Source organism: Pseudonocardia abyssalis (assembly GCF_019263705.2).
Lineage (GTDB): Bacteria > Actinomycetota > Actinomycetes > Mycobacteriales > Pseudonocardiaceae > Pseudonocardia > Pseudonocardia abyssalis.
This window is the reverse complement of sequence record NZ_JADQDK010000001.1, coordinates 2,325,743-2,383,413: the sequence shown is the minus strand read 5'-3', so window position 1 is coordinate 2,383,413 and position 57,671 is coordinate 2,325,743. Positions and strand designations below refer to the sequence as shown.

The 57,671-nt window shown below is 70.5% G+C and carries 52 protein-coding genes (2 of these 52 running past the window's edge); 43 read left to right on the top strand and 9 right to left on the bottom strand.

Annotated elements, in window-relative coordinates:
- The 8 genes in view from I4I81_RS11380 to I4I81_RS11345 are tightly spaced (at most 43 nt apart) and all read left to right on the top strand, a layout consistent with a single transcriptional unit that may run on beyond the window.
- Nucleotides 1–909 carry the 3' portion of an MFS transporter gene (locus I4I81_RS11380; RefSeq protein ID WP_225924545.1) on the top strand. The gene continues 477 nt to the left of window position 1, outside the view, so only the last 909 of its 1,386 coding nucleotides appear in the window; its start codon lies off the left edge, out of view; the stop codon is at nucleotides 907–909.
- Between the two features lie 15 nt (nucleotides 910–924).
- A complete protein-coding gene (locus tag I4I81_RS11375; protein ID WP_218600768.1) occupies nucleotides 925–1,116 on the top strand; it encodes a tautomerase family protein in 192 nt (63 codons plus the stop codon).
- Nucleotides 1,116–1,883 (top strand): alpha/beta fold hydrolase, encoded by a 768-nt coding sequence (locus I4I81_RS11370; protein ID WP_218600767.1) that lies wholly within the window; start codon nucleotides 1,116–1,118, stop codon nucleotides 1,881–1,883. Before I4I81_RS11375 ends, I4I81_RS11370 begins: the two co-directional genes overlap by 1 nt.
- Nucleotides 1,880–2,569, top strand: a complete 690-nt coding sequence (locus I4I81_RS11365; RefSeq protein ID WP_218600766.1) for an SDR family NAD(P)-dependent oxidoreductase — start codon at nucleotides 1,880–1,882, stop codon at nucleotides 2,567–2,569. Before I4I81_RS11370 ends, I4I81_RS11365 begins: the two co-directional genes overlap by 4 nt.
- A 43-nt stretch (nucleotides 2,570–2,612) precedes the next feature.
- Nucleotides 2,613–3,452: an alpha/beta fold hydrolase gene (locus I4I81_RS11360; RefSeq protein WP_218600765.1), complete on the top strand. Its 840-nt coding sequence runs from the start codon at nucleotides 2,613–2,615 to the stop codon at nucleotides 3,450–3,452.
- The gene (locus I4I81_RS11355; RefSeq protein WP_218616027.1) at nucleotides 3,449–5,437 is read left to right on the top strand and encodes a flavin-containing monooxygenase; all 1,989 of its coding nucleotides are present in this window, start codon (nucleotides 3,449–3,451) and stop codon (nucleotides 5,435–5,437) included. Before I4I81_RS11360 ends, I4I81_RS11355 begins: the two co-directional genes overlap by 4 nt.
- Nucleotides 5,434–6,369 carry a PDR/VanB family oxidoreductase gene (locus I4I81_RS11350; protein WP_218600763.1) on the top strand — a complete coding sequence of 312 codons (936 nt, stop codon included), beginning with the start codon at nucleotides 5,434–5,436 and terminating at the stop codon, nucleotides 6,367–6,369. The genes I4I81_RS11355 and I4I81_RS11350 overlap by 4 nt, the downstream gene beginning before the upstream one ends.
- Before the next feature lie 16 nt (nucleotides 6,370–6,385).
- Nucleotides 6,386–7,594: a cytochrome P450 gene (locus tag I4I81_RS11345; RefSeq protein WP_218600762.1), complete on the top strand. Its 1,209-nt coding sequence runs from the start codon at nucleotides 6,386–6,388 to the stop codon at nucleotides 7,592–7,594.
- Nucleotides 7,595–7,908: 314 nt separating this feature from the next.
- Here I4I81_RS11345 and I4I81_RS11340 read toward each other — a convergent pair whose 3' ends face one another.
- Nucleotides 7,909–9,294: a mycothione reductase gene (locus I4I81_RS11340; RefSeq protein WP_218600761.1), complete on the bottom strand. Its 1,386-nt coding sequence runs from the start codon at nucleotides 9,292–9,294 to the stop codon at nucleotides 7,909–7,911.
- Between the two features lie 179 nt (nucleotides 9,295–9,473).
- On the opposite strand from I4I81_RS11340, the gene styA (I4I81_RS11335) reads away from it, so the two are divergent.
- The 19 genes from styA (I4I81_RS11335) to I4I81_RS11245 all read left to right on the top strand — a co-directional run bounded on the left by styA (I4I81_RS11335) (nucleotide 9,474) and on the right by I4I81_RS11245 (nucleotide 31,408).
- A complete protein-coding gene (styA, locus tag I4I81_RS11335) occupies nucleotides 9,474–10,733 on the top strand; it encodes a styrene monooxygenase subunit StyA (RefSeq protein WP_218600760.1) in 1,260 nt (419 codons plus the stop codon).
- Between the two features lie 81 nt (nucleotides 10,734–10,814).
- A complete protein-coding gene (styA, locus tag I4I81_RS11330; RefSeq protein WP_226363884.1) occupies nucleotides 10,815–12,089 on the top strand; it encodes a styrene monooxygenase subunit StyA in 1,275 nt (424 codons plus the stop codon).
- Nucleotides 12,090–12,129: 40 nt separating this feature from the next.
- The gene (gene styB / locus I4I81_RS11325) at nucleotides 12,130–12,636 is read left to right on the top strand and encodes a styrene monooxygenase NADH-dependent flavin reductase subunit StyB (RefSeq protein ID WP_218600758.1); all 507 of its coding nucleotides are present in this window, start codon (nucleotides 12,130–12,132) and stop codon (nucleotides 12,634–12,636) included.
- A 109-nt stretch (nucleotides 12,637–12,745) separates the two neighbouring features.
- Nucleotides 12,746–14,431 carry a PucR family transcriptional regulator gene (locus I4I81_RS11320; RefSeq protein ID WP_218600757.1) on the top strand — a complete coding sequence of 562 codons (1,686 nt, stop codon included), beginning with the start codon at nucleotides 12,746–12,748 and terminating at the stop codon, nucleotides 14,429–14,431.
- A gap of 652 nt (nucleotides 14,432–15,083) precedes the next feature.
- Entirely contained in the window at nucleotides 15,084–15,503 is a 420-nt protein-coding gene (locus I4I81_RS11315; RefSeq protein WP_218600756.1) for a hypothetical protein, read from the top strand.
- On the top strand, nucleotides 15,500–16,339 hold the full coding sequence (locus tag I4I81_RS11310; RefSeq protein WP_225924544.1) for an MlaE family ABC transporter permease: 840 nt from the start codon (nucleotides 15,500–15,502) through the stop codon (nucleotides 16,337–16,339). Before I4I81_RS11315 ends, I4I81_RS11310 begins: the two co-directional genes overlap by 4 nt.
- Nucleotides 16,336–17,190, top strand: a complete 855-nt coding sequence (locus I4I81_RS11305; protein ID WP_226363883.1) for an ABC transporter permease — start codon at nucleotides 16,336–16,338, stop codon at nucleotides 17,188–17,190. The genes I4I81_RS11310 and I4I81_RS11305 overlap by 4 nt, the downstream gene beginning before the upstream one ends.
- A 138-nt stretch (nucleotides 17,191–17,328) precedes the next feature.
- The gene (locus I4I81_RS11300; RefSeq protein WP_372453508.1) at nucleotides 17,329–18,072 is read left to right on the top strand and encodes an ABC transporter ATP-binding protein; all 744 of its coding nucleotides are present in this window, start codon (nucleotides 17,329–17,331) and stop codon (nucleotides 18,070–18,072) included.
- Between the two features lie 78 nt (nucleotides 18,073–18,150).
- Nucleotides 18,151–19,314, top strand: coding sequence for an MlaD family protein (locus I4I81_RS11295; RefSeq protein ID WP_225924543.1), 1,164 nt, complete (start codon nucleotides 18,151–18,153; stop codon nucleotides 19,312–19,314).
- Complete coding sequence (locus tag I4I81_RS11290) at nucleotides 19,311–20,681, top strand: MlaD family protein (protein WP_218600753.1); 1,371 nt, start codon at nucleotides 19,311–19,313, stop codon at nucleotides 20,679–20,681. Before I4I81_RS11295 ends, I4I81_RS11290 begins: the two co-directional genes overlap by 4 nt.
- On the top strand, nucleotides 20,681–21,976 hold the full coding sequence (locus I4I81_RS11285; RefSeq protein WP_218600752.1) for an MlaD family protein: 1,296 nt from the start codon (nucleotides 20,681–20,683) through the stop codon (nucleotides 21,974–21,976). Before I4I81_RS11290 ends, I4I81_RS11285 begins: the two co-directional genes overlap by 1 nt.
- The gene (locus tag I4I81_RS11280) at nucleotides 21,976–23,328 is read left to right on the top strand and encodes an MlaD family protein (RefSeq protein ID WP_218600751.1); all 1,353 of its coding nucleotides are present in this window, start codon (nucleotides 21,976–21,978) and stop codon (nucleotides 23,326–23,328) included. Before I4I81_RS11285 ends, I4I81_RS11280 begins: the two co-directional genes overlap by 1 nt.
- On the top strand, nucleotides 23,325–24,641 hold the full coding sequence (locus tag I4I81_RS11275; protein ID WP_218600750.1) for an MlaD family protein: 1,317 nt from the start codon (nucleotides 23,325–23,327) through the stop codon (nucleotides 24,639–24,641). Before I4I81_RS11280 ends, I4I81_RS11275 begins: the two co-directional genes overlap by 4 nt.
- 9 nt (nucleotides 24,642–24,650) lie before the next feature.
- Nucleotides 24,651–25,952 carry an MlaD family protein gene (locus I4I81_RS11270; protein ID WP_218600749.1) on the top strand — a complete coding sequence of 434 codons (1,302 nt, stop codon included), beginning with the start codon at nucleotides 24,651–24,653 and terminating at the stop codon, nucleotides 25,950–25,952.
- On the top strand, nucleotides 25,949–28,267 hold the full coding sequence (locus I4I81_RS11265) for an MMPL family transporter (RefSeq protein ID WP_218600748.1): 2,319 nt from the start codon (nucleotides 25,949–25,951) through the stop codon (nucleotides 28,265–28,267). The genes I4I81_RS11270 and I4I81_RS11265 overlap by 4 nt, the downstream gene beginning before the upstream one ends.
- The gene (locus I4I81_RS11260; RefSeq protein WP_218600747.1) at nucleotides 28,267–29,388 is read left to right on the top strand and encodes a peptidylprolyl isomerase; all 1,122 of its coding nucleotides are present in this window, start codon (nucleotides 28,267–28,269) and stop codon (nucleotides 29,386–29,388) included. The genes I4I81_RS11265 and I4I81_RS11260 overlap by 1 nt, the downstream gene beginning before the upstream one ends.
- Nucleotides 29,385–29,600: a hypothetical protein gene (locus tag I4I81_RS11255; RefSeq protein WP_218600746.1), complete on the top strand. Its 216-nt coding sequence runs from the start codon at nucleotides 29,385–29,387 to the stop codon at nucleotides 29,598–29,600. Before I4I81_RS11260 ends, I4I81_RS11255 begins: the two co-directional genes overlap by 4 nt.
- A gap of 89 nt (nucleotides 29,601–29,689) precedes the next feature.
- Nucleotides 29,690–30,274 (top strand): MarR family winged helix-turn-helix transcriptional regulator, encoded by a 585-nt coding sequence (locus I4I81_RS11250; RefSeq protein WP_218616025.1) that lies wholly within the window; start codon nucleotides 29,690–29,692, stop codon nucleotides 30,272–30,274.
- 171 nt (nucleotides 30,275–30,445) lie between these two features.
- Nucleotides 30,446–31,408: an ABC transporter ATP-binding protein gene (locus I4I81_RS11245; RefSeq protein ID WP_218600744.1), complete on the top strand. Its 963-nt coding sequence runs from the start codon at nucleotides 30,446–30,448 to the stop codon at nucleotides 31,406–31,408.
- A 225-nt stretch (nucleotides 31,409–31,633) separates the two neighbouring features.
- On the opposite strand, the gene I4I81_RS11240 is transcribed toward I4I81_RS11245, so the two are convergent.
- The gene (locus tag I4I81_RS11240; protein ID WP_218600743.1) at nucleotides 31,634–32,092 is read right to left on the bottom strand and encodes a hypothetical protein; all 459 of its coding nucleotides are present in this window, start codon (nucleotides 32,090–32,092) and stop codon (nucleotides 31,634–31,636) included.
- 4 nt (nucleotides 32,093–32,096) lie between these two features.
- A complete protein-coding gene (locus I4I81_RS11235; protein ID WP_218600742.1) occupies nucleotides 32,097–33,344 on the bottom strand; it encodes a glutamate-cysteine ligase family protein in 1,248 nt (415 codons plus the stop codon).
- A gap of 127 nt (nucleotides 33,345–33,471) precedes the next feature.
- On the opposite strand from I4I81_RS11235, the gene I4I81_RS11230 reads away from it, so the two are divergent.
- The 5 genes from I4I81_RS11230 to I4I81_RS11210 are packed head-to-tail and all read left to right on the top strand — an operon-like array spanning nucleotide 33,472 to nucleotide 38,403.
- Nucleotides 33,472–34,722, top strand: coding sequence for a CaiB/BaiF CoA transferase family protein (locus I4I81_RS11230; RefSeq protein ID WP_225924542.1), 1,251 nt, complete (start codon nucleotides 33,472–33,474; stop codon nucleotides 34,720–34,722).
- 2 nt (nucleotides 34,723–34,724) lie between these two features.
- On the top strand, nucleotides 34,725–35,423 hold the full coding sequence (gene isoH, locus I4I81_RS11225; protein WP_218600740.1) for a 1-hydroxy-2-glutathionyl-2-methyl-3-butene dehydrogenase: 699 nt from the start codon (nucleotides 34,725–34,727) through the stop codon (nucleotides 35,421–35,423).
- Between the two features lie 40 nt (nucleotides 35,424–35,463).
- Nucleotides 35,464–36,180, top strand: coding sequence for an iIsoprene-epoxide--glutathione S-transferase (isoI, locus tag I4I81_RS11220; protein ID WP_218600739.1), 717 nt, complete (start codon nucleotides 35,464–35,466; stop codon nucleotides 36,178–36,180).
- A gap of 28 nt (nucleotides 36,181–36,208) precedes the next feature.
- Nucleotides 36,209–36,976 (top strand): glutathione S-transferase family protein, encoded by a 768-nt coding sequence (locus I4I81_RS11215; RefSeq protein WP_218600738.1) that lies wholly within the window; start codon nucleotides 36,209–36,211, stop codon nucleotides 36,974–36,976.
- A gap of 2 nt (nucleotides 36,977–36,978) precedes the next feature.
- Nucleotides 36,979–38,403 (top strand): aldehyde dehydrogenase family protein, encoded by a 1,425-nt coding sequence (locus I4I81_RS11210; protein WP_218600737.1) that lies wholly within the window; start codon nucleotides 36,979–36,981, stop codon nucleotides 38,401–38,403.
- A 10-nt stretch (nucleotides 38,404–38,413) separates the two neighbouring features.
- Here the strand turns inward: I4I81_RS11210 and I4I81_RS11205 are convergent, their stop codons facing one another.
- Nucleotides 38,414–39,127, bottom strand: coding sequence for a gamma-glutamyl-gamma-aminobutyrate hydrolase family protein (locus I4I81_RS11205; RefSeq protein ID WP_218600736.1), 714 nt, complete (start codon nucleotides 39,125–39,127; stop codon nucleotides 38,414–38,416).
- 117 nt (nucleotides 39,128–39,244) lie between these two features.
- Here I4I81_RS11205 and gshB point away from each other — a divergent pair, with 117 nt between their 5' ends.
- The 11 genes from gshB (at nucleotide 39,245) to I4I81_RS11150 (ending at nucleotide 54,144) form a co-directional block, all read left to right on the top strand.
- Nucleotides 39,245–40,261, top strand: coding sequence for a glutathione synthase (gshB, locus tag I4I81_RS11200; protein ID WP_218600735.1), 1,017 nt, complete (start codon nucleotides 39,245–39,247; stop codon nucleotides 40,259–40,261).
- Nucleotides 40,262–40,298: 37 nt separating this feature from the next.
- Nucleotides 40,299–40,595, top strand: a complete 297-nt coding sequence (locus tag I4I81_RS11195; protein WP_226363882.1) for a GNAT family N-acetyltransferase — start codon at nucleotides 40,299–40,301, stop codon at nucleotides 40,593–40,595.
- A 1,279-nt stretch (nucleotides 40,596–41,874) separates the two neighbouring features.
- Complete coding sequence (locus I4I81_RS11190; RefSeq protein ID WP_218600734.1) at nucleotides 41,875–42,594, top strand: FadR/GntR family transcriptional regulator; 720 nt, start codon at nucleotides 41,875–41,877, stop codon at nucleotides 42,592–42,594.
- Entirely contained in the window at nucleotides 42,591–43,907 is a 1,317-nt protein-coding gene (locus I4I81_RS11185; RefSeq protein ID WP_218600786.1) for a phenylacetate--CoA ligase family protein, read from the top strand. The genes I4I81_RS11190 and I4I81_RS11185 overlap by 4 nt, the downstream gene beginning before the upstream one ends.
- 111 nt (nucleotides 43,908–44,018) lie before the next feature.
- A complete protein-coding gene (locus I4I81_RS11180) occupies nucleotides 44,019–45,896 on the top strand; it encodes a hydantoinase/oxoprolinase family protein (RefSeq protein ID WP_218600733.1) in 1,878 nt (625 codons plus the stop codon).
- Nucleotides 45,893–46,270, top strand: coding sequence for an acetone carboxylase subunit gamma (locus tag I4I81_RS11175; protein WP_218600732.1), 378 nt, complete (start codon nucleotides 45,893–45,895; stop codon nucleotides 46,268–46,270). Before I4I81_RS11180 ends, I4I81_RS11175 begins: the two co-directional genes overlap by 4 nt.
- Entirely contained in the window at nucleotides 46,267–48,444 is a 2,178-nt protein-coding gene (locus tag I4I81_RS11170) for a hydantoinase/oxoprolinase family protein (protein ID WP_218600731.1), read from the top strand. Before I4I81_RS11175 ends, I4I81_RS11170 begins: the two co-directional genes overlap by 4 nt.
- Nucleotides 48,441–50,495 (top strand): hydantoinase B/oxoprolinase family protein, encoded by a 2,055-nt coding sequence (locus I4I81_RS11165; protein WP_218600730.1) that lies wholly within the window; start codon nucleotides 48,441–48,443, stop codon nucleotides 50,493–50,495. Before I4I81_RS11170 ends, I4I81_RS11165 begins: the two co-directional genes overlap by 4 nt.
- 1 nt (nucleotide 50,496) lies before the next feature.
- The gene (locus tag I4I81_RS11160) at nucleotides 50,497–51,099 is read left to right on the top strand and encodes a hypothetical protein (protein ID WP_218600729.1); all 603 of its coding nucleotides are present in this window, start codon (nucleotides 50,497–50,499) and stop codon (nucleotides 51,097–51,099) included.
- Nucleotides 51,100–51,125: 26 nt separating this feature from the next.
- A complete protein-coding gene (locus I4I81_RS11155; RefSeq protein ID WP_218600728.1) occupies nucleotides 51,126–52,313 on the top strand; it encodes a thiolase family protein in 1,188 nt (395 codons plus the stop codon).
- A gap of 16 nt (nucleotides 52,314–52,329) precedes the next feature.
- Nucleotides 52,330–54,144, top strand: coding sequence for a feruloyl-CoA synthase (locus I4I81_RS11150; RefSeq protein WP_218600727.1), 1,815 nt, complete (start codon nucleotides 52,330–52,332; stop codon nucleotides 54,142–54,144).
- Between the two features lie 186 nt (nucleotides 54,145–54,330).
- Here I4I81_RS11150 and paaE read toward each other — a convergent pair whose 3' ends face one another.
- The 5 genes in view from paaE to paaA are tightly spaced (at most 11 nt apart) and all read right to left on the bottom strand, a layout consistent with a single transcriptional unit that may run on beyond the window.
- A complete protein-coding gene (gene paaE / locus I4I81_RS11145; RefSeq protein ID WP_218600726.1) occupies nucleotides 54,331–55,428 on the bottom strand; it encodes a 1,2-phenylacetyl-CoA epoxidase subunit PaaE in 1,098 nt (365 codons plus the stop codon).
- A complete protein-coding gene (gene paaD / locus I4I81_RS11140) occupies nucleotides 55,428–55,928 on the bottom strand; it encodes a 1,2-phenylacetyl-CoA epoxidase subunit PaaD (RefSeq protein ID WP_218600725.1) in 501 nt (166 codons plus the stop codon). Before paaD ends, paaE begins: the two co-directional genes overlap by 1 nt.
- Entirely contained in the window at nucleotides 55,922–56,827 is a 906-nt protein-coding gene (gene paaC / locus I4I81_RS11135) for a 1,2-phenylacetyl-CoA epoxidase subunit PaaC (protein WP_218600782.1), read from the bottom strand. The genes paaD and paaC overlap by 7 nt, the downstream gene beginning before the upstream one ends.
- Nucleotides 56,828–56,838: 11 nt before the next feature.
- Nucleotides 56,839–57,204 (bottom strand): 1,2-phenylacetyl-CoA epoxidase subunit PaaB, encoded by a 366-nt coding sequence (gene paaB / locus I4I81_RS11130; protein WP_218616024.1) that lies wholly within the window; start codon nucleotides 57,202–57,204, stop codon nucleotides 56,839–56,841.
- Nucleotides 57,201–57,671, bottom strand: the final stretch of a protein-coding gene (paaA, locus tag I4I81_RS11125; RefSeq protein WP_218616023.1) for a 1,2-phenylacetyl-CoA epoxidase subunit PaaA. Its footprint extends 489 nt past the window's final position; the window shows 471 of its 960 coding nt (coding positions 490–960); its start codon lies off the right edge, out of view; it ends in the stop codon at nucleotides 57,201–57,203. The genes paaB and paaA overlap by 4 nt, the downstream gene beginning before the upstream one ends.

Below are 57,671 nucleotides of genomic sequence, written 5' to 3'. Positions count from 1 at the left end.
GGCGGCGGCGCCGGAGCGGGCGCGGTGCTCGCCTCGGCGATGTACTTCGTCGTCGCCTGGCTCGTGCCCGGGCCGGCGTTCGCGGAGTACGGCTGGCGGATCCTGTTCCTCACCGGCCTGCTCACCGCGCTGTTCAGCCTCTACGTCTACCGGCGCACCGACGAGTCACCGCTGTGGACGGGGAAGCAGGCCGCGCGAGCCACGCCGCTGCGCGACCTCCTCAGCGCCCGCTACCGCACCGGCTTCCTGCTCAACGTGGCCGTCGCCGCCGGTGGCGCCACCACCTACTACCTCACGCTGGGTGTCTTCCCGACCTTCCTCGAGGCCAACGTGGGCTTCAGCAGGACCACCGCCGCGGTCGTGCTCGTCGTCGCCAACATCGGGGTGATCGCCGGCGGCGTCCTCGGTGGCCACCTCAGCGACCGCTACGGCCGACGCGCGGTCTTCCTCGGGTTCGGCCTGCCCAACGTCGTGCTCCTGCCCGTGCTCTACCTCTGGCTGGGGTCACTGCAAGGCGGTGACGTGGTCCTGGCCGCGGCGATCGCCGCACTCATGGCGGTCACGATGATGGCCGCCTCGGCACCGATCCTGATCTTCCTCAACGAGCGCTTCCCGACCGAGATCCGGGCCACCGGCACGGGCCTGTCGTGGAACCTCGGGTTCGCCGTCGGCGGCATCACCCCGTCGATCGTGATCGCGCTCAGCCCCCAGGTCGACGACATCCCGGTGCGGCTGGTCATCGGTGTCGCCCTCGCCACGATCGTGCTGATCCTCGGCGTCCTCGCGGTGGGCGAGACCAAGCACCTCGGACTGGGTGAGCACGCAGCCTCCGAACCCGGTGACCGGACGACCCCGGGGCCCTCCGGTACGCCCCTCCCCGTCGTGACCGACGCCGACGCGACCCCCTGAAGGACAGGATCCGACATGCCGATCATCGCCGTCACGCACGCCTCGCCGCTGACCCCCGAGCAGGTGGAGGAGCTGGTCGCGACCCTGACCGACGCCTACGTCTCGGTGGCGCAGGCGAAGGCCGAGACCGTCCACGTCCTGGTCGACCGGGTCGACCCGCAGCACTGGGGCGTCGGCGGACGGACCCTCGCCCGCAGGAACGCCTGATGTCGCAGCCGACCCGCACGACGGACCGCCCCGCGGTCGTCCTGCTGCACAGCCTGGGCACCGACCGCCGCCTCTGGCGCCACCAGGTGCCCGCGCTCGCGGCGGACCACGATGTGCTCACGCCCGAGGCACGGGGCCACGGCGGGCAGCCGTGGACGTCGGGCCCGACCACGACCGACTGGGTCGATGACCTCGCCGCCGCGCTCGAGGGACGGGGCCCGGTGCACCTCGTCGGGCTGTCGATGGGCGGGCTGCAGGCCGTCGCCTTCGCCGCCGCGCACCCGCAGGCCGTCCGCAGCCTCGTGGTCGCGAACTCCTTCGCCCACCTCCCCGACGACGTCGCGCAGGCCCGGGTCGCCGCCGCCACGGCGGGCGTGCGCGACGGGATGGCCGCCTACGCCGACCGGTACCTGGAGCAGACCCTCACGCGCCGGGTCGACGACGCCGACCACGACGCGCTGCGCGGCGCCATCGCCTCGATGCACCCGCAGGCCTACCTGCAGGCGGCCGAGACGACGTTCCGGGCGGACCTGCGGCCGTCGCTGACCGGCATCACCGCACCCTGCCTCGTGGTGGCCGGCGAGCTCGACGAGAAGACACCGCTCGCGCGGTCCGAGGAACTCGTCGCGGGCATCGACGGCGCCACGCTCGCGGTCGTCCCCGCGGCCGGGCACCTCTCGTGCATCGAGAACCCGGGCGCGTTCACCTCGACCGTGCGCGGGTTCCTGCACGCCGTGGACGCCGACCAGGTCCGGGGTGCGGCATGAGGACCACGCTCGTCACCGGAGGGGCCAGCGGCATCGGGCGGGCCGTCGTCGACGCCCTGCGCGCAGACGGCCACGACGTCCTCGTCGCCGACCTCGCGGAACGGCCCGAGCACGAGCGGCCCGAGGCCTACGTCCGCGTCGACCTCGGCACCGCCGACGGCATCGACACCCTCGTCGCCTTCCTCGACGGCCGGGAGGTCCACGACCTCGTGCACTGCGCCGCGGTCGGGCAGTGGTCGTCGTTCCGGGACACCCCGCGACCGGTGTGGGAACGGATCCTGCGCACCAACCTCGACGGCACCATCGGCGTCGCGCAGGCGGTCGTGCCGCTCATGCCCGACGGCGGCCGGATCGTGCTCTTCGCCTCCGGCACCGTCTTCAAGGGACCGAAGAACCTGTTCGCCTACGTCGCCTCCAAGGCCGGCGTCATCGGCTTCGCCCGCTGCCTCGCCGACGAGCTCGGCGACCAGCAGATCACCGTCAACGTCGTCAGCCCCGGCATCACCGCCACGCCCATGATCACCGACATGGCCCACACCGAAGAGGCCAACATCGCCGGCCGGGCGATCAAGCGCCGCGCCCTGCCCGAGGACCTCGTCGGCCCCGTCCGGTTCCTGCTCTCCGCGGGGGCCGCGTTCGTCACCGGCCAGACGCTCTGCGCCGACGGCGGGTCCGTCAAGCACTAGGCCCGTCACGTACTGGCCCCCTCGCCCGATCGGAAGGACGCTCGTGAACACCACCCACCAGACCAGGACGGTCGTCGCCGGCGGGTTCCGCACCGCCTACCTCGAGGCAGGCGACCCCGCGGCGGAGACGGTCGTGCTCATCCACGACGGCGGCTTCGGGACGACCGCCGACCTGTGCTGGGGCGACATGATCGCCCCGCTCACGCAGCGGTTCCACGTGCTCGCGCCCGAGCTGCTCGGCTGGGGCGGCACCGACAAGGTCGTCTTCCTGGACCGCTCACCCTACGAACCCCGGGTCGCCCACATCGCCGCGTTCTGCGCGGAGCTGGGCGTCGAGCGGGCGCACTTCGTCGGCGCCTCGTTCGGCGGCTCCCTCGTCCTGCGGGCGCTGTCCGACCCGGCCCGGCCCTGGCCCGTGGAGCGCGCCGTCAGCATCTCGGGCACCGGCGGGCCCTACCGGCTCCCGCAGGGGGCGGCGGCGCTCGCGGAGTACACCCCGAGCCTGGACGACGCCGCCCGGATGACCGCGCTCGTCGTCCGCAGCCTCGACGGCCTCGACGAGCACGTGCGCACCCGATACGAGAACAGCCTCGTCCCCGGGCACTGGGAGGCGCTCAACGCCCCCCGGCTCAGCAACCCGTCGGTGCGGCGGAACCTGCCGCCCGACCCGTTCCTCGACCGGTGGGCGGCGGTCACCACGCCGGTGCTGCTCGTCGAGGGACGCCACGACGTGCTGCTCGAGCACCACTGGTCGGACAAGCTCGCCGACCTCGCGCCGGGGGCGCGCGCGGTCGAGGTCGATCACGCGCACGAGCCCAACATCGAGGCACCGGCCGAGACCGCGCGCCTCGTCCTCGACTTCCTCACCGGAGTGCCGTCATGACCTCCACCACCCCCGTCCCACCCCTGGCGACCGGCGACGGGCGGCACGACGGCTTCCCCCCGGTCCGGGAGGACGACGCGTTCCTCGAGCAGGCCGTCTCCGAGGCCGAGCTGCCGGCGCTGCTCGCCGCGCTCGCCCTCGTCACCGGCGATACCGCGCTGCTCGAGGACGGGGTCAAGCCGCCGCTACCGCCGATGGACTCGACGATCGCCCCGCAGGGCGGCATGAGCGCCGCCGCTCAGCAACGGGCCCGCGAGCTCGCCGTCGGCGCGCTCAAGGCCTTCCGCGACGGCGGGTCGGTCCCCGCGCCCGACCCCGGCCCCGAGCTGCTGGGCGCCGTCATGCGCTTCGTCACCAAGGACGCCGGCGACGAGTACCTGCCGCTGCTGCGCCACGAGCTCGGCCTGGCCGGCGATCTGGGCGCCCCCACCTGGCACAAGGACGACACCGCCCCCGCGACGCCGTTCTCCGTCGCCGTCATCGGCGCCGGGATCTCGGGCCTGGCCGCCGCGCACCGCCTCCAGCAGGCCGGCGTCGACCACGTGGTGTTCGACAAGAACCCCGAGGTCGGCGGGACCTGGTGGGAGAACGTCTACCCCGGCTGTCGCCTCGACACCCCGAACTTCGCCTACAGCTACTCCTTCGCCCAGAAGCCCGACTGGCCCGACCAGTTCTCGCGCCGGCAGCAGATCGAGGACTACCTGCGCGACGTGGCCACCGACTTCGGCCTGCGCCCGCACATCCGCTTCGACACCGAGGTCCTCGCGGCGAGCTGGGACGAGGCCGAGCACCTGTGGACGCTCACCACCCGCACCGGCGACGAGCCGCCGGCGACCAGCCGGTTCCACGCCGTCGTCTCCGCCGTCGGGCAGCTCAACCTGCCCAACATCCCCGACATCCCGGGCCGCGACACCTTCGCCGGGCGCTGGTTCCACTCCTCCCGCTGGGACCCCGCCGTCGACGTCACCGGCCTGCGGGTCGCCGTCGTCGGCACCGGCGCGAGCGCGTACCAGATCGTGCCGTCGGTGGTCGGCGCCGTCGCCGGGCTGACGGTGTTCCAGCGCAACGCCCCGTGGATGCTGCCGACGCCCGGGTACCACCGGGAGACCCCGCCCGGCATGCACTGGCTGCTGCGCCACGTGCCGCACTACGGGCGGTGCTACCGCTTCTGGCAGTTCTGGCTCGCGTCCGAGGGGCGGCTGCCGTTCGTGGAGGCCGACCCGGAGTGGACGGAGGAGGGCAGCACCTCGGCCCGCAACGCCGAGCTCCGCCGTCAGCTCCTGGGCCACCTCCGCGCGCAGGTCGCCGACCGCCCGGACCTGCTGGCGAAGATGACGCCGACCTACCCGCCCGGGGCCAAGCGGATGACCCGGGACAACGGCGTGTGGGCGGCGGCGCTCAAGCAGCCGCACGTCGACCTCGTCACCGAGGCGGTCACCTCGATCGTCCCGGAGGGGATCGTCACCGCCGACGGCGTGCTGCACGAGGTGGACCTCGTCGTCTACGCCACCGGGTTCCGGGCCTCGGACTACCTGGAACCGATGACGGTCACCGGCCGCGACGGCGTCGACCTGCACGAGTCGTGGGACGGCGACGCCCGGGCGCACATGGGCGTCACGGTGCCGGGGTTCCCGAACCTGTTCCTGCTGATGGGGCCCAACACCGGTGTCGTCGTCAACGGCAGCTCGCTGTTCATGGCCGAGTGCGCGACCGAGTACGTCCTGGAGTGCCTCGGGGAGCTGCTGCGCCGCCGCGCGCAGTCCCTGGAGCCCACGCGGGAGGCGACCGACGCGTTCTGCGCCTGGGTCGACGAGGGCAACCTGCGCCGGGCGTGGGGGGTCGCGGACGTGCACACCTGGTACCGCAACCGCCACGGCCGGGCGTCGCAGGTGTGGCCGTACTCGCTCGTGGAGTTCCACCGGCGCACCCGCCGGCCCGACCTCTCCGCCTTCACGGTGCGGGGCGGCGGGGAGGAGACGTCGTGACCGGCGCTCTGCGCGTGGTGGCGCGCTGTCAGGTGGCCGACGACGTCCTCGCGGTCACCCTCGCCGACCCGCACGGCGACCGGCTCCCGCCCTGGACGCCGGGCGCGCACCTCGACCTCCTGCTGCCCACCGGGCTCGTCCGCCAGTACTCGCTGTGCGGCGACCGGTGGGACGGCCACCACTACCGGATCGCGGTCCTGCGGGTGATCGACGGTCGCGGCGGCTCCGCGTGGATCCACGACCACCTGCGGGAGGGCGACGTCCTGCCGTTCGGCGGGCCGCGCAACCACTTCCCGATGGCGCCGTCCACGAGGTACCTCTTCGTCGCCGGCGGCATCGGGATCACCCCGTTGCTGCCCATGATCGACCAGGCGGTGCGGTCGGAGCGGCCCTGGCGGCTGCTCTACGGCGGTCGCAGGCGCACCTCGATGGCCTTCCTCGACCGCCTCGAGGCGCTCGGCGGGCAGGTCGAGGTCGCCGCACAGGACGAGGTCGGCGTGCCGGACGTCGCCGCGTGGCTGGGCGCGCCCGACCCGGGAGCCACGGTGTACGGGTGCGGCCCCGCGGGGCTGCTCGACGCCACCGCGGCCGCCTGCGCGCAGTGGCGACCGCAGGCGCTGCGGACCGAGCGGTTCGTCGCCGAGGTGCAGGACCGGGCGGAGGACCACCCGTTCACCGTCGTCCTGCGGCGCTCCGGCACCCGCCTGCGGATCGACCCCGGCACGAGCGTGCTCGACGGGCTGCGCGACGCGGGCGTCGCGGTGCTCACGTCGTGCCGGCAGGGCACCTGCGGCACCTGCGAAGTGGCGGTGCTCGACGGGCTTCCCGACCATCGCGACAGCGTGCTCGACGCCGTCGACCGCGAGGCCGGCGACAGCATGATGGTCTGCGTATCCCGCGCCCGCACGGACTCCCTCACCCTCGACCTGTGACGCGAACGGACCTCCGATGACCACCCTGCGCAGCGACGCGGCCGCCGTGCCGTCGATCGACCTCGACCCGTACGCACCGGAGCACCTCGTCGACCGCACGGCGTTCCTGACCGCGGTGCGTGAGACCGCCCCGCTCGTGCACCTCGGCGCGCACGACGTGTTCGCCACCGGGCGCTTCGACGTGGTCCGCGAGGTGCTCGCCAACTGGCAGCAGTTCCAGGTCGGGGCAGGCGTCGGGCTGGCGAACTTCCACACCGAGGTGCCGTGGAGGCCACCGGCGACCCCCACCGAGGCCGACCCGCCCGCGCACGACGCGCCCCGGCGCGTCCTCACCGACGTCCTGGGCGCCCGCACGCTGCGCCGGTTGCGCGAGACCTGGCAGGCCGAGGCCGACGAGCTCGTTGACCGGGTGCTGGCCGGGGGAGGCGAGGTGGACGCCATGGCCGACCTCGCCTCGGCCTTCCCGCTGAAGGTCTTCCCCGACGCGGTCGGGCTCCCCCCGGACCGGCGCGACGACCTGCTCGCCTACGGCGACCTCGTCTTCAACGCCTTCGGCCCCCGCAACGCGCTCTTCGAGCGAAGCGCCGCGCGGCTCGGCGAGCTGTCCGGGTGGATCACCTCGCTGTGCGCGCGCGAGAACCTCGACCCGGCCGGGTTCGGGGCGCAGATCTGGGCGGCGTCGGACCGCGAGGACATCACCGCCGAGCAGGCTCCGCTGGTCGTCCGCTCCCTGCTCTCGGCCGGGATCGACACCACCGTGCACGGCATCGCCTGGATCCTGCACGCCTTCGCCACCCACCCCGAGGAGTGGGACCGCCTGCGCGCGGCACCCGAGCTCGCCCGCCGCGCGTTCGACGAGGCGGTGCGGTGGGCGTCGCCGCTGCAGGTCGTCTTCCACACGACCGCAGAGCCCGTCGAACTCGCCGGGGTACGACTCGGGAAGCACCGCAAGATCATGCTGCTGCTCGGCGCGGCCAACCACGACCCGCGGCGCTGGGAGGACCCCGGCCGATTCACCCTCGACCGCGACCCGTCGGGCCACCTCGGCTTCGGCATGGGCCTGCACCAATGCGTGGGCCAGCACGTCGCACGGATGGAGGCCGAGGTCCTGCTCACCGCACTGGCCCGCCGGGTGCGGCGCCTCGAACCCGCCGCACCACCACGGCGGGGTGTGAACAACACACTCCAGGTGTGGGAGACCCTGCCGCTGCGGCTGACGAAGTAGGGGGTGAGACACGGAGTCGAGTGACTGACGCAGCCACGACGACCAGGCAGGCGTAACCGCCGGGTCGCAGGCCGGACAGGACCGGCCCGGACCAGGACCAGAGCGGCCTCGTGGTCCTCGACGGCCCCGGCATGACCTGCGCCGCGACCGGGTCTGGCCGCGCTTGCGCAATCGCCGGACCGGATCCCGGTCGAGCAGGTGCCCGCGCAGCCGGTCGGTGTGGTCGGTCTGCGGGTCGCTCACGAACGCTGCCGCCGGGTCGTCACCCCGGCTGGATGCGGGCTGCCGCCGGCGCGGCCGCCCTCTGATCCGCGCTACGGGAACCGGAGGTCGAGCAGTGCGTTCTCGATGACCTCGGGTAGCGCGGGGTGGATCCAGTACTGACCCGTCGCCACCGTCCGGGCATCCTGCCCGAACGACATGGCCTGGATGAGGGGCTGGATGATCGACGGGGCTTCCGGGCCCATCACGTGCGCACCCAGCAGCCGACCCGTCGACCGGTCCGCGATGATCTTGCAGAAGCCGGTCGTGTCCTCCATGGCCCATCCGTAGGCGACGTCGCCGAACATCTGCACGCCGACGGTCACGTCGAGGCCCTGTTCGCGGCACTGCTGCTCGGTCAACCCCACAGCGGCGATCGGTGGCTCGGTGAACACCGCCGACGGCACGAACCGGTGATCGACCGCCCGCGGATCGTCCGGGTGCAGCAGGTTGTGCGCGACCACGCGCTTCTCGTGGTTGGCGACGTGCTTGAGCTGATAGGGCGAGCTGACGTCCCCGAGGGCGTAGACGCCGTCGACGGATGTGCGCTGCTGGGCGTCGACGGCGATCCGGCCGTCGGCGTGTACGTGGATGCCCGCTCGGTCCAGGTCCATCTCGTCGCTGTTGGGCCGCCGGCCGGTCGCGATCAGGAGTGCGTCGCCCGAGACGGTCGTGCCGTCCGTCAGGTCCAGATGGACCTCGGACTCGTCGCCACGCACGGCCAGCACCTCGTGGCCGAGGTGGACGTCCCAGCTCCGCTGCGCGAGGGCGGTGAAGGCCGTGGCGACGGACTCGTCCTGCTGCCGCAGGAGCAGGGGACCGCGCGTCACGACCGAGACCGCGCTGCCCAGTGCGGAGAACACGTGCGCGAACTCGGCACCGATGTAGCCGCCGCCGAGGATGACGAGCCGTTCCGGGAGCGCCGAGAGGCGCATGATCGATTCTGCGGTGTGGTGGGGCACCCCGGACTCCGCGACGACCGTAGGGATCTCCGGGCGCGCGCCCGCGGCGATCACGATCCGGTCGGCGGTGAAGTCGTCGCGCCCCGAGCCGTCCGAGCGTTCGACCTGCATCGCCTTCGGACCGGTGAACCGGGCGTGGCCGAGGTAGGCGGTCACGTTGGGCGTCCGCACCGGATCCATCCGGTACTCGCGCACGCTCTCCGAGATCGGGTCGATGCGGTTGAACACCCGTTCGCGGATGTCGTTCCAGCGGACCTTGTCCACCGTGGCGTCGATGCCCAGGCGGTGAGCCCGTCGCACCATGTCGGCGACGTGGGCGGCGTAGACGTACATCTTCGTGGGGATGCAGCCGGCGTTGAGGCAGGTGCCGCCGAACCGGGCCCGCTCGACGACGGCCACATCGAGACCGTCGAAGCGGCTGTCGATCATCGAGCTTCCGGAGCCGGCGCCGATGACGGCGAGGTCGTGGTGACGCATGGGAGCACGGTACACACGATCCCTCACCGGGCAGCAATTGACTTCTAAATAGCTTAGCGCTACGTTACCGACGGAGTTGCCGTGTGAGTTCTCACACAAGGCGTGGCGGTCGACCCGCCCGTGACGGCAGTCCTCTCGCAGAGCGCGACGGCAACGTCGCCGAGCCCAGGGAGAAGTGAGTGACCAAGCGAATCGGCATCATCGGAGCGGGGACAGCGGGCCTGCAGCTGGGGCTGTACCTGCGCCAGCACGACATCGAGGCGACGATCTTCACCGATCGCACGCCCGAGGAGTACGCGTCCTCGAGGCTGCCCAACACGGTCGCGCACCACGCGGTGACGGTGAAGCGCGAGAAGGCACTCGGTCTCGATCACTGGTCAACCGACGACTACGGCTACTTCGGTCACCACTACTACCTCGGTGGGCCGGAGCCGCTCACCTTCTACGGCGACTACGAGGCGCCGAGCCGCGGGCTCGACTACCGCATCTACCACCCGCGCCTCATGGAGGACTTCGTCAACCAGGGTGGCAAGATCGAGTACCGCACGCTCGACGACGACGACGTGCCGAAGCTGTCGGCGCAGTTCGATCTCCTCGTCGTCTGCACGGGCAAGGGCACGTTCGGCCGGATGTTCGCCCGCGACGTCGCGCACTCCCCGCACGACAAGCCCCAGCGCGCGCTGTGCGTGGGTGTCTTCAAGGGCATCAGCCAGCTCCCGACCCGCGCGGTCGTCTGGTCGGCCTCCCCGGGTGCCGGCGAGATGATCGAGATCCCGTTCCTGACCTTCGGCGGCATGGCCAGCGCGCTGGTGTTCGAGAACCACATCGGCAGCGACCTCGAGGTCCTGCGGCACACCCGCTACGACGAGGACCCGAAGGCGTTCATCAAGCTGACGCTGGACAAGCTGCGCACGCACTACCCGATGACCGCGGAGCGGGTCGACGAGAGCGAGTTCGACCTGGCCAACGGCCCGCTCGACATCCTGCAGGGCGGCGTGGTCCCGATCGTCCGCGAGACCCACGTGACGCTCGACGACGGCACCATCGCCCTCGCACTGGGTGACGTGCACGCCACCGTCGACCCGGTACTGGGTCAGGGCGGCAACATGGCCTCCCACGCCGCCTGGATCCTCGGCGAGGAGATCGCGGCCCAGGACGTCTTCGACGGCCGGTTCGTCGAGGTCGTCGACGCCCGGCGCCGTGACCGCGTGCTCGCGGCGACCCGGTGGACGAACTTCATGCTGCAGATGCTCGACACGCTCCCGCCGGAGTTCCAGGCGTTCATCGGTGCGCTGAGCCAGAACCGGACGCTCGCCGACGAGTTCACCGACAACTTCAACTTCCCCGAGCGGCAGTGGGACGTCTTCGCCCACCCCGAGCGCATCGGGGCGTGGCTGAGCAAGGACCGCACCGCCCGCGAGCTCGTCGCGGCCGGCTGACCGAGACCGACACACAACACCAGTGGGAGCGACCCCCTCCGGCGTGTCCCCGCGCGCCGGAGGAGGTGAAGGGAGATGCACGTGACCAAGCGAATCGGGATCATCGGTGCGGGTACCGCGGGCCTACAGCTCGGCCTCCACCTGCGCCGGCACGGAGTCGACGTCACCATCGTCACCGACCTGGCGCCGGACGACTACGCCGGGTCGCGTCTCCCCAACACCGTCGCTCACCACGCGGTGACCGTCGAGCGTGAGCGGGCCCTCGGTGTCGACTTCTGGCCGACCGAGGACCACGGCTACTTCGGCCACCACTACTACGTGGGCGGCCCGGAGCCGCTGCGGTTCTACGGCGACTACAAGTCGCCGAGCCGGGCCGTCGACTACCGGATCTACCACCCCCGGCTCATGGAGGAGTTCCTGGACCGGGGCGGGAAGATCGAGATCCGGCAGATCGTGCACGACGACGTCGCGCCCCTGGCCGCCCGGTTCGACCTGCTCGTCGTCTGCACGGGCAAGGGGCCGTTCGGGCAGATGTTCGGCCGGGTCCCCGAGCACTCGCCGTTCGACCGGCCCCAGCGCCAGCTCTGCGTCGGGGTGTTCCGCGGCATCAGCCAGCTGCCGACCCGCGCGGTCGTCTGGTCCGCCTCACCCGGGGCGGGCGAGATGATCGAGATCCCGTTCCTGACCTTCGGCGGCATGGCCAGCGCCCTGGTCTTCGAGAACCACCCCGGCGGTGACCTCGAGGTGCTCGCCCAGACCCGGTACGACGACGACCCCAAGGCCTTCAGGGCGCTGGCCCTCGGCAAGCTCCGGGCGCACTACCCGATGACGGCCGAGCGGATCGAGGACGAGCGCGATTTCGACCTCGCCAACGGCCCGCTCGACATCCTGCAGGGCGGCGTCACGCCCGCCGTGCGTCGCTCGCACATCGTCCTCGACAACGGCGTCCTGGCCGTCGCGCTCGGCGACGTGCAGGCCACGGTCGATCCGGTGCTCGGCCAGGGCGGGAACATGGCGTCCTACGCCGCGTGGATCCTCGGTGAGGAGATCGTCGCGCAGGACGTGCTCGACCACCGGTTCGTCGAGCACGTCGAGCACCGCCGCGGGGACCGTGTCCTCTCGGCGACCCGCTGGACCAACTTCATGCTGGACACGCTGCGGACGCTGCCGCCCGAGTTCCTGGGTTTCGTGCAGGCCATGAGCCGCAGCCGCCCGCTCGCCGACGAGTTCACCGACGGCTTCAACTACCCCGAGCGACAGTGGGACCGTTTCGCCTCGCCGGGCCGCACCGCCGCCTGGGTCGCTGAGACGGCCTCCGCAACGGACGACGCCGCCGTACCGGCTCTCGTCGGCTGAACAACTCGAAAACGAACACGTCGAGGACGGTGTAGTCGCGATGTTGACATTGGATTCCCAGCAGTTCCGCCAGCAGGTCGGGCAGTTCGCCACCGGCGTCGCGGTGATCAGCTGCACCGACCCCGAGATGAGCTGCACCGAGTTCGACTACGCGGTGCACGGGGCCACGGTCAACAGCTTCACGTCGGTCAGCGTGAAGCCACCGACGGTCATGGTGTCCCTCATGGCCGGCCGAGCCCACCAGTTCATCACCGGCAACGGTCACTTCGGGGCGAGCGTCCTGACCGAGGAACAGCAGCACTGCTCGGACTACTTCGCGGGCAAGCGCTACGCCGACACCCCGGAGTTCACCATCCGTGACCGGGTCCCGACGCTGGTGGACTGCCTCGCGTGGTTCGAGTGCGAGGTGATCCAGAGGTTCGAGGTGCACGACCACACGGTCTTCGTCGCACGCGTCCTGGCCTGCGGCAGCAACGGCGGATCTCCGCTGCTGTTCTTCGGCAGTCAGTACCACAGGCCCGCGTTGGGCCGGTCCAGGACGTCCTGAGCGGACCCGCACCTCGCGAACCCCGACACCCCCTGGCGACGCCGCCGGAACCGATTCGCTCTCACACGGTCGCCGCGCGCCCATGAACGTGTAAGGAGAACCGGTCAGCATGGCGCTCCCCGCCACGATCGTCCCGCATATCGTCATCGTCGAGGAGCCGGCAACGGACCTGTGGGGTCTATACGAGGCGAGATGGCTGCGTGCGGTGCTCCAGACAGTTCACGACGCGGTACACGACCTCGTGCTCGACGTGGTCGCCTGCTCCTACGTGCCGGTCGGCGGTCGCCCCGAGTCACTGTGCGGACGCCCGGACTGGACCACCGCGCTGTTGTTCGAGCGGCTGGCGGGGAACGTTCTCGGCTCGAACATCGCGGTCGAGGCGCAGCGTGGCGGCGGCCACGAGACCCTCCAGTTCTCCGCGATGCTGCCCCTCGCGAGGCGCGGGCGCGTGGTCGGCCGGATCCAACTCCTGACCGACACCGCCCCGGACATGGACGTCCTCTGCGAGATCAGCCAGTTGGCCGAGGGCCAGGCCGACGCGTGTGCGCCACGAGCAGCGGATGCTGTTCCGGCCGAGGCCGTCGGACTCGGTTCGGAGGAGCAGGAGGACCTGCTGCACGCCTTCGCCGCCGACGGCGACGAGCGACCGACCGTCCGGTGCCTCCTGGAGCGGGTCGCGGAGCTGCTCGGCGGATCGGTGGTGATGCAGACCGCGCGGCTCATCGTGGTCGACTCGATCGGAGCCTCCGACCGTGTCGCCCTCGACGCCACGAGCCGGCGCGAGCGCGAGGTCCTCCTGCCCACCGCGTCGCCCGGCATCGTCACCGTTCTGCCGGCACGAGACGGTCGTGGTCTGCGGGGCGTGATATCCGTGCAGACCACCGTCGGGCAGGCCGACTACCTCGTCGCCGAGATCCTGTCCGACACCCCGCGGGCGCGGGCGGTGCTACGGCAGGCCGCGACGATCCTGTCCTGGCTGTTGAAGATGCGTGTGAACTCCCACGAGGAGCCGGCACGTCGACGTGCCGCCATCGTGGCCGATCTGCTGCGGGCCAGCGAGCTCTCCGGGGTCGCGGTACGGGCGGCGGCCCTGGGTCACGACCTCAATGCGCGGGTGCGCTGCATCGTGTTCGCTCTCGCGGAATCGTCCGACGAGGCGGACCCGGTTCGGCTCGAGAAGGTGGTGCAGGAGGAGTTCCGCAGCGGCACGAGCACCGGACCGACTGCCATGGTGGCACTCTCGGACGGGCACGTCGTCGTACTCGATCCGGACGACGGCCCCGCCCGTCCCGGGTCCCCGGTCAAGCGCGCGATCGCAGCAGCCGGACGCGCCGGGTTGATCGTGACCTGCGGAATCAGCCCCGCGTGCCAGGGCCCGGCCGCGGTCGCGCCGGCCATCCTGGAGGCCAGGCGAGCAGCCGACGTGCTCCGTCGCACCGGACGAACGATGCGAGCGATCTCGAGCGACGATCTCGGCGTCTTCGGACTGCTGTTCTCCGAGTCCGACGGTCTGCGGTTGGACCGGTTCGTGAGTCACTGGCTCGGGCCGCTGACCGAGTACGACGCCGCCGCCGGAGCACAACTCACCCAGACGCTGGGACAGCTGCTCGATCGGGCGACGATGGTCGACGCAGCGAGCTCGCTGTTCATCCACATCTCCACCCTCAAGTACCGCGCGAAGAGGATCGAGGAGATCCTCGGGGTCGACATGCGCGATCCCGATGTGGCCTTCAACCTGCGCCTCGCACTGAAGCTCCTCAACATCAGGACGACGCTGAACGACTGCCAGGACTGATCGGGACCGGGGGCGTCGCCTCTGCTGCTCGATCCGCCTCACGCGGATGTGCGTCCCCCTGAACGGTCGGGGCCCCTGAGTCGCCACCGGTTCCACCCGGGTCGGGGTGCGGTGTCGTCCGGACGAGTACGGGACTGGCCCACGCCACGACTGCGGTGGTGTGCTGCCCGGTGCCCGGCAGGTCGAGACTGCTCGGTCGGGTCAGTGCGTGCGGCGTTGGCAGTCCGGCCCGACGTGCCGCATCCGCACGTCAGCGGCCTGTGCATCCGATCCAGCACAGGGGATGTCGTCACAGTCGGACGAACGTTGGTTCTCCGTTTGGTCTAGCGGTGTCGATGACCGAGGTTCCCGTGGATGACAACCTTCAAGTGTTGATGCAACCGACCGAACATTCGGATGCATCGGGAGTTGCGCCCGTCCCCAACCCGACGCGGCTGCTCCGGTAGCCCTGAGCCCGTCCCCGGCCCCGGTCGGTGTCTACCTCTCACGGTGCTGCATCCGGTGACGCTCACGCCCACCGTTGATCGATCCGCACGGTCGAGATCCAGTCTGCGGCCGCCGCGTGCCCGACGAAGGAGAGCCGATAGTCATGACCCGTCACCGACCATCCAACGCTGTACGCGGGCCGGGTGTGCGCGACGCACGACGAGCGGTGGCGCCGTCCACCGTCGGTGCGATCGACTCGAACGGCATGGTGCGCGGCGCGTCGCTCGGTTTCACCGTGCTCATTCTCGGTGTCCTCGTCACCCCGGCGGTCGCCATGGTGTCGGGCCCCGTGGCCGGCGGCTGGCCCTACCTCGCCACCGTGGTCGCGGTCGCGGTCGCGGGCATGCGGATCGACCCGGCATCACGGCCCCTGCTGAACGGCGCGCTCGTCGGGCTCCTCACCTACTCACTCGCCGCCCCGTTCCTGATGTTCGGGCCGATCGTGCTCTCGTCGGCCCGCCTGTGGGCACTCTGTCTGCTCGCTCCCGTCGCCGGCGCGGCGACCGTCCTGGCCCGCAAGCGCCTCTCGGGCCCGCGACCGGCGTCGGCGACGTGGCCGTGCGGTCGGAACCGGGCTGCGGCATGACCGCGACGACGGCGGACAGGGCGGTACCCGCAACGCGGATCAAGGTCCGCAGAACGCTCCCCGATCTGGGAATGCCGGTTCGGATGGCCGGCGAGATGACCTTGTTCCTCGGTGCCGTGCTCTACAGCGCGATCCGCCATCCGATCGGGTACTGGACCGATGTCCGCGATCAGATGTTCGACACCCTCCGGCTGTGCTGGATCCCGGTCATCGTCTCGACCACAGCGTTCGGATTCGGCGCACCGGGTCTGCAAGGCGGCAACATCTATCTGCTCTTCGGTATCCCTGACCGGCTGGGCTCGTTCTTCCTGATGGCCAGCGTTCGCGAGTTCGCGCCGTGGATCAACGCGATGATCGTGGCCGGCGTGATGGGAACCGCGATGACGGCGGACCTCGGTGCGCGTCGTATCCGCGAGGAGATCGACGCGATGGAGGTGCTCGGGGTCGATCCCATTCGGACGCTGATCCTGCCACGCGTCATCGCGGTCACCGTCATGACTGCGTTGCTCGACATCATCGCACTGCTCTTCGGGGTCATCGGCGGCTTCATCGCATCGGTGTACCTCGGTGCCAACCCTGCTGCCTACGTCAGTAACTTCTTCGCGAACGCCACGACACCGGACATCTGGGGGAGCGTCGTCAAGTCGCTGTTCTTCGGGTTGCTGATCGCCGTGGTCTGCGCCTTCTTCGGAATGCGGGCGAAGGGTGGTCCGATCGGTGTCGGTCGCGCAGTGAATGTCGCGGTCGTCACCGCGTTCGCCGCGATCTGGGTCTTCAACTACGTCTACACCGCCTTGTTGCTCGGCCTCAATCCGGAGATGCAGGTGTTCAAGTGACCATCCAGCTGCCTCGGCCCGAGAAGTCGCCGCTCGGTGCGGCCGAAACCCCGTCGCGTCGCACACCGCCGGCTGACCGGATGAAGCAGCCGATCGCCACCTTCGGCGAGATCGCGAAGTTCTCGGTCGGAACGATCCGGCACATGCCCGAGCTGCGTCATCATGTCGGCGAGATCTTCCACCAGGCCGGGATCCTGATCCTGTCGAGTGGCCTCATCGTCTGGTTCATGCAGTTCATGGTCGGCACCATGTGCGCCACCGAGGCGAGCTACACCCTGAAGCAGGTCGGGGCGCCGCTCTATTCCGGGATCTTCACCGACTACTGCGGACTTCGGGAGATGTCGCCCTACATGTGGGCATACATCTTCGCCGCGAAGGTCGGATGCGGTCTCGTCGCCGAGATCGGGTCCATGCGCATCTCCGACGAGATCGATGCCATGGAGGTCATGGGGGTCAACTCCCGCAGCTACCTGGTGGGGACCCGGATCGTCGCGGCCTGGCTCGCGATGCCGTTCCTGTTCATCGTCGGCCTCGGCATGTCGTACATCGCCATGTACCTCGTCGTCGTGGTGCAGCTCGGGGAGGTGTCCTCCGGAGGTTACCTCTACATCTTCTGGCTCTACCAGAATCCGCTGGACATCATCTACGCGACGCTGAAGGTCATGGCGATGGGCACCTGCGTGATCTTTGTCGCGTGCTTCTACGGGTACAACGCCTCGGGTGGTCCCGTCGGCGTCGGCAACGCCACCGCGAAATCGATGATGGTGAACATGGTGCTCGTTCACATCATCAGCACGTTGGGCACCCAATTGTTCTGGGGCCTGGCTCCCAACGCCCCCATCGCCAACTAGCCGGTACGACAGATTGAGGAGGTCGGCGCTGTCATGTACGACGTAGAACAGACAAATCCGGTCGGGATCACGCGGACAGTGGTCAGGTCACGCCCCGATCATTTCGTGCCGGCCACCGCAGACGGCGAAGTGCACTCCATGCGGGTGCGCGACGTTCACAAGTCGTTCGGTTCCACCCACATCCTGCGCGGGATGAACCTGGATTTCGCGGACAACGCCATCACCACCATCCTGGGCCCGTCGGGTACCGGCAAGAGTGTGCTCATCAAGCACCTCGTCGGTCTGCTCGCTCCCGATCGTGGCGACATCCTGATCTTCGGACAGGACATCTGGAAGATCAGTGAAGCAGAGCGCCGCGAGCTGCGGAAGAAGTTCGGAGTCCTGTTCCAGGACGGCGCGCTGTTCGGATCCATGAACGTCTACGACAACACTGCCTTCCCCCTGCGCAAGCACACCGGCATGCGAGAGCCCGAGATCCGGGAGCTCGTGATGGAGCGGCTCTCCGAGGTCGGTCTCGAAGCGGCGGTGAAGAAGTTCCCGAGTGAGGTCTCCGGCGGTATGCGGAAGCGGGCCGGGTTCGCCCGGGCGCTGGTCATGAACCCGGACATCGTGCTCTTCGACGAGCCGGACTCCGGCCTCGACCCGGTGCGGACGAGCCTGCTCAACGATCTGATCCTGCAGATGCACCAGGAGCACAAGGGCACCTACATGGTCGTCACGCACGACATCCGAACGGCTCGAAAGGTCAGCGACTACGTCGGTCTGATCTGGAAGGGCCAGGTCGTCCACTACGGCGAGGCCGAAGCGGCATTCGCCTCGGACGACCCCTTCGTGCGTCAGTTCCTCTCCGGTGAGTCCGCCGGCCCACTGGGAATGGACTGACCAGTGCAGCGAATTCTGAGTGTCTGGCTCATCCCGGTGCTCCTGGTAGGGGCTCTGACCGCCGGCGCGTGGTCCTTCATGGACGCAGGTCCCTACCGCGTCAGCGTTGCGCTGCCCACCGCGCCCAACCTGATCGAGGGTGGCGTCGTCCTCGTCAAGGGGTTCGAGGCCGGGTCCGTCGACCGCATCCGCGCAGAGGACGGCAGGGCGATCCTCGATCTCGTGCTGAACCCGGAGTTCGCGCCGCTCCACGAGGGAGCTGCGGTGACCGTCGAATGGCGGGCGGTGCTGGGCGAGCGCTACCTCGCAGTCGAGGACGGGCCGGCAGACGCTCCCGCCATCGCCGACGGCGGGACGGTCGAGGGTGCGATGGACGAGCCGATCGAGGTCGACCGCGTCCTGTCGACGCTCGACCCCGACACCCGGGCCGACTTCGCATCGCTGGTCCGCGAGCTGGAGACGACCGTCGCCGGGAACGAGGAGGCCGTCAACTCCACGATCGGGACCGCCGGCCCGGCTCTCGAGGAACTCGGCGAGGTACTACGCGCCCTGGGGACGGACGGCGAGGCGATCACGCAGCTGGTGGGTCACACCGGCAACGTCCTCGACATCCTGATCGAGCGCGATGCAGACGTCCGGACGATCGTCACCGAGTTGTCGACGGCGGCGAACGCCACCGCGCGACAGCGACAGCAGCTGGACTCCGCGCTGCAGCAGCTGCCCGGCACGCTCGGCACCGCTGAGCGAACCCTCGCGACGGTCCCGGAGACCGTGGAGCTGACCAACCCGCTGCTGGAGGACCTGCGGCCGGTCACGTCGCAGCTACCGCAGTTCGCCCGCAACCTCACTCCGGTGCTCCAGGAGCTCCGGCCCGCGGTCGCCGAGCTGCGCCCGACCATGGACTCGCTGTCGACGCTGCTGCAGCGCACCCCGGCACTCCTCGACAGTGCCGACGCTGTACTCCCCGGTCTGGACTCGGCCCTCACCGATCTGACGCCGGCGCTCACCTTCCTACGTCCCTACACCCCCGAGGCGCTCGGCTGGATGTCGAACTGGGCGTCGGCGACGGCCAACTACGACACGAACGGGCACTACATGCGCTCCCTGATCATGGCGGGGCCCACCTCACTCAACGCCAACCCGGGCGTGGCTCCTCCAGGGGTGGTCAAGGACCCCTACTCGCCGCCCGGTGCCCTCGAGGGCCAGCCGTGGACCGACGCGTACGGAAGTGGCGCACGATGATCACCTCCGCAACCCGGACCTGGCTCATGGTGCGGCTCCGCGTCGTGGTCCTCACCCTCGCCGCCGCCGCGGCCGCGACGGCCGCGACCGTCCCTGTGCAGTACGCCGCCGCCGACAACCAGCTCGTCGCGATGTTCGCCGACGCCAGCCCTCTGCTGGAGGGCAACGACGTGCAGGTCGGTGGCGTGCCCGTCGGAAGGATCGACACGATGGAGGTCGTCGGCACCGAGTCCCGGGTGACGATGACCATCGAGCCCTCCGCCCTTCCGGTGCATCGGGACGCGCGGCTGACGATCCGCCCGGTCAGCCTCCTCGGTGAGCGCTACCTCGACCTGGACCGCGGGTCTCCGGACACGCCCGTCCTGGCCCCGGGGGAGGCGCTCCCGTCATCGCAGACCGAGCAGCCCCCGGATCTCGACCAGATCCTCAACGCCCTCGACGACCCCACGGCGGGCGCACTCGGCGCCACGGTGTCGACCCTGGGCGAGGGGATGCAGGGCAACGGCGCGAACGCCGACGCGGCGATCGTCGCGCTGGCCCCGGCCCTGGGCGACACCGAGGAGCTGGTGTCCGTCCTCGAAGGCCAGACCGAGTTGTTGACCCGGCTCATCGAGAACGCCGAGCCGGTGGCGGGGGCGCTCGCCACCGAGGACGGCCAGCGCCTGGACCAGCTGGTCACCTCCGCCGACATGCTGCTGGCCACGACGGCCGACCGGCAGGAGGCACTCGAGGCGACGCTCATCGAGATGCCGTCGACCCTCGCCGCGGCCCGCGCGGCCCTCGAGGACCTCGCCGGCGTCACGCGATCCACGACCCCGTCGCTCAGGGCGATGCGACCGGTGACCGACGACCTCAGCGAGATCTCGGCGGAACTGCAGAGGTTCGCCGATTCCGCCGACCCGGCGCTGGCGAGCGCCGATCCGGTGCTGGAGCGGGCGGCGGAGCTGCTCGCCGCGGCCCGACCGGTGACGGCCGCCCTTCGGCCGGCCGGTCCCGATCTGCGCGGTACGGCCGGCGCTCTGGCACCGGTCGTCAACGAGTTCGCCGATGCGCTACCCAGCTTCTGGAGCTTCATCGAGGGGTGGGCCCTGACGACGAACGGCCATGACGGTCTGTCGCACTACTTCCGCGCGCTCGTCACGGTCAACACCGACCAGATCACGCGTGCGCTGCCGCCTGCGGCGCCATTGATCGACGGCAACCCGGACGAGGACGGCGCCGCCGGCCTGCCGTTGCCCGGCATCACCCCGGAGGGCGCGCCGATGGGCGGCATCCTCCAGCCCGGCAGCGGCGCCGACGGTGGTGTCACGGGGCTCGACCCCGAGCAGGAGGGCGACGCCCTCTCCTACCTCTTGGGAGACAACTGATGGCCGGACCGAGAAGTGGGGACACCCGCGCGCTGCTCGTCGGAGTCGTCGTCCTCGCGTTCTTCGCCGTATCCCTCTACAGCGGCATCAACGCGCACAAGGGGCTTCCCGGAGCGGACCGCACCCTCGTGACCGCGATGTTCGAGGACACCGGGGGCCTTCGGCCCGGCGACGACGTGCGAATCGCGCGTGCCCGCGCCGGGCGGGTCGACGATGTGCAGCTCGTCGACGGGCGCTCCGCGGTCACCCTCGGTTTCGACGGTGACCGGGACATCTACCGCAACGCCACGGCGTCGGTGGACAGTCGCTCCGCCCTCGGCCAGCGCATCGTGAACGTCGACCCCGGCACCCCGGACGCGGGCGAGCTCGGGTCCGACGCGATCCCGGTGTCGCAGACCGTGTCGTCGGAGAACCTCGACTCGCTCTTCTCCCTGTTCGACGAGCCGACGCGAGCGGCCATGGCGTCCACGCTGCGCGAGACCGGCGGCGGCCTGGCCGGGCACGGTGGCGACCTGCAGGACATCCTCACCACCGCACCGGACCTGCTCCCGGATCTCGGCACGGTGTCACGCGCACTGGCCGAGGACGAGGGTCGTGACCTCACCGCGATGTTGGCGGCCGCCGACCGGCTGTCCGCCCGTTTCGAGGGCCGCCAGGACCAGCTCGCGTCCCTCACCGGTCAGCTGGCGACCACCCTGTCCGCGATCGACGCGGACGGCGGCGAGCCGTTGGCCCAGGCGCTCGACCGCGCGCCGGCGACACTGCGCGAGGCCCGCGAGGCGATGGTGGCACTCCAGCCTCCGCTGTCCGATCTGGATGTGGCGATGGCCGATCTGCGTCCGGGTGCCGAAGGTCTCGGGGCGAGCACGCCGGATCTGCGCGGGGTGCTGGTGGAGAGCGTTCCGCCGCTCGACCGGCTGCCCGACGTGGCCGAGCAGGCCGTGCCGGCTGTCGAGGCGCTGACCACGACGATGGTCGACGCGCGCCCCTTCGCGCCCCGAGCGGCCGAGGCCCTCGCCAGTGCGAACCCCTTCCTGACCACGCTCGCTCCCTACGCGCCGGACATCGGCCTCTTCTTCACCAACTGGGCGGACGCGCTGAGCCGGGGCGACGACGGCCCGGGCGACCCCGACAGCCGCCACCTGCGGGTGACCCTGATCCCGCACACGGAGTCGGTGACGGGACAGGCGGGAATCGAGGACCCGTTCGTGGCCCGCAACCCCTACCCGGCTCCAGGCGAGGCCGGCGAGGACAGCACCGGTTCGTTGCCCGTGCCGTCGAACGGAGACAACTGATGACTCCCACACTGCGCCCCGGCGCTGAAGGCCGAAGCCCGGCGCGTCGTTGGGCGTCCTCGACCTTCGGCATCGGCGTACTGGCCCTCGTGCTGACGTTGGGTGTCGGCTACGTGATGTTCCAGAAGGACATGCTGACCGTCGAGCTCACGCCCGGCGACACGATGACCATCCACTTCGCCCAGGACTACCGGCTCCGGACGTACGTCACGCCCGTGAAGGTCGGCGGGGTGAAGGTGGGTCGGGTCTCCGACATCGAACGCCTGCCGGACGGCTCGGCCCTCGTCGAGGTGAAGCTCGAGCCGGGGATGGCGGACAAGGTCGGCTCCGCTCCGAGCGCCGCCATCCGACCGACGATCATCCTGGGCGGCAACTACTACCTGGAGGTCGTCCCGGGCGGGCTGCACGGTGACCCGTTCACCGGGGAGATCCCGGTCGAACGCACCTCTGTCCCGGTCGAGCTCGACCGGATCTCCGCCACGCTGCAGCCCGACGCCCGGGCCGGGGTGCGGTCGTCGACCGACCGTCTGGACCAGGCGCTGCGTGATGGTGGGCGCGAGGCCCTGGAGGGTCTCGTCCAGAACGCACCCGGCGCGCTCGGACCGGGCGCGGACGTGCTGCGGGCCGCCCAGGGTTCGAACACGGGCGACCTGACCCGGGTGGTGAGCGGGATCGAGTCCGCCGCCGTCACCTTGAGCCGCAACGAAGGGCAGCTCGACGCCATCGTCGGTGACCTGGCGACGACCAGTCGGGTGCTCGGGACCCGCAGCCAGGACGTGTCGGAGCTGTTGGCCGATCTCCCCGCGACGCTGCAGACGACCGACGCCGGTCTGCGCCGGCTGGACACGACCCTCGCGAAGCTGCGGGAGACCGCCGACCCCGCCCGCGGCGTGGTGGGCGAGCTCGGCACGCTGATCGAGCACGCGGATCCGGTTCTGGTCGCGGCGCTCCCGGTCGTGCGTGACCTGCGTGAGGTCCTCGCCGACACGCGCCCCCTCGTGGAGGACCTGGTCCCCGCCAGCGAGCGCGGCACGGACGTGCTCGACGACGTCCGCGGCCCGGTCCTGGAGCGGGTCAACGGTCCGATCGTCGACACCGTGCTCTCGCCCTACGAGGGCACCGGCCCCTACGAGGGGTCGGGTGGTGACGGCAAACCGCTCTACGAGGAGCTCGGTTTCATGGTCTCCAGCATCGATCGGGCCTCCAAGGCGACCGACGCCAACGGCGCAACGGTCGGTTTCCAGCCCGGGTTCGGCGCGGCGACCGTCTCCGGCACACCGGTCAGCCTGGAGCAGCTCTTCGCCAACCTGGCCGGCTTCCAGAACCCGGACGCGGAAGGGGCAGGTCGATGAAGACGAAGGCGAACATGTTCACCAGGGCCCTGGACCACGCGCGCAACGAGCCCGGCCTGCTGCGCAACGTCGTGGTCGTGGCCGGCCTGCTCCTGCTCTCGGCCGTCGTCGGCGGCTACATCTTCAGCCAGGCCCGGGCCAGCTGGCCGTGGGAGCAGCATTTCGAGTTCACCGCCACCTTCGACCAGGCTCCCGCGATCAGCCCGGGCAACGGGCAGGAGGTGCGCATCGCCGGCGTGAAGGTAGGGGAGATCCGCAGCGCATCGGTCACCGACAACGGTGACGCGGCCCTGAACCTCACGCTGGACCCGGAGTACCGCGTGTACGAGAACGCGCGCCTCGTCCTCCGGCCGAAGAGCCCGTTGAACGAGATGTACATCGAGCTGTCGCCGGGCGGGCCGCCGGCCCGCGAACTGGCCGAGGGCGATGTGCTACCGGCCAGTGCCAGCGTCCGTCCGGTGCAGGTGGACGAGGTGTTCGGACACCTGGACGCCAACGTGCAGTCTGCGCTGACGACACTGTTGGCCGAGTCCGACGCCGCGCTGGCGAACGCGCCGCAGGCGCTGCCCGCCGGTCTCCAGGCGGCCGACGGCCTGGTCCAGCGCATGGAGCCGGTGAACGTGGCGCTGCAGACCCGCCGCGACGCGCTCGAACGCCTCATGACGGCGCTGGCCCAGATCGCCGAGGCGGCCGGCGAGAACGACGAGCGGCTGGCGCGTCTCGCCGCGTCGATGCAGGCGACGCTGCGCGTGACAGGGGAACGCAGCGGCGACATCGACGCGGTCCTGACCGAGCTCCCCGGACTCTCCGACCAGCTGCGCGCGGCGACGGGCGGCGTCCTGGAGCTCAGCGAACAGCTCGACCCCACCCTCGACAACCTTCGGGAGGCCAGCGACTCCCTGCCGGACTCGCTCTCGCGGGTCACCGGCGTCGTCGACCGCGCCGGTGAGATCGTGGACACGGCGCGTCCCGTCCTCGAGAACGCCCGACCGGTCGTCGACGACCTGCGACCGATCGTGGGCGACCTGAACGCCGCACTGCCCGACCTGAAGGCGAGCACCGAACGGCTCGAGTACCTCACCGCGTACTCGCTGCCGTACCTCGTCGACCTGCAGGCCTTCGTGTTCAACACCACGTCGGCCTACAGCCTCCGGGACAGCAACGGCGGCATCCTCCGCGGCATGCAGCAGTACAGCCCCGAATCGCTGACCGGGCTGACCGGTCTGCTGGAGAACCGGCCGGAGCTCTTCGAGCCGCCGGGTGGCGCCGGTGCGCCACCGCTCACGCTTCCCAACCCGCTGCCGGACAACTAGGTGACCCCGATGCGCACAATGCTGCCTACTCTCCTGCATCCACGGCTGATGGTCCTCGTGGCGTTCACCGCGGTGTGCACCGCCCTGTTCGGCTACCTCTGGGTCAACTCCGGGGGTCGGATCCCGTTGATCACCGCGACCGGTTACCGGGTCAGCGTGGACTTCCCCGAGGTGTCCAACCTCGTCTACGACTCCGAGGTGCGGCTGGCCGGCGTCCCGGTCGGACAGATCGCCGGTCTGGAGGCGGTGGACGGGGTGGCCCGGGTCGAGCTCGAGCTCCGCTCGAACTTCCCGCTGCACGAGGGTCTCCGGATCGAGGCCCGCAACAAGACCCTCATCCAGGAGACCTACCTGGACATCGTCGACGGTTCCGGACCCGAGATCCCCGACGGTGCCCGACTCCCGGCCGACGTCGCGGTGCCGGCGGTCGAACTCGACGACGTGCTGCGCAGCCTGGATGCGCCCACCCGGGACTCTCTCGGCGGGCTGCTGCGCTCGGCGGACGAGGCCACTTCCGGGAGCTCGCGAGACATCTCCGCCGCGGTGCGGGGACTGGGCGACGTGGGCCGCGAGGGCGGTGTCGCGCTGAACGCACTGGCCGACCAGTCCGAGGACCTCGAGCAGCTGTCACGCCAGACCGCGACGGTGCTCGCGGCACTCGATGCCAGGGAGGGGCAGATCGCCCAACTCGTGACCGACTCGGAGCTGCTGTTCTCGGCGACCGCGGAGAACGGCGAGCACATCGCGACGACGATGCGCACGCTGCCCGGGCTGCTGGACGTCACCCACGACGCCTCGGACGACCTCACGTCGTTGTCGACGAACCTCGGACCGGTTGCGGCCGACCTCCGGGAGGCCGCTCCGGACCTGTCCGATGCCCTCCGGCAGCTCCCGGAGACCTCTGCCGATCTCCGCGGGATGCTTCCGTCGCTGCAGCAGGTGCTGGACGAGGCCCCGGCGACGCTCGATCGGACCCCGCAGTTCGCGGAGGGGACGAGCGGGTTCATCGGTGCGACCGATGTCGCGCTGTCCGACGTCAACCCGATGTTGTCCTACATGGAGCCCTACGGGCGAGACGTCTCCGCGTTCTTCTCGAACTTCGCGCAGGCGCTGAACCGGGGTGACGCGAACGGGAAGACGCTGCGCATCTTCATGGTGTTCAACGAGGCGTCCTACCGCGGGCAGCCGGTGAGCACGAACCAGATCCCCCTCCTGGACAGGTCCAACGCCTACCCCGCGCCCGGCAGCGCGGACAGGCCCGGTCCGTTCGACGGTCAGTACACGCGCGTCCAGCAGGACCCGCCACGATGACAGCGGCGAGCGGATGGCGCTCCGTACGGCCGGGCCGTCGACGTCTGGTCGGCGCGGCCGCGGTCCTCGTGGCCGTGGCCTTCCTGGCCGGCGGCCTGGTCCGCCTCGAGGTCGCGACCGGCGTCGACTCGTTCGTCCCCTCCTCGGATCCGGCGATCGACCAGTTCGACGGGTTCGCGAGGTCCTTCGGGGCCGACCCGGTCGTCGTGCTGCTGGAGTCGGCCGAGCCGCGCCGGCTGCTGGAGGGGGAACGGCTCCTCGGGCTCCTGAAGCTCGAGGGTCAGCTGGCCGGACTCCCCGACGTCGCCGCCGTCTACGGGCCCGCCACCATCCTGAACCAGGTGGCGGGCCGGTCGCAGGACCTGTTGGCGGAGTTGGCGGGGCGGCGTCAGGGCATCCGGCAGACGGCTGAGGCCACGGCTCGCCGTGGCGGGGTCTCCGAGTCCGAGGCACTCGCGGCCGCGGATCGGGCGAGCGCCGAGTTCGACACACGTTACGGATCACTGCTCGCCCAGGGCCTGCCTGCCGGTCTGCCCACGATCCGCAACGACTCCTTCGTGGCCGCTGCCACCTATGACCCGACCGGGCAGCCGCGGCCGCAGTGGCGGTTCGTCGTGCCGTCGGACCGGTCGGCCGCCGTGCTCGTACGTCCTCGCCAGGGCCTCGGGCAGGCGGAGACCGAGCGGCTCGTCGAGCGGGTGCGGACCGTCGTCGCGAGTGCTGGGCTCGAGGCCGACGAGGTGACCGTGTCCGGCGTCCCGTCGGTGGTCGCGGCGCTGGGGGAGCAGGTCCGCAAGGAGGTGCCTCTCGTCGGTGGTCTCGCGATCGCCGCGGTCGCACTGTGCTTCTTCCTCACCCCGTGGACCAGTCGTCGACGTCGGCTGCTGCCGGTGGTGACCACCCTGCTGGCGACGGCCGCGGTTCTCGCCACGCTCGGATGGATCGGTCGTCCCACCTCGCTCGGCGTGGTCGCCTTCCTGCCGGTGCTGCTGGGGATCGGGAGCTACTACCCGACCTACTTCGCGCAGCACGCCGGACGGCGCGTGGTGGTCGTCGTCGCCTTCGCGACGGCCTGCAGCTTCTGGTCCCTGTTGCTCTCCCCGCTGCCGTTCGTGCGCGACCTCGGCCTGGTGTTGGGGCTGGGCGTACTGGCGGCGTGCGGCGTGGGCGCGCTGCTGATCCGCACCGCGGCCGTCACCGCGCCGCAGCCCGCTCCGGCGCCATCGCCCGACCTCGGGCCGCAGCGGGCGACCTCCTCACGCCGCACCCGGAGCGCGGTCCTCGTGGCGGCCGGGCTCGTCGCGCTCTGTGGATGGGTGGCGTTGCCGACGCTGCCCCTGCAGGCCGACTTCGACTCCTTCATCGACGGTCTGCCCGCCGGTGCGCAGGTCGACGAGCTCCAGCAGGCGCTGGGCAGTACCGGCGAGGTGGACATCGTGCTGCGCGGCCCCGACGTCACGTCACCGGAGGCGTTGGCCTGGATGCAGACGGCGCAGGAAACGGTGATCACCGGACACGGGGACCGTCTGCGTCCCGCCATCTCGGCGCCGACGCTGCTCGGCTTCCTCGGGGTGCAACCGTCGACCGAACAGATCACGTCCGGTCTCCGGCTGCTGCCCCCCTACCTCGTGGGATCGGTGATCGGGGCGGACCACACGGTCGCGGCCCTGGTCTTCGGCAGCACGGTCGAGGACGCGGTCGAACTGCAGGTCCTCCGGGACGAGGTGCTCGGCTCGTTGCCGCCGCCACCTGCCTCCTTCGAGGTGGAGATCACCGGCCTGCCGATGCTCGCCGCCCGGGCGCACGAGCTGGTCTCGGGCGATCGCTACCTGGCGAACCTCGCCGGCGTGGCTGCGGCCGGGCTGGTCCTCGCGGTGGGGCTGGGGCGCCGCCGCCCGGACGCGGCGCGCGCAGTGGCGGCCGCAGTGATCGCGACCGGGGTCGGACTGCTCCTCATCCGGCTGGTCGGCCTGCCGCTCAACCCCGTGACGGTGGCGCTCGGCTCGTTGACCGCCGCGGTGGGGTGCGAGTTCACCGTGATGCTGACCGAGGCACGCAGGCGCGCCCATCGCGGGTTGCGTCGATCGGTCCTCCTGGCCGCTGCGACGTCCGCGGTGGGCTACCTCGTCCTCGCCGTCTCGGGCCTGGGCGCGATCCGCGAGTTCGGGCTGCTCCTGGCGGGTTCGGTGCTGTTGGCGCTGGCCGCCGCCCAGCTCGTCATCTGGGCCTGGCCGGTCCCCGTCGCGGCCGTTCCCGAGCCGGTTCCGGCCGACGAACCGGCCGCAACCGTGAACGCAGTGATTGGAGTTGGGTGATGACGCGCTCCGCGTTGATCGAACGAACCGCCGACCTGGCGCGCCGGACCGTCGTGCCGGCCGGCAGGCGCGGTCGAGCGCTGTTGGCCGCGGTGCTGGCGCTGGCGTTGACCGCCGTGGTCGGGGGTCACCTGATCTCGCGGGCGGGTCAGCTCCCCGAGGACGCGGCGTTCCGGATCGGCGACCGGGTGGTGTCCGTCGAGGAGCTCGACGACGAGGTGGACACCTTGAAGGCGCTCTACGGTGTGCAGCCCCCGACGGAACCCGCGGCGCTGGACGCCTTCCGGCGCGACGCGGCGAAGGCGTACGCGGTGGCGCTGATCCTCGAGCGGGCGGCCCAGGACGGCGGCATCGTCATCGCGGACAAGTCCGCCCAGGACGTCTTCGACCGGTATGTGAGCGACCAACTCGGGGAGGGCGCCGACGCGCGTCGACAGCTCGTCGAGGCGCTCGGTAACGCGGGAACGTCGGAACGGGCCGTCCTCGTCGAGGTCAAGCGGCAGCTCGCTGTGGGGCAGCTCCTGGAACAGGTCACGCGAGACGTCTCCGTCTCCGACGACGACGTCGCGAGCGCGTTCGACGAGCGGCGAGCAGAGATCGACACCCCGGAGCTCCGTCATCTGGCGAACATGGTGCTGCCCGACGAACGGGCCGCTGATGATGCCGCCGCCCGGGTTCGTGCCGGCGAGCCATTTGCCGAGGTGGCGCGTCAGGTGAGCAACGACGCCGCGACGCGCGACCAGGGCGGCGATCTCGGCACGGTGCCGGCCGCCCCGCTCGAGGACGCCTATGCGGCCGCGGCCTTCGCCGCAACCCCGAACGACGTGTTCGGTCCGGTGCAGGGACTGCACGGCTGGAACGTGGGCACCGTGCTCGAGGTGACCCCTCCGGCTCCGGCGGTGTACGAACAGGTCCTGGAGCCACTCCGTGCCCAGCTGGAGTTGGAGCGCAGCACCCAGGCGTGGCGCGAGTGGCTGGCGGCCCGCATCTCCGACGCCGCCGTCCAGTACGCGGACGCGTATCGCCCGGCTGATCCGGATGCCCCTCCGGCGACCGGGCCCGCAGCGCAGGACCCGGCACCCGCGGCGCCGGTGCCGCCGGGGACGAGCCCGCCGCGATGAACGCGCTGTTCACGATGGTCGGACTCGTGGCCATGGCGGTCCCTCTCCTCGTACTGGGCCACTGGGGCCGCAGCAACGCCGAGGCACTCGTGCCGGCGCACTTCGTGGGACTCGAACGCGAGCGCCGGGCCCGGATGCTGCGCCGAGGCGGGACGACGTGCGCGGTCGTCGCTGCGGCGTTCCTGGCGGGGGCGGTGGTTGCACTATTCTGAGCGCGTAGATACGTGTTGCTAAGTTGTTTAGTGCTACGCTCAACTACGCTTGCAGCCGTGTGAACGCCGATCCGAGGGGGACTCGTAGAGTGACCATCACCATGAACGAAGTCGGTGGAGTGCCTGTACAGCGTGGTGAGGCCGAGCTGTCCGGCGAGGATGAGGCGAGCGTCGAGGACGCCGTCGACCGAGTCGAACGCGACTGGCAGCGCGAGCGTCCGGACACCGATGTGACGTCGATGGGTGTCGTCAGCCGGATATGGCGCATCGGGCGACACCTCGAGCAGCAGCGCAAGGCCCAGCTCGCCGCGTTCGGCAGCGACCGGGGCACGGTCGACGTCCTCGGGATGCTCCGCCGGTCCGGTCCGCCCTTCCGTCGCTCCGCCGGCGAACTCACCCGGTCGGCCCTCATCACCTCGGGTGGGGTGTCGCAGCGTCTGGACAAGCTGGAGCGGGCCGGCCTGGTGACCCGCCACGTCGACCTCGTCGACCGCCGGCGCGTCGACGTCGAGCTGACGCCCGCCGGTATCGAGCTGGTCGACTCGTTGCTGGACGATCTGATGGTTCACGACGCCAAGGTGCTCTCCGATGCGCTCACGGCGCCGGAACAAGAACGGCTCGCTCAACTGCTTCGCAAGTTCCTCCTCGCTCTGGAGCCCCTGGACGACGACTGACCGCCGGCCGGGGACCGGGACGTTCGTGGCATCGCCCAGCGGTACGCCCGCAGTTCGAAAGGCCGATATGCACCTCGGATCGCAGGCGGTGGGCGGATCGTCTGCGCCGGCCCGAACGATCGACGGAGGTCGCGGCCCGGTCGGGCCCCGGTGTCCGGGCCCAGGCCGGCCATGACCGGGTCGAACCCGGCCGCAGGCAGCGAACCGGGGGAAGCGCGGGCAGGCGCTCGGGGTGCCCCGCCCGCGATCCGGATCGACGGTGTCACCACCGTCCGCGGTGACACCGTCGTACTGCACCGGCTGGGTCTCGAGGTGCCGGCCGGTCGGGTGACCGTCCTGATGGGCCCCTCGGGCGCAGGCAAGACCACGCTGATCCGCCATCTCGTCGGTCTGATCCCGCCCGACGCCGGCAGCATCGAGATCGGCGGCCATCAGGTCGTGGGGTGCGCCGCGGCGGACCTGCGGGACCTACGACGAGGGATCGGGGCACTGCTCGGAGGCAGCACGGTCTACGAAGGCTCGACGTTCGGCTCGCTGACCGTGTACGACAACGTCGCGTTCCCGTTGCGTCAGATACCCGGCGCGGACGAGGAACTCGTACGGCCGCGGGTGACCTGGTGGCTGCGCACTCTCGGCCTGCAGGACGTCGCCGACAGGCTTCCATCGGAGTTGGCCGCGCACATGCGACGCCGCGTCGGGCTTGCGGCGGCGCTCGTCACCGACCCGCCACTGGTACTGCTCGACGACCTCGAGCCGGCCTTCGACTCGCTCCACGAAGAACAGATCATCGCGACGATCCGCGCCACCCAGCGCCGCACCGGCGCGACGATGCTGATCACGACCCACGACCTCCGTGTGGCACGGGAACTCGGCGATGGGCTGGCCGTCCTGTGCAACGCCCGCATCGTCGCGACAGGTGATCCGGCCGTTCTGCTGGACGGTGTCCACGACGGCGCCGAGTTCGACCGGAGATTCCGCATCCTGGATCAGCTCGGGCCGCCCGATCTCGATGCCGCGTTGCGGGCGGCACGCGAGCGCCGAATGCGCACAGTGGATGTCGATCCGGCGTTCGTCATCTGTTTCCTGCTGCTCATCGCGGTTGTCTACCTGGCGATGATGCAACGCGGGCTCTGACGCCCCGAGGTGGCGATACCACGAAGAAGCCACCTCACGCGGGGCATGCGTGAGGTGGCTTCTCTGTTGTCAGGATGGGGTCAGGTTCTCGGCGCTCCTTCGGTGGACCGGTGGGGATCGGTGTCGTGACAAGGGTTCGGACCGGACCACTCGCGGGGCAGCGAGGCGGCCGGTCCGATGTTCATCCTGGTGCACTGCAACGCCGAGGTATACGTCGATTCCGGCTCACATCGAGGGGCTCGGATCGTCATGACCAGTGGAATGATCGGTGGTCGCCGGTGACGTCGCCAGGAATCGTCGTGCACTGCGCGGCATGAGGGCCACGGAGCCGACGAACACCGCCAGCATGCCGATCATCAGGAGGGACCATCGGCCGGAGGAGGCGATGGCGATGATTCCGATGAATCCGGCTGGCAACAGCACCCACTGTGTCCAGCCGTGCCGAAGCAGCAGCCCGGCTGTGAGGAGCACGATGATCGCTCCGAGTAACAGCGGCAGTGCGGATCCGGAAGCGGACCCGGACGTGCCCGCGACCGCGTCATCGCCGAGCGCGTCGGTGATCGTGCCGACGGAGGGTTCACCGTCGGTCTGCAGCTGACCGAACCACGAGGCGATCAGCAGCCCGCCGACCAGCAGCCAGGCCAAGGCGGCGAGCCCGATCGAGCCGGGCAGACGTACGCGCATGAGGTCAGCCGGCCAGGGCGTGCTGGGTGGCCCTGTCGAAGCTGAGGGACGGGGCGAACGCCGAGCCGAGCTCCCTGCTCCCGACCCGCTGGGCAGGCGACATCGCGCGGGCGATGTACTCCTGGGCGAAGGCGCCGACGTCGTCACGCCGCCCAGCGCTGGTCGTCACCGCCTCCACTGCCGGAAGGACCGTGTCGAACAGTGTTCGCGCGGCGTTCGCGAGCGCCGGGTGGCCCATCGCGTACCGGGCCGAGGCGCACCACAGTCCCTCGGTCGAGGGCAGGCGCTCCTCGAGTTCGTCCGCGGCCGGGGTCGTCAACGCCGCGAGCACGACGACGGTGGCCACATCGCGGAGGCGCGTCGGAAGGAGGTCGAGCATTCTCAGTTCCAGCCATCCACGCGGGCGGATCGGCGGGAACAGGGTCGTGAGGTGGTAGCGGAGATCCTCGACCGTGGGCCACGTACCTTCGTGACCTTCCGCGAGCCAGCGCCCGAACGGGAGGCCGGGCGCGATCGGGACGGCCGTGCTCGCGTCGGCCGAGCGCATGAGCATGACATCTGCGCACATCGCGTAGTGCAACCAGGCGTCCGGGCCTGCCGTGCGCAGACACGGCGGACGGGTACGGCCGGGATCGATCGACCACCAGATCGCCTGGCGCATCGACTCCCACCGCCGTCCCGCGGCGTCGAGGCCGGGGGAGTGGGCGAACGCCGCGATCAGGATCGGGCCGAGCTGGTGGGCCAGCTTCCATCGTCGCTGCGGGTCCACTGCAAGGTGGCTCAGGTTGACCTGCAGCGACGCCGTGTTGCACATCATCCAGGACCCGGCGTCGCCGGTGCTGGAGAAGAACTCCTCCATGCAGGCGTAGCGAGCCGCGGTGAGGATGCGGTGTGGGCTACGGCGGGTGTCGACGGCCAGCTCGGCGGTGACCAGTCCGGCGCGGCGCAGGCGTTCGTGCAACGTCGTCGAATCCATCGTCGCGGCGTCGAGGGTGGCGTCCGCCGTGGCCGCGGGGAGCGTGGAGAGCTCGATCTGGCCACCCGGCTCGATGGTGACCCGCCCGCCGTGGGGGAGGGGACCTTGGGCTGCGGCGAGCAGCTCGGGGTGGGTCGGCCGAGTGCCGACGTCGTCGTACCGATGCACGGGCCACTCCAGCTCGATCCCGCACAGTGACGGCGGCTCCCCGATGAAGGAGGCCGCGGCGATGTCGACGGCGGTTGCCCGGGCAAGCGCACGACGTTGTGACGGCACGGAGGCACCTCTCGACTGCTAGGAGGGCTGTAGCATACCAGCAAACATCTTCCTGAAAAGTAGTTGACTGCTAAGAAATTTCTCGTTACGTTCTGTGATGCCAACGACATCCACAGCGAGGTGAACGATGAGTGGTCCTCTGGCCGGCATTCGGGTTGTCGACTTGTCCGCGATGCTGTCCGGTCCGTGGGCGGCCGACATCCTCGGCGACCAGGGCGCCGACGTGATCAAGGTCGAGCCACCCGGAGCCGGCGATCACGTCCGGGCGCTGCGCAACCAGTCGCAGGGCATGGCGTCGATGTTCGTCAACATCAACCGTTCCAAGCGCTCGGTGACGCTGAATCTGAAGCACCCCGAGGGAGTGGCGACGCTGCGAACGCTCGTCGCCACCGCCGACGTGCTGGTGCAGAACTTCCGTCCCGGCGTCGTCGAGCGCCTCGGCATCAGCTACGACGATCTCCGCGAGGTGAATCCCGGGCTGGTCTACCTGTCGATCAGCGGCTTCGGTGAGACGGGTCCGTACTCGGAACGCCGGGTCTACGACCCGATCGTCCAGGCGCTGTCGGGCCTGACGACGGTGCAGGCCGGTTCCGACACCGAGCGCCCCAAGCTCATCCGGACCGTGCTTCCCGACAAGCTCACCGCCATCGCCGGCGCGCAGGCGATCTGCGCAGCCCTCGTGGCACGCGGACGCAGCGGAACCGGCCAGCACATCAAGCTCTCGATGCTCGACACGGTCCTGTCCTTCCTGTGGGCCAGCGACATGAACGCCTACACGTTCATGGACCAGCCGGTCGAGCCGGAGCGCGCCGCCAGCTTCATCGACCTGATCTACGAGACCGCGGACGGCTACATCACGGTCTCGACGATGCAGGACCGGGAGTGGCATGCGTTCTGCGCAGCAGCCGACCGACCGGATCTCCTCGACGACGACCGCTTCAACACTCCGGCCAAGCGCGACGAGAACGTCGAGGAGCGCCTCACCGTGATCCAGGAGGTGCTGCTGAAGCGACCTGCGTCCGAGTGGCTGGAGATCCTCCCCGAGCACGACGTTCCGTGCGCTCCCGCCCTGCGCCGCTACGAGCTGATCGACCACCCGCAGGTGCTCGCCTCGGGGTCCATCGTGGAATCCGAACACCCTGTGGCGGGCAGGCTGCGCCAGGCGCGTCCCGCGCCCCGTTTCTCCGACACGCCCGTCGGCCCGTCCCGTGGGGCGCCGCTGCTGGGTCAGCACAACACCCAGGTGCTCGAGGAGCTCGGCGTGACCCGCGAGGAGATCGTTCGACTCGTCGCCGAGGGCGTCGTCGGCGACGAACACCAGGAACCCGATCCCGCACCGGCTGACGAAGCCGACGCGGTACTGACCAGAGGAGCTTGAGCATGGCCACGAAGCTGATCGTCGGAGCCGACCGGGGTATCGCGCACGCGATGTCACGGCACCTGCACGGACGTGGCGACGAGGTCGTCGCGGCGTGCTTCGGCGATGGGGCCGACCTCGCCGAGCTGGGCATCGCGGTGGAGCCGGGAGTCGACGTCACCTCCGACGACGCCGTCGCCGAGCTCGGCAAGCGGCTCGAGCAGCGTGGCGTCCGACTCGACTGGATCGTCCACGTCGCCGGCATCATGCACCTCGACACCCTGGACACCGTCGACCTCGACGATGTCCGGCACCAGTTCGAGGTCAACACCATCGGCCCGCTGCGTGTCGTGCGGGAACTGCGCGGTCTGCTCGACCGGGGCGCCAAGGTCGGCATCTTCACCAGCCGCGTCGGCTCGCTCGGCGACAACGGCAGCGGTGGCGACTACGCCTACCGCATCTCCAAGGCCGCGGCGAACATGGTCGCGCTCAACCTGCACCACGACCTGGTCAAGCAGGGCGCCATGGTGCAGGCGCTGCACCCCGGCATGGTCCTGACCAACCTGCTCGACGTCGTCGATCCCGACCAGATGACCAAGTACGCCTCGGCGTACAGCGCACCGGAGGACGCCGCCGCCCAGCTGGTGGCCGTCCTCGACGCCCTCACTCCGGCCGACGCCGGCCGCTTCCAGCACGCCAACGGCAGCTTCCTGCCCTGGTGATCTCCGTTCCTGTCCACGCACGAGCCAAAGGAGTCTTGTCATGATCACGGTCTACGGGTTCGTCCCGTCCTGGGGGCTGTCCGATATCAGCCCGTTCGTCACCAAGGTCGTCAACTACCTGACGATGGCGGGTATCCCCTTCACCTACGAGATCCAGCCCCTGGACTCGCTCGCCCAGAAGTCGCCCACCGCGAAGCTGCCCTACATCGTCGATGAGGGCGTGCAGGTCAACGACTCGACCCGGATCGTCCAGCACCTGCAGGCCAAGTACGGCGACAAGCTCGACAGCCACCTCAGCGACACCGACAAGGCCGTCGGCCTGGCGTTCCAGCGCACGGTCGAGGAGAACGTCTACTGGTCGGGAATCATCTACCCGCGCTGGCGCAACGACGAGGTCTTCTCGGTCTACCTGCCGTCCTTCGTGCCTCCCGGGCAGGAGCCTGCTCCCGAGTTCATCGAGGCCATGCTCGCGTACCGGCAGAAGATCTGGGCCGCGGCCGGCGGGCACGGCATGGGTCTGCGGACCGGTGACGACGTGCTGCAGAACCTCTCGGAGGACCTCGACGCGCTGTCGACGTTCCTCGGCGACAAGGAGTACTTCCTCGGCTCCGAGCCGACGTCGTTCGACGCCACGATCTACTCCACCTTCCGGCACATCGCCGACGTCCCGTGGGACTGGGCGGGCCGCGACTACGCCCGTTCCAAGACCAACCTCGTCGCCTACTCCCAGCGGATGAACACGCGCTACGGCGTCTGATCACCCGCGGGCGTCGGAGGGCGTCATCATGATCGATCTCTTCTACTTCGTCAGCCCGAACGCCCGCAAGATCCACATGGCCCTCGAGGAGCTCGGTCTTCCCTACGAGATCCGATGGGTCGACATCACCCGCGGGGACCAGTTCGAAGCCGACTACCTGCTGGTGAACCCGAACAGCAAGATCCCGGCGATCGTCGACCACGACGGTCCCGGGGGCGGTCCGATCGCGCTGTTCGAGTCCGCGGCGATCCTGCAGTACTTGGCGGAGAAGACCGGCAGGTTGTTGCCGTCGGATCCCGCTGCCCGCTGGGAGGCGATCTGCTGGACGATCTGGCAGGTCGCCAACCAGGGGCCGGGACTCGGCCAGGCCACCCACTTCACCACGTACGCCCCGCAGGGTGGGCACGTCGTCGAGTACGCGCAGCAGCGCTTCGGGGCCGAGGCGCAACGCGTGTACCGGGTCCTGGAGGACCGACTCACCGGCCGGGAGTTCCTCGCCGGCGAGGGATCGGGCGAGTTCTCGATCGCCGACATCGCGTGCTTCCCGTGGACGCGACTGGGCAAGGGCCACGGCATCAGCCTGGCCGACTTCCCTGCGGTGGCGTCGTGGTCCGAGCGCATCTCGGCGCGGCCCTCGGCGCAGGCGAAGGTCGAGGACCGACGCGACGACGACGTCAGGAACTTCCGCTACACCGCGGAGCAGCGAGAACTGCTGTTCCGGACCACCGCGAACCCGGTCGGAGCCGCCACGCGCGTCGCCCCCGACGGTTCCGCAACCCCAGATCCGGAGAGATGACCATGGCGACCCCGACCGCGATCAAGACCCCGCAGCTCACGATCAACGGACGCTCCTGCGGGTCCGCAGACAGCCTTTCGGTGATCGACCCGTCCACGGGCGAATCCTTCATCGAGGTCCCTGCGGCATCGCTCGCCCAGCTCGACGAGGCCGTGGCCGCCGCGAACGCCGCCTTCCCTGCCTGGCGCGCCACGCCGCTCACGCGTCGTCAGGAGATCGTCCGGGGGATCAAGGACGTCATCCTGGCCAACATCGACGAGCTGGCGCTGCTCGTCACGACGGAGCAGGGCAAGCCGCTCGGCAACGCCCGCGGTGAGGTCGGTGCCAGCCTCCGCCAGATCGACTTCCTGGGCTCTATCACCCTCGACCCGGAGGTCATCAAGGACGACGAGACCGGCCGGGTCGAGGTCAGGCGCGAGCCGCTCGGGGTGGTCGGCGCCATCACCGTGTGGAACTACCCGATCCTCGCGGCGATGTTCAAGCTCATCCCCGCGCTCGTGGCCGGCAACGTGGTCATCGTCAAGCCGTCGCCCTACACGCCGGTCTCCACCATGCGACTCGGCGAGCTGCTCCAGGACGTCCTGCCTCCCGGGGTGTTCCAGGTCGTGGCGGGCACCGACGAACTGGGGTCCGCGTTGACCGCGCACCCGGGCGTACACAAGATCTCCTTCACCGGGTCGGTCGCCACGGGCAAGCGGGTCATGGCCTCCGCGGCGGGAACGCTCAAGCGCGTCACGCTGGAGCTGGGCGGCAATGACGCCGGCATCGTTCTCGACGACGCCGACCCGGCCGTCATCGGTGCCGATCTCTTCTGGGCCGCGTTCTCCAACTCCGGTCAGGTCTGTGCGGCGCTCAAGCGTCTGTACGTACCCGAGTCGAAGTTCGACGCGATCTGCGAGGCCGTGGCCGCCGAAGCCGCAACGGTGCTGGTCGGCCCCGGCCTGCAGGAGGGTGTGAAGGCCGGACCGGTGCAGAACAAGCCGCAGCTCGAGCGTGTCCGTCAGCTGACCGAGGACGCGATCGCCCGCGGCGGCGAGGCGTTCTTCACCGGCGAGGTTCCCGACGGCCCCGGCTACTGGTTCCCGACCACGCTCGTCCGTCATGTCGCAGAAGGCGTTCCGCTGGTCGACGAGGAGCCGTTCGGGCCCGTCGTTCCGATCCTCACCTACCGCGATGTCGACGACGCGGTCGCACGGGCCAACAACACCGACTACGGCCTCGGTGCGTCGGTGTGGTCGCCTGATCTCGACCGCGCCACGGCGGTGGCAGAGCGTCTCGACGCCGGTTCGGTGTGGGTCAACCAGCACCCGGTGGTGACGGCGGCCGTCCCGTTCGGCGGGGCGAAGCAGTCGGGGATCGGCGTCGAAGGCTCTCTGCACGGCCTGCACGGGTACACCAACATCAAGGTGCTCAGCGTCAAGAGGTAGGTCGATGGAGTCAGCGGATCGCGGAGCGCTCACGGGCGCCGTCGACGAGCCAGTCGAACACGGGCTGCGGTCCGGCCAGCTGCTCGGGGTGCCATTGCACGCCGAGCAGCCGGCTCCCCGGCAGCTCGACGGCCTCGACGATGCCGTCCAGGGCTCGACCGGTGACGACCAGGTCGTCACCGAGCCGGTCGATGCTCTGGTGGTGGAGGCTGTTGACGCTGGTCGTCGCGCCGTGGAGGCCTCCGAGCATGCTGCCGGGCTCGATGAGAACCTCGTGCCACGGCCCGACCTGGTGCTCATCGAGGTGGGCGTGCAAGGTGCCTCCGCGGCTGACGTTCACCAGCTGCAGGCCGCGGCAGATCGCCAACACGGGCAGCTCGCGTGCCAGCGCCGCGTCCAGCAGCGCGAGTTCGGTGGCGTCGCGTTCGGGATCGAGTTCGGGGGTCGTCGAGCATCTGGCGGCGCCGTAGCGGATCGGGTCCACGTCCGCGCCCCCGCTGAGGATCAGCCCGTCGACCCGGTCGAGCAGGGCTTCCGGGTCGGTCGTGGACGGCACGTACACCGCGATCCCGCCGGCTGCCCCGACATGTTCGGCGTAGCCGGTGAAGTACACGTCGAGGTGCAGCGAGTCGAGCATCGCCGGACCGGTGTGCACTCCGTGCGCGGGTCGTCGTCGGCCCGTCACCGCGATCAGTGGCGCCCCGCGGCTGCCTGGCTCCTGCATGTCTCGGTCCCCTCGTCTGCCGACCGTCAGCTTAGATCAGGACTGAAAATCTGACAGGTAAGGAAAAGTCACGTAGCTCGCGCCCACCTGTACCGCCTACGCAAGCGGAGGACACCGATGTCCACTTCCCACTCCTCGTCCAGAGCCAACCCGCAACTCCACCTCGTCTTCGTGATCGACGAGATCGACTCGCTCGACGCTGCGCACGACACCAGCGTCGCGCTGATGGAGTCCGCCCAGGCACGCGGCCACCGCATCCTGGTCACCACGATGGGGGCCCTCGGTGTTTCCCACGGCCGGGCGGTGGCCGTCTGCACACCCGTTCAGGTACGGCCCGCCACGCTGCACGGCGGTCGGTGGCGCGCAGAGCAGAACTGGTACAGCGCGGGCGCGCCCGAGCGCTGGGTCCTCGACCTGGTCGACGCCGTCTTCGTCCGCACCGATCCGCCCGTCGATGCCGCCTACCTGCGGGGCACCTACGTCCTGGACCTGGTCGACGAGCGTCGGACGATCATGATTAACGATCCGGCCGGGCTCCGGAACGCGAACGAGAAGCTGTTCAGTCTCCAGTTCCCGGAGCTGTGCCCGGACACCGTCGTGAGCTCCGACATCGCAGAGATCGTCGACGTGACCGGTGTGTGGGGGGCGGCGGTGGTCAAGCCCACCGACGGGATGGCCGGACGCGGGATCATGCTGCTCCGCCCCGACGACCCCAACCTGCGCTCCATCCTCGAGGCGGCGACGTCGCGGGGACGTGATCACGTCGTCGTCCAGCGCTTCATCCCGGAGTCGGTCGACGGTGACCGTCGGGTGATCGTGCTCGACGGCGCGCCGATCGGGGTGGTTCGCCGGGTGGCGAGCGGGGGTGAGTTCCGGTGCAACATGGCGGCCGGTGCCTCGGTCGTCGCCGACTCCGTCACGCCGCGGGACAAGGAGATCTGCACACGGATCGCCGACCGCCTGGCCGCGAACGGGCTGATCTTCGTGGGGATCGACGTGATCGGTGACTACCTCACCGAGATCAACGTGACGAGCCCCACCGGTGTACGCGAGATCGATGCGTTCTCCGGCACCAGGTTGTCCGACGACGTGGTCGCGTGGGTCGAGACCCGGCACGCCGCGCTGCACGGGTAGTGCCACCGATTGATCTCGCACGAATGGAGAGCAGCACGTGGAGCTGACACTCACGGACGATCCCGAGCGCTCGCGCTTCGAGATCCATCGTGGCGACCAACTCGCCGGGGTGGTCGAGTACCGCCTCGACGATGACGAGATCACGCTCCTGCACACCGAGATCGGTAGGGAGTTCGGTGGCCAGGGCGTCGCCGGCACGCTCGTCCGGGGCGTACTCGATGTTGCCCGGTGTCGTGCGCTGACCGTCGTGCCCGAGTGTGACTACGTCCGAAACTGGATCAGCAAGCACCCGGGGTACGCGGACGTCGTCACTGCGGTGCAGCGGCGTCGGTAGTTCGAAAGCCGAGTGTGGGCGCCACCACGCGGGCGAGCCGCCCCCCGGGCCCAGGGGTAGCGCCTGCGCTCATGACGGATCGCGCGCACCAACTCGTCGACCAGCACGGTGCTGTTGGTCCAGTCGGCCGCTGCCGATGGCGATGACATCGTCCGCGTCGCCCCCACACCTTCCGCGCCGCGCCGGCGATTCCGTCCTCCGAGCGCTGCTCGGTGTCGGTGATGTGCGCGGACCAGGTGCCCTCCAGCGCTCCGGGAAGGGCGTCGACATATCCGTGACCGCGGTGCCGGTACGCGTCCCCCCCCGGAGGCTCCGGCGGGAGGCAGGGACCTCGTGCGCGGTGACGATGCGCAGATGGCTGCCGGGCGGGACGCCGTGGCGGGCGAGCTCGGCGGCCGAGACGTGGAGGGTGCCGTCGGGGTGGGGGCTCGCGGTGCTGCTCACGGGCTGAGAACAGGCGAGCGTGCGTCGGCGGGGTGGCTTCTGCGTGGTCGTCCGGTGGTCGGGCGCGTGCTGACACGGCTCTGCGGACAACGTGGGTCGAGCACGACGTTCTCGGACGACGTCGACGGTCCTGGTCCTTGTGCCGCCGCCTGCTCGTACGAAGCGCCCCTGCCGGACCGAGCGCAGTCGACCTGACCGGATCTGCTCGTAGACGACGGTGCGGTTCATCGACAGCTGCGCCATCGCCTCGGGTTACTCGGTACAGCCACCGACTCACCTCGGCGGTGTGACCCTGATCGGCCGACTCTCGAACGGGATCGCCCGTGACCGGCATCTCGGCCTCCGCGCGAGAGGTGTACGTCGCGGCGTGGCTCCGCATCATGACCGCCGCTTCGGAGTCGGGCCGACGACCACCGCCATCCACTGACGGCTCCGAACTGCTGTCAGACTTCTGCCGTGATGGTGGCCACCGCACGGAGCGGCTTCACGGCACCCCTCGGGCACTTCTCGACGCTATCGGGAGAGTACTGCCTGCTCAGAGGGTTCTTCTTCGACACTCTTGCGTCGGATCGAGCCGGATCCGTAGAACTATTGACGACAGGCTGCGCGCCTTCTACGGTGAGCACACTCACAATCATCATCAGTTGTCAGACAGCCAGTGCTCGAACGGCGCGACGGGAGGAGCCACGTGATCGTCACAGGCCACCGCCGCCTCGCTGGTCGTGTCGCCCCGAACGACGGGCGACCGGCCACCAGACGAGATGATGTACGTCCGGCGTGTTCGGGTGGATCGTCGATGTCAGTTCGGCGTTCCCGGATCCGGAGGGAGTTCGGCGTGACCGTCGAGGAGCCGGCTGTCCTGTTCCAGCCGATCGGCACCGGTCGGGGCTTCGACAAGATCGTGGCGTCGCTGCGTGGGCTGATCGTGCGCGGGGACCTGGCGGTCGGGCAGCGCCTGCCGTCCGAGCCGGACCTCGCCGCCCAGCTGGGCGTCTCGCGCCCGATGCTGCGCGAGGCGTTGAAGGCGCTGGAGGTGTCGGGATACCTGGAGGTCCGCCGTGGCTACGGCGGTGGCCGGTTCGTCTCGGCGCCCGAGCCCGAGGAGTTCCATGCGATCACCTCCGCGCCGCTGTCGACGATGGACGTGGAGCCGCAGCACGTCATGGACGTCCGGTTGGCCGTCGAGCCGATGGCGGCCCGGTTGGCCGCCCGCGGCCGCGACTCGGTCGATCTGGGGCGGGCGCTGCGCAAGCTCGGTCTGGCCGGCGCGCGTCCCGCGCGGGCCGTCGACGCGCTCGTGCAGTTCCACCTGGCCCTGGTCGAGGCGTCATGCAACCCGGTCTTCGTCGCGATGTACGAGAGCCTGCGTGGCCCGATCGCACTGAGCCTGGGGGAGAAGGTCCGCGATCCCGCGTGGCTGGAGGCGTCGAAGGATCGGCTGACGCACCTGATGCGGCTGATCGACGACGGGGAGATCGACGCGGCCGAGCGCGCTGCACGCCGGTACCTGACGGAGTACGAGGACGACCGGCAACAGCGCGAGGTGGCCCTGTGAACGCGCTGTTCGACCCCGCGGTCGAGTCGCTTCCGCGCGCGGAGATGCGGGTCGTCCAACTGGAGCGGCTCCGCACCCAGCTCGCGCGCGTGGCGGAGCGGTCGCCGTTCTACGCCGAGCTGTGGGCGGCGACGGGATTCGATCCGCACCACGTCGAGTCGCTCGACTCCTTCGACGCGCCGTTCACCACCAAGGACGCGCTGCGGGAGAGCCAGTTGCTCGCCCCGCCGCTCGGGCAGCACGCAGCGGTCCCGATGAGCGAGGTGGTGCGCGTGCACGCCTCCAGCGGCACGACCGGGCGTCCGAGCTACGTCGGGATCACCCGGCGCGACCTCGACGACTGGACCCAGGTCGTCAGCCGGGTCCTCTACTGCGAGGGCATGCGCCCCGACGACGTCGTCATCCACGCGTTCGGCCTGGGCTTCTTCGTCGGTGGCCTCCCGCTCAAGGACGCCACCGAGCACATCGGGGCCACGTTCGTGCCGATCGGTACCGCGGCGAGCGACCGCGTGGTGCAGTCGATCCGCGACCTCGGCGCCACCGTCCTGATGTGCACCCCGTCGTACGCCACCTACCTGGCGGAGTACTGCCGCGACCGGCTCGGGATGGAACCGTCCGAACTCGGCCTGCGCAAGCTGTTGGTCGGAGCGGAGCCGGGCGGCTCCATCCCCGGCGTGCGGGCGCGCCTGGAAGCCGACTTCGGGGCCACGGTGTCCGACGGCATGGGCAACGCCGACGTCTTCCCGATCTACCTCGCCACCTGCCCCGAGCAGAACGGCTTGCACCTGTGCGCGGAGGACCAGCTCCTCGCCGAGGTGATCGACCCGGAGACGGGGGAGCGCCTCGGCTGGGACCACGGCGTCGAGGGCGAACTGGTGGTGACCCACCTGCGCCGCGAGTGCGTGCCGCTGGTGCGCTTCCGGGTGCGTGACCGGGTCATCGTCAACGCCGAGCCGTGCTCGTGCGGGCGCACCAGCCCGCGGCTGCACTGTTCGGGCCGCACCGATGACCTGCTGTTCGTCGCCGGGGTGAACGTGTGGCCCTCGGCGGTCAAGGACGTGGTGGCGTCGATGCAGCCGCGCACGACGGGGGCGATGCAGATCCTGCTCACCGACAACGGGCCGGTGGTGCGTCCTCCGATGCGCGTCCAGGTGGAGTACGGGCCCGATGAGGAGGACCTCGAGGGGCTGCGCGCCGACGTCGAACGGGCGTTGCGCGACAAGTTGGTCGTCAAGGCGAGCGTCGATCTGGTGCCGCCGAACGCGCTCCCCAGGTGGGAGATGAAGGCCCAGCTGGTCCGCCGGCGGAGATAGGGGCCTGCACGGACACGACACGCGACGGAACACCGTCGACGTGGTGATGACGCCTGCACGGAATCGGTTTCTCTACAGGGAGGTAGCGGTGATCAGGAAGGTGACGCGGACGTGTTGAACATCGACATCGACACCGGCGGGACCATGACCGACGGTCTCGTGAGCGGCGGCGGGCAGGTGTTCTCGGTGAAGGTCGAGACCACCCCGCACGACGTGACCATCGCTTTCATGGAGGTACTGGAGGCGGCGAGGGAACGGGTCGGTGCGGCCACGCTTCGCGATCTCCTCGACGACGTCGCCCTGATCCGCTGGTCGTCGACGATCACCTCGAACGTGCTGGCTCAGAAGACCGGGCCGCGGCTCGGTCTGCTGGTCAGCGCCGGCCACGAGGACGACCTGTACACCACGCCCGAGGAGGCGGCCACGGTCGTCGACGTGCTCGTGCCGCGGGCGAACATCACCGGGATCAGCGCCGACGCCGACGACGACGAGGTGCGCAAGGCCGTCAAGGGGCTCTTCGACAACGGGATCCGGCGGATCAACATCTCGCTGCAGGGAGCGTTCGAGGACAACTCGGCCGAGCGCAAGATCGTCGCGATGATCGACACCCAGTACCCGGACCACTACCTGGGTTCGATCCCGGCGCTGCCGGCGAGCGAGATCCTGCTGCGTCCCGACGACTCGACCCGCACGTTCGTCTCGCTGATCAACTCCTACGTGCACCCCTCCCTGGCCACCACGCTCTACCGCGCGGAGGAGACGCTCAAGCAACAGCACTCCTGGCGCGGCAACGTCCTGGTCGGCCACATCAACGGCGGCGTCGCGCGGATCGGCAAGACCACCGCGTTCGACACCATCGAGTCGGGCCCGCTGTTCGGCACGCACGCGTGCGCCCACCAGGCGTCCGTGGCCGGGGATGCGAAGGTGCTCGCGATCGACGTCGGCGGCACGACCGCCAAGGTCTCGGCCGTCGACGGCGGGCGCGTGGTCGACCGCCAGGAGGGCGACCTCTTCGGCATCCCGGTGCGCACCAACCTCCCGCTGCTGCGCTCGATCGCGCTCGGTGGTGGATCGGTGGCCCGCGTCGCCGACGGGAAGGTGACGCTCGGGCCCGACTCGATGGGGGCCGCTCCCGGTCCGGCCTGCTACGGCCTCGGTGGTCGCCACGCGACCACCACGGACGCGTTCGTGCTTCTCGGCTATCTCGCGCCGGACGCGTTCCTCGACGGCCGCCGCGTCCTGGACGTCGCAGCGGCCGCGGAGGCCATCGAGCGCACCGTCGGCACCCCGCTCGGGCTCTCGGCGGAGGAGGCCGCTCAGAAGATCGTCGACACGGCCTACGACATGGTCGCGCAGCTCGCCCGCGAGACCGCGGCCGAGATGGGCTGGGACCCCGCCGACACCGCGGTCTACGCGTTCGGTGGCAACGGCCCGCTGTTCGGGACCGGGGTGGCTTCGCTGCTCGGAGCCTCGACCGTACGGCTGTTCGGATTCGGCCACGTCCTGAGCGCGTTCGGCTCGGCCATCTCCGACGTCGTCCACGTCTACGAATCGGCCGTCAACTCCGCGGACGCCGCCCGGGCAGCAGCGGCCAAGCTCGCTGACGAGGCTGGTCGAGACCTCGCAGGCGAGGGCTTCGACGCCGACGCCGCCGTCCTGAGCTGGGAGGTCCGCTACGCCGACGGGACGCGGACCACCTCGGACGGTTCGGTCGACGGGGCGGTGAACGGCGGTACGCCCAACCTGGTCCGGCTCACCGCACGCTTCGTCCTGCCGAGCATCGAGTCGGCTGTTGCACCGGCCACCTCGGGTGATTCCGGGGAGCGCGGCGGGATCGCGACCCGCAGCCACTCGTCGGCCGCGGGGTCGACCGTCGCCGGGCCGGCGCTGGTCGACGGCGGCAGCTTCACCTGGCTGGTCGGTCCGGGATGGTCCCTGGACGTCGATGGGAACGGCGACGGAGTCGCCTCGAAGGGAGCGAACCGATGACGAAGATCCACGTTGCCGAGTACCTCGATCTCGACGTCGACGCCGAGCGGTGGTCCTGCCACACCTGCGGCCACGACGTCTTCGACGCCCGCGACAACTACAAGAAGGGCCTGCTCATCCACGAGCGGGACCCGGGTGAGATCCACCCGCCGCAGATCGAGGGCGAGTTCACGTTCTCCCCGAACCCGGAGTGGGTCCGGATCATCGAGTTCTACTGCCCGGGCTGCGGCCAGCAGGTCGAGACCGAGTACCTGCCGCCCGGTCACCCGATCACGCACGACACCGAGATCGACATCGACAGCCTCAAGCGGCGCCTGTCCACCGGCGAGCTGCGCATCGATGAACACGGGAAGCTCGAGGTGGGAGCAGCATGAAGGCGATCGACATCGACGTGGGCGGCACGTTCACCGACCTCGTCCTGACCTGGGACGACCGGCGGATCACCGCCAAGGCGCCCACCACCCCCTACGACCTCTCGGTCGGCTTCCTCGACGTGCTCAACGACGGCGCGGAGCAGATGGAGATGTCCATCGACGAGCTGCTCCCGCAGATCGAACTCGTCCGGTACTCCACGACCGTCGCGATGAACCGGCTCATCGAGCGCAAGGGACCGCGCCTGGGCCTGCTCACCACCGAGGGCCACGAGGACGCGATCCTGATCGGCCGCGGTGCGCAGTGGACCGACGGCACGCGGGTCTCGGAGCGGCGCAACCTGGCCGTGCAGAACAAGCCCGAGCCGCTCATCCACCGTGACATGATCGCCGGCCTGCGTGAGCGGGTGGACTCCGCGGGTGCGGTCCTGCGCCCGCTCGACGAGGAGGACGTCCGGCGCAAGCTGCGCAAGCTCGTCGACGGGGGCGCGCGGGCCATCGCGGTCTCGCTCCTGTGGAGCTTCCTCAACCCCGCCCACGAGCGGCGGGTGCGAGAGATCATCCGCGAGGAGTACAAGGGCTACCACATCGGCTACCTGCCGGTCGTGCTGAGCCACGAGGTCGTCGCCAAGGTCGGCGAGTACGAGCGCACGATGACCGCGATCCTCGACGCCTACCTGCAGAGCTCGATCAAGGCGGAGATGGAGGCGACCTGGGACCAGCTCCGCGAGCACGGCTACCGCGGCAGCTTCCTGCTCACCCACAACACCGGTGGCTCGGCGGAGATCTTCAAGACCACGGCGTCGCGCACCTACAACGGTGGCCCGATCGCCGGCCTGATGGGCTCGTTCCACATCGGCAAGTCGCTGGGCTACAAGAACGTGATCGCCTCCGACGTCGGTGGTACCAGCTTCGACCTCGGCATGGTCGTCGACGCCTCGGTGCGCTCGTACGAGTTCCGGCCGATCATCGACCGTTGGATGGTCGGGATCTCCATGCTGCAGGCCACGACGATGGGCGCCGGCGGCGGCTCGATCGCCTGGATCAACGAGCTGCTCGGCGGGCGGCTGGAGGTGGGGCCGCGCTCGGCGGGTTCGTACCCCGGCCCGGTCTGCTACGACCTGGGCGGAACGGAGCCGACCACCACCGACGCCGACGTCGTGCTCGGCTACATCTCCCCGGACGGCTACTTCAACGGCCGCATGCCGCTCAACCGGGACAAGGCGGCGGCCGCGATCGAGACGAAGATCGCCAAGCCGCTGGGCGTCTCGGTCGACGAGGCCGCCGCGCTGATCCGCCGCATCATCGAGGAGAACATGCGCTCGGCGATCAAGCGCGAGGTGCACCTGCGCGGCTACCACCCCGAGGACTTCGTGCTCTTCGCCTTCGGCGGCGGCGGCCCGACGCACGTGGCCGGCTACGGCGAGGACGTCCCCACCTCGGTGATCTTCCCGCAGGCACCGGTGTTCTCGGCGCTGGGCAGCTCGGTCATGGACATCATGCACGTCTACGAGCAGAGCAAGCGGCTGCTGTTCCTCAACGGCATGACCCAGCAGCTCACCGACGACTACGACGCCTACAACCGACCGATCAACGACATGATCGCCCAGGCGAGGTCGGACCTGGTCTCGGAGGGACTGAACCCCGACGATGCGGTCTTCAGCGTCGAGCTCGACATGCTCTACGGCGGGCAGGTGCAGGTGAAGCGGGTGTCCTCGCCGCTGGTGCAGATCCACGACGAGGCCGACGCCTCGGCGGTGTACGAGGCGTTCGAGAAGGAGTACTCGGAGGCCTTCAGCCCGCACGTGGTGAACAAGCCCGGAGGCGCCTACATCGAGGGCATCGTGGTCAAGGCCACGATCGCCACCGAGAAGCTGCAGCTCGAGGTGCACGAGCTCGGCGGGAAGGACCCGTCGGCGGCGCAGGACGGCAGCCGGAACGCCTACTGGCCCGCGCTGGGCACGCGCGTCGACAGCCCCGTCTACAGCTTCGCGAAGCTGACCCCGGGCAACCAGGTCGATGGTCCGGCGCTGGTCGAGGCCGAGTTCACCACCATCGTCGTACCGCCCGGCAAGTCCCTGTCGATCGACCAGCACGGACTCGGCCTGCTGCAGAACACCGACGTCGCCGGGACCGCTGCCGCGCAGCCGGCCCTCGCGGAAGGAGCGATGGCATGAGTTACCCGACGCTGGAGGAGAAGCTCCAGGCGCTCAAGGTCAGCACACCCACCGAGCACGAGCTGGCCTGCATCGACAAGGTCGGCACCGGCGACTACGAGATCGGTGTGCAGCGCACCGCGGACATCCTCGACGAGGGCTACGAGGTGTTCATGCGGTCCTCGCGCAGCCAGATGGGAGTGGCCGGCGACTCGATCGTCGCGCTGTTCACCGCCCAGGGCGATCTGGTGAACGCCTCCGCCGGCACCTACCTGCACGCGGTGATCCCGCCGATCGTCATCAAGTACATCCTCAAGACCTACCAGGAGAACCCGGGCATCCTCGACGGCGACATCTGGTACACCAACGACGCGCTCTACGGCGGCATCCACAACCCCGACCAGGTCGCGATCATGCCGGTCTTCTTCGAGGGCGAGCTCGTGGCGTGGACGGCGGCGCTGAGCCACACCACGGAGACGGGCGCCACCGAGCCGGGCGGCATGCCGGTCTCGGCGAAGTCGCGCTTCGACGAGGGCATGAACCTGCCCCCGATGAAGATCGGCGAGAACCATCAGATCCGCGCCGACATCATCGAGATGTTCGCCGCCTTCGGCCTGCGCTCGGAGACGTCGGTGACGGTGGACCTGCGGGCCCGCTGCACCACGGCGGACCGCGTACGGGTGCGGCTGCTGGAGATGTTCGCCCGCGAAGGCAAGGACTTCGTCACCGGCCTGTTCCGCAAGATGCTCATCGAGGCCGAGGCGGGGTCGCGCAAGCGCCTCTCGTCGTGGGCCGACGGCGTCTACCGCTGCGCCACGTTCTCCGACGCGGCCGGCATGGAGAACGCGCTGCTGCGCAACTGCTTCATGACGATGACGGTCAAGGACGACACGCTCTCGGTCGACTTCACCGGCACCAGCCCGGAGAACGGGTCCAGCTACAACGCCCACCCGCAGGCGGTCATCGGGCACCTCGCGAACTACATCTACGAGTACGTCTTCCACGACCTGCCCATCTCCAGCGCCACGTTCCAGCCGATCGACTTCGTGTTCCCGGAGAACTCGATGCTCTCCCCGGCACCGAACGCGGCCACCAGTTGCGCGGTCATGGCGGCGACCGGCGCGATGAGCGCCATCGCCAACTGCATCGGCCGGGCCCGGTTCGGCACCACCGAGTGGCGCCAGGTCTCGGCGTCACTGGGCAACGGCGGCAACGCCTCCGTGCTGGCCGGCGTCTCGCAGTGGGGCATGCCGTTCGCCGACATGCTCGCCTACACGATCAACACCGAGGGCTCCGGAGGCCGCGCCACCCAGGACGGCATCAACGCCTACGGGTTCCCGTGGTGCGCGTTCGGCCGGGCGCCGGACGTGGAGAACATGGAGAACGAGCTGCCGATGCTGGTGCCGTTCTCCCAGCACTGGGAGGACTCCGGCGGCGCGGGCAAGTACCGCGGCGGAGTGGGCACCGCCCAGCTGTGGGTGGCCCACCACGTGCCCTTCGTGTTCTTCATGTCGATCGCCGACAACTCGATCATCCAGACGCCGCAGCCGCTGTTCGGCGGCTATTCGCAGTGCACGTGCCCGGGCCTGTCGATGGAGGGTGTCGACATCCCCGAGCTGCTGCGAGCCGGTGAGGAGGGCACGCTCGACCTGGCCGCGCTGCTCGCCGGCAAGTTCGGCGGGCGGATCGTCTCGGAGTCCTACGCCCGCACCGCACGTCCGGTCGGGGGCGACCAGGTCATCACCCTGGGCATCTCCACCGGCGGAACGGGCTACGGCGACCCGATCGACCGCGAGCCCGAGGCCGTCGAGAAGGACGTCACGGACGGGATGATCTCCGACTGGGCCGCGGCGAACGTGTACGCGGTGCGGTTCAACGAGCAGACCGGCCGCGTCGACCCGGCCGCGACGCAGGCCCGCCGCACCGAGGTGCGCGAGCAGCGCAAGGCCCAGGGCAAGACGTGGGACGAGTTCCACGAGGGCTGGTCGCAGCGCAAGCCCCCGGAGGAGATCCTCTCCATGTACGGCTCGTGGCCCGACGGTGCCGTGGTCAACCCGTTGATGCGGATGTGACGTGCCGATCGCTGCGCGCCAACGCGCCCAGGCGATCGCGGCGCGGCGGGGCGGCCGGCACACGCTGGCCGTCCCGCTCGCCCCGCGGCTCGCCGCGAAGATCGCGGAACGCCCGTACCCGGCGTTCCTCACCGACCCCACCCAGCTCACCAACGGCCTGGGCGACCTCCTGGAGGCGGTCCGGCCCGACGGGGTCGCGGTGACCGTGGCCGACGAGGTCGGCGATCCGGCCCACCGGGAGGCGGCGCTGGAGGCCACCCGCCGGTTGCGGGCGACCGTCGGTGACGGTGCCGTGCTCCTGGCGGTACTCCCCGCATCGCCCGAGCTGCTCGACCACGTCAAGGCGTTCCTGGAGGCGGGGATCGACGGGATCGTCCTCACCGGTGAGGTCGACGCGGGCGAAGCCCGCACGATCGGCAACGTCACCCGCTTCCACCGGGCGATGGCGCACGTCCTCGGGGCAGGGGCGTCCGGCCTGCCCGGTGCGGAGCTGGTGGCGTTGGATGCGCCGGCGCCGAAGGAGGGCCTGGTCCTCACCGACTGCGGACCCGACACACGCATCCCCGACGTGCAGGACTGGCTGGCCGCCGTCCGCGGCGCCTGACGGCCACCGAGAGAAGGAGCACCGCTGTGCAGTACCCGGATGTCGCCGTCCCGCTGGGGTCGTGCTGGTCCTCGCCGTTCGCGAAGTGGCAGGGCTCGCTGGCCGAGGTGTCGTCGCTGGACCTCGCCGTCGCCGTCACCTCACGGGCCCTGGCCGATCGCGGGATCGATCCCGCGCAGCTCGAGGGGATCGTGCTCGGATGGACGGTGCCCCAGCCCGAGGTGTTCTACGGCGCGCCCACCGTCGCGGCACGCATCGGGGCCACCGGCGTGTCGGGCCCGATGGTGAGCCAGGCCTGCGCCACGAGCGTCGCCGCGCTGCACGCGGCGGCCGGTGCGGTGACAGCCGGTGCGGGCACCCAGCTCGTCGTCGCCACCGACCGCACCTCCAACGGCCCGACGCTCTCCTGGCCCGCACCGTCGGGCATGGGCGGGGCCCCGGTCAACGAGCACTGGGTCCTGCACAGCTTCGAGCGCGACCCGTGGGCCGGCGGGTCGATGATCGCCGCAGGGGAGACCGTCGCGCGAGAGATGGGCACCACCCGCGGTGAGATCGACGAGCTGACCGCGCTGCGCTGGGAGCAGTACACCGCCGCACTCGCCGAGGACCGCGCGTTCCAGAAGAGGTACATGGTCCCGGTGGTGATCGCGAAGAGGCGAGGTGAGTTGCGGCTGGACGCCGACGAGGGCGTCCGTCCCAAGGAGCTGGAGTCGATCGGCAAGCTCAACGCAGCCACCCCCGACGGTGTGCACACCTTCGCCTCCCAGACCCACCCGGCCGACGGCAGCGCAGGCGCGATCGTCACCACCACCGACCGCGCACGGGAGTTGTCCGGTGGTGAGGGCGTCGTCCGGATCCTCGGCTCCGGCTTCGCCCGCGTCGGGAAGAGCCGGATGCCACAGGCGCCGGTCCCGGCCGCACTGACGGCACTGCGCGCCGCGGGCCGGGAGATCGGCGACGTCGATGCGGTCACCACGCACAACCCGTTCGCCGTCAACGACCTGTACTTCGCCGCCGAGACCGGGTTCGGAGTCGAGAAGATGAACGCCTACGGCTGCAGCCTGGTCTTCGGCCATCCACAGGGGCCCACCGGCCTGCGGTCGATCGCCGAGCTCATCGAGACCCTGCGCCTGCGGGGCGGCGGGATCGGCCTGTTCACCGGCTGCGCGGCAGGCGACACGGGCGCGGCCCTCGTCGTCGAGGTCGGCGACTGATGGGCAGGGACTGAACATGGACACCTTCGCCCGCCCCCAGATCAAGGCCGAGCAACGGCCCGACGGCTCGGTCCTGCTGAGCTCGACCGTCCCGGTCGGCCCGCATGCCGAGCACCTCGGCCAGGAACTGCGCCGCTGGGCCGGGCGGACGCCGGACGCGGTGCTCGCGAGCGCCCCGGACGGCACCGGCGGCCGTCGAAGCGTCACCTTCGGTGAGGCGCGCCGCGCGGCCGACGCCCTTGCGCAGGCCCTGCTCGACCTGGGCGCCGCACCCGACCGGCCGGTCCTGCTCCTGTCCGGCAACTCGATCGAGCACCTGCTGCTGATGCTGGGCTGCTACACCGCGGGGGTGCCTGCGGTGCCGACGAGCGTGGCCTACTCCCTGATGTCGGCCGACCACCACCAGATCCGCGCGATGGTCGAGCTCGTCACGCCCGGGGTGGTGTTCGCCGAGGACGCCGGACCGTTCGGCCCGGCCCTCGACGCGGTGCTCGCCGCGACCGGGGCGACCCCGGCCGTCGTCATGGCGACGGGCTCCCGCGACGGGGCGCACCGCGTCGAGGACCTCCTCGCCACCGTTCCCGGGCCCGACGTAGCGCGCGCCTTCGACGCCATCGCGCCCGACTCGGTCGCCAAGATCCTCTTCACCTCGGGCTCGACAGGCACGCCCAAGGGCGTACTGACCACCCAGCGGATGCTGACCAGCAACCAGCAGATGATGCGGGAGGTCTGGCCGTTCCTCGTCGACGAGCCCCCGGTGCTGGTGGACTGGCTGCCCTGGAGCCACACCTTCGGCGGCAGCCACAACCTGAACATGGCCCTGACCAACGGCGGCACCCTGCACATCGACGCAGGCCGGCCCACCCCCGCCGCGTTCGGCCACACCGTGGACGCGCTGCGGGGGATCGCGCCGACCGTCTACGTCAACGTCCCGGCCGGCTACGCGATGCTCGTGCCGCACCTGGAGAAGGACGCCGAGCTCGCCCGGCACTTCTTCTCCCGCCTGCGTCTGCTGTTCTACGCCGCCGCGGCGTTGCCGCAGGCACTGTGGGACCGGTTGGAGCGGCTCGTCGAGCAGCACGCCGACCACCCCGTGCCGTTCACGTCCTCCTGGGGGACCACCGAGACCGCCCCGGCCGCGACGTCCGCGCACTGGGCCGGTGCACGGTGCGGGTGCATCGGCGTGCCGCTGCCGGGGGTGACGCTCAAGCTGGTGCCCGAGGGCGGCAAGCGCGAGATCCGGATCACGGGCCCGGGGATCACGCCGGGGTACCTGGACCGGCCCGACGCCACCGCCGCGGCGTTCGACGACGAGGGCTTCTACCGCACCGGCGACGCGGTCGTGTTCGTCGACGACACCGACCCGAACCAGGGCCTGATGTTCGACGGCCGCATCGCCGAGGACTTCAAGCTGATGACCGGCACCTGGGTCAGCGTCGCGACGGTCCGGGGAGCGTTGGTCTCGGCCGCCCGGGTGCTGTCCGATGCGGTGATCGCCGGCCACGACCGCGACGAGGTCACCGCGATCGCCTGGCTGCACCCGTCCGAGTCGCGGGCCCTCTGTGGCCTGGACGCGGACACCGAGGTTCCCCTCGACCACCCGGTCCTGCGCGCCCATCTCGGCGACACCCTCGCCGAACTGGGAACCACGAGCGGATCCGCAGGCCGGGTCGCCCGGTTGATCCTCGCCGCAGATCCGCCCGACCTGGACGCGGGGGAGATCACGGACAAGGGCTACATCAACCAGCGGGTCGTCCTGGACCGACGCTCCGATCTGGTCGAACGCCTCTACGCCCCGGTGGTCGACGCCGCCGTCATCACATCCGCCTGATCAACGCACCCAGGAGGCGCCGTGCCAGCCGGGCGGCCGCCGTGGCCACGGCCGCCGGCCCGGTGTGGCCAGGGTGCCGCTCCACGTCGTCAGCCGCGTCGCCGCGGCGACCTGGTCCAGCGGCTGGTGCGCGGTGCGGTCAGCCTCGATGGCGGCCCGGGGGCCGCCGACCCACCACCACTCCGCTCAGACGTCGAAGTCGACGACGACCCGGTCGGAGACCGGGATCGTCTGGCAGGTCAGGACGAAACCGGCGTCGACCTCGTCGTCCTCCAGCGCGAAGTTGCGGCGCATGGTGACATCACCGTCGGTGACCTTGGCCCGGCAGGTGCCGCACACCCCACCCTTGCAGGCGAAGGGGAGATCACCGCGCACCTTCTGCGCGGCGTCGAGGACCGAGACGTTCCGCGGCAGCGTGAGCTGGGTCGACCGCCCGTTGAGGATGATCGTGACCTCGCTCCCCTCCCCGTCGACGGCGGTGTCGTCCTCGCGGACGAGCTCGGGAGGCGGCTCGTCGACGTAGAACAGCTCGCGGTGCACCCGCTTGCGGTCGACGCCGAGCTCGGTGAGCACGCTGACGGCGTCATCGGTCATGCCGAGCGGGCCGCAGAGCCACCAGTGGTCGGTGTCCTCGACGTCGACGAGCGCACCGAGCAGGGTGCGCATCCGGTCGGCGTCGAGCCGTCCGTTGAAGATGTCGGCCTCGGTGGGCTCGCGGGAGAGCACGTTGAGCAGGTGCAGGCGGGGACCGTAGGCGTTCTTGAGGTCGGCGATCTCCTCGGTGAACATCACGGTGTCGGTGCGGCGGTTGCCGTAGAGCAGGGTGACGTGGGTGTCGTCGTGCGCGCCCAGCAGCGACGCCGCGATGGACAGCACGGGCGTGATTCCCGAGCCGGCGGCGATGAGCCCGTGGTGGGTGCCGGCCTCCAGTTCGGGGGTGAACGACCCCGCGGGCGGGCCGACCTCGATCTCGTCGCCCGCCGCCAGCCCGTCCACCAGCCACTCGGAGAACAGCCCGCCCGCCACGCGGCGGACGCCGACGCGGGGGGAGGCGCCGGACGGGGCGCAGATCGAGTACGAGCGGCGCTCCTCGCCGTCGGGCGTCTCCTTGCGCAGCGTCAGGTACTGGCCGGGGCGGAAGGCGTAGGTCTCGCGCAACGACTCGGGGACGTCGAAGGTGACCGCGACGGCGTCGTCGCAGAGGCGCTCGACGGCGGTGACCCGCAGCGGGTGGAACCCGCCGGTCAGCGGCTCGGCGACCTCGGTGGTGGTGGCGGCCGTCATCAGATCTCCTTCATGTGCTCGAAGGGCTCCCGGCAGGACGGGCAGCGGCGCAGCGCCGTGCACGCCGTGGGCCCGAACCGGGACAGCTCGTCGGTGGCGGGGGCGCCGCAGTGCGGGCACCGCACCGCCGCCGTCGGCGGGGTGAGCGTCAGCGGGACGGGGCCCGTGGTCCGCGGTGCGGCCCGGCCGGGGGGCGCGATGCCGGCCTCGGCGAGCTTGCGGCGGCCGTCGTCGCTGATCCAGTCCGTGCTCCAGGCCGGGGAGAACACGGTGCGGACCTCGACCCGGCCGAACCCGGCGTCGGACAGCGACGACCGGAGGTCGGCGCGCATCTCCTCGATCGCGGGGCACCCCGAGTACGTCGGCGTGATCGTGACGAGCACCGCGTCGCCGTCGACGTCGACACCGCGCACGACCCCGAGGTCGTCCAGGGTGAGCATCGGCATCTCCGGGTCGACGACCCCGGCGACCACCTCGCGGGCGGTCCGGCCGGTCACCACGTCGCGCCCGGGTGCTGGCGGGCGAGGCTCTGCATCTCCGCGAGCGCGTGCCCGAGGTGCTCGGTGTGCACGCCCTGGCGGCCGCTGCGACCGCCGATGGTGCCGATGAACGGCCGGTCCGGGCGGGTCAGCGTGGCCTTCGCGATGACCTGGTCGAGCACGGCGTCGACCTCCTCGCGGACCTGCCCGGGATCCACCGCCACCCCGCCCTCGACGAGCCTGCGCTCCTCGTCGGAGGTGCGGAAGAGTTCGCCGAGGTAGGGCCAGAGTGAGTCGAGGGCCGCCTGCATCCGCGCGTGCGACTCGGCGGTGCCGTCGCCGAGGCGCAGCGTCCAGCGGGCCGCGTAGTCGCGGTGGTAGGTCAGCTCCTTGACGCCCTTGCCCGCCACCGCGGCGATCACCGGGTCGGTCGAGACGAGCAGCCGGTTCAGCACCGCGAGCCGCCAGGTCGAGAAGATCAGCAGGCGAGCGACGGCGCGGGCGAAGTCGAGGTCGTCGGAGAGCTCGGCGAGGGCGACGTTGCGGAACTCGGCGTCGGCGCGCAGGTAGGCGAGCGAGTCCTCGGTGACCCCGTCGCCGCCGGACAGGTGCGCGGCGCGGGCGAGCAGCACGCGGGCCTGGCCGAGGAGGTCGAGCGCGGTGTTGGCCAGGGCCACGTCCTCCTCCAGCTCGGGGGCGTTGCTGACCCACTCCGAGAGCCGGTGGCTGTAGACCAGCGCGTCGTCACCGAGCATCAGGCAGTAGGCGGCGAGATCGGCCGGGTCGACACCGTCGGGCGCGGGTGAGGTGATCTCCGCACCCTCCTCCTCGACGATGCCGGTGCCGAACGCCCAGCGCGGGTCGTCGTGGCCGGTGGTCTCGGAGAGGGACTGGTACGCGTTGGTCGCGTCCTCCTCCATCGCGTGCGGGCTCACAGGTGCGGCACCTCCTCCGGGATCGCGTAGAAGGTGGGGTGGCGGTAGACCTTGTCGCCCGCGGGGGCGAAGAACGGGTCCTTCTCGGCCGGGCTGGACGCCGTGATGTGGTCCGCCTTCACGACCCAGATCGACACGCCCTCGTTGCGCCGGGTGTAGACGTCGCGCGCGTTGTGCAGCGCCATCTCGTCGTCGGCGGCGTGCAGGGAGCCGACGTGCACGTGGTTGAGGCCGCGCTTGCCGCGGACGAAGACCTCGTAGAGCGGCCAGGTGCGCCGCGACGGCTTCTGGCCCAGCCCGCTCTCGACACCCTCCGTCGGGACGGCCCCGTGGCCGCCCTCGGCGGTGAAGTCCCCGCTCATGCCCCGGCCCCCGCCCGCTTGTCCGCGTACGCCTGGGCGGCCTCGCGCACCCAGGCCCCGTTCTCGTGCGCGCGCCGCCGGTGCGCGATCCGCTGCGCGTTGGCCGGGCCGGACCCGGCGATGACCGCCTTGAACTCGTCCCAGTCCGGCGTGCCGTAGTCGTGCGCCTGGCGCTCCTCGTTCCAGACGAGCTCGGGGTCCGGCAGCGTGACACCCAGCATCTCCGCCTGGGGCACCGACATGTCGACGAAGCGCTGGCGCAGCTCGTCGTTGGTGTGCCGCTTGATGCCCCACTCCATCGACTGCGCCGAGTTGGGCGAGTCGTCGTCGGGCGGGCCGAACATCATCAGCGACGGCCACCAGAACCGGTTGACCGACTCCTGCACCATCTCGCGCTGCCGGTCGGTGCCGTTGACCATCGCGAGCAGCAGTTCGTAGCCCTGCCGCTGGTGGAACGACTCCTCCTT

Coding starts and splice junctions, on each gene's coding strand:
- I4I81_RS11245 (WP_218600744.1), top strand. CDS start 30,446: ATGACCGGGTCGAACCCGGCCGCAGGCAGCGAACCGGGGGAAGCGCGG.
- paaB (WP_218616024.1), bottom strand. CDS start 57,204: ATGAGCGGGGACTTCACCGCCGAGGGCGGCCACGGGGCCGTCCCGACG.
- I4I81_RS11215 (WP_218600738.1), top strand. CDS start 36,209: ATGATCGATCTCTTCTACTTCGTCAGCCCGAACGCCCGCAAGATCCAC.
- I4I81_RS11210 (WP_218600737.1), top strand. CDS start 36,979: ATGGCGACCCCGACCGCGATCAAGACCCCGCAGCTCACGATCAACGGA.
- I4I81_RS11265 (WP_218600748.1), top strand. CDS start 25,949: ATGACAGCGGCGAGCGGATGGCGCTCCGTACGGCCGGGCCGTCGACGT.
- styB (WP_218600758.1), top strand. CDS start 12,130: ATGTTGACATTGGATTCCCAGCAGTTCCGCCAGCAGGTCGGGCAGTTC.
- I4I81_RS11285 (WP_218600752.1), top strand. CDS start 20,681: ATGGCCGGACCGAGAAGTGGGGACACCCGCGCGCTGCTCGTCGGAGTC.
- gshB (WP_218600735.1), top strand. CDS start 39,245: ATGTCCACTTCCCACTCCTCGTCCAGAGCCAACCCGCAACTCCACCTC.
- I4I81_RS11365 (WP_218600766.1), top strand. CDS start 1,880: ATGAGGACCACGCTCGTCACCGGAGGGGCCAGCGGCATCGGGCGGGCC.
- I4I81_RS11295 (WP_225924543.1), top strand. CDS start 18,151: ATGGACGCAGGTCCCTACCGCGTCAGCGTTGCGCTGCCCACCGCGCCC.
- I4I81_RS11355 (WP_218616027.1), top strand. CDS start 3,449: ATGACCTCCACCACCCCCGTCCCACCCCTGGCGACCGGCGACGGGCGG.
- I4I81_RS11375 (WP_218600768.1), top strand. CDS start 925: ATGCCGATCATCGCCGTCACGCACGCCTCGCCGCTGACCCCCGAGCAG.
- I4I81_RS11270 (WP_218600749.1), top strand. CDS start 24,651: ATGCGCACAATGCTGCCTACTCTCCTGCATCCACGGCTGATGGTCCTC.
- isoH (WP_218600740.1), top strand. CDS start 34,725: ATGGCCACGAAGCTGATCGTCGGAGCCGACCGGGGTATCGCGCACGCG.
- I4I81_RS11300 (WP_372453508.1), top strand. CDS start 17,329: ATGCGGGTGCGCGACGTTCACAAGTCGTTCGGTTCCACCCACATCCTG.
- I4I81_RS11275 (WP_218600750.1), top strand. CDS start 23,325: ATGAAGACGAAGGCGAACATGTTCACCAGGGCCCTGGACCACGCGCGC.
- isoI (WP_218600739.1), top strand. CDS start 35,464: ATGATCACGGTCTACGGGTTCGTCCCGTCCTGGGGGCTGTCCGATATC.
- I4I81_RS11310 (WP_225924544.1), top strand. CDS start 15,500: ATGACCGCGACGACGGCGGACAGGGCGGTACCCGCAACGCGGATCAAG.
- I4I81_RS11370 (WP_218600767.1), top strand. CDS start 1,116: ATGTCGCAGCCGACCCGCACGACGGACCGCCCCGCGGTCGTCCTGCTG.
- I4I81_RS11240 (WP_218600743.1), bottom strand. CDS start 32,092: ATGCGCGTACGTCTGCCCGGCTCGATCGGGCTCGCCGCCTTGGCCTGG.
- I4I81_RS11340 (WP_218600761.1), bottom strand. CDS start 9,294: ATGCGTCACCACGACCTCGCCGTCATCGGCGCCGGCTCCGGAAGCTCG.
- paaE (WP_218600726.1), bottom strand. CDS start 55,428: ATGACGGCCGCCACCACCACCGAGGTCGCCGAGCCGCTGACCGGCGGG.
- I4I81_RS11255 (WP_218600746.1), top strand. CDS start 29,385: ATGAACGCGCTGTTCACGATGGTCGGACTCGTGGCCATGGCGGTCCCT.
- I4I81_RS11290 (WP_218600753.1), top strand. CDS start 19,311: ATGATCACCTCCGCAACCCGGACCTGGCTCATGGTGCGGCTCCGCGTC.
- I4I81_RS11320 (WP_218600757.1), top strand. CDS start 12,746: ATGGCGCTCCCCGCCACGATCGTCCCGCATATCGTCATCGTCGAGGAG.
- I4I81_RS11170 (WP_218600731.1), top strand. CDS start 46,267: ATGAAGGCGATCGACATCGACGTGGGCGGCACGTTCACCGACCTCGTC.
- I4I81_RS11230 (WP_225924542.1), top strand. CDS start 33,472: ATGAGTGGTCCTCTGGCCGGCATTCGGGTTGTCGACTTGTCCGCGATG.
- I4I81_RS11175 (WP_218600732.1), top strand. CDS start 45,893: ATGACGAAGATCCACGTTGCCGAGTACCTCGATCTCGACGTCGACGCC.
- I4I81_RS11260 (WP_218600747.1), top strand. CDS start 28,267: ATGACGCGCTCCGCGTTGATCGAACGAACCGCCGACCTGGCGCGCCGG.
- I4I81_RS11345 (WP_218600762.1), top strand. CDS start 6,386: ATGACCACCCTGCGCAGCGACGCGGCCGCCGTGCCGTCGATCGACCTC.
- I4I81_RS11150 (WP_218600727.1), top strand. CDS start 52,330: ATGGACACCTTCGCCCGCCCCCAGATCAAGGCCGAGCAACGGCCCGAC.
- I4I81_RS11280 (WP_218600751.1), top strand. CDS start 21,976: ATGACTCCCACACTGCGCCCCGGCGCTGAAGGCCGAAGCCCGGCGCGT.
- paaC (WP_218600782.1), bottom strand. CDS start 56,827: ATGGAGGAGGACGCGACCAACGCGTACCAGTCCCTCTCCGAGACCACC.
- I4I81_RS11205 (WP_218600736.1), bottom strand. CDS start 39,127: ATGCAGGAGCCAGGCAGCCGCGGGGCGCCACTGATCGCGGTGACGGGC.
- I4I81_RS11165 (WP_218600730.1), top strand. CDS start 48,441: ATGAGTTACCCGACGCTGGAGGAGAAGCTCCAGGCGCTCAAGGTCAGC.